Raw genomic sequence first — 55,706 nt, forward strand, 5'->3', positions numbered from 1 at the left:
TCGAAGTAGCGCCAGGAGTAGACGACGACCGTGAGGACGAGCGCTCCGGTCAGCAGTGCGAGGCCGACACCGATCCGGTCGCCGACGAGCACGATGCCGACACTCTCGCCGTGCACCGGGGACCAGCCGCCCAGCCACGAGACACTGTGCCCGTCGCCGGTACGCAGCCACGGCTGCGCGGCCGTTGTCGTTGCCCGAATGGCTCTTGTTTGTGGACATGACGAGACTCCTGTGGATGTCATGACCGGCCACCTCAGCCTGGCTCGAGTGGCTGCCAGGTTCCCGCCAAGGCGGTATGGCACGCACGGCCCTGCCGTTGGGGGAGGACAGCTGTCTTCGCCGGACTCTTCCTGGGTACCCGGTGCTTCCCACCACGAGCCGACAAGGAGGAACCCATGAGTTCGGTCAAGGAAACGGTCGACGTGGCGGCCCCGCTCCGCATCGCGTACAACCAGTGGACTCAGTTCGAGGAATTCCCCCTCTTCATGGAAGGCGTCGACGAGGTCAGGCAACTCGACGACCGCCACAACCACTGGACCACAAGTATTGGCGGGGTACGGCGCGAGTTCGACACGGAGATCGTCGATCAGCTTCCGGACGACCGCATCACCTGGCGATCCGTCGCGGGAGACACCCGGCAGCGGGGATCGGTCCGGTTCGAGCGGATTGACGAGACGCACACACGTGTGGAACTCACGATGGATGTCGAGCCGACAGGCATCGCCGAGAAAGGCGCGGACGCGCTGGGCGTGATCGACCGGAGGGTCAAAGGCGACCTGAGCCGCTTCAAGGACTACCTCGAAAGCCGCGGCCACGAGAGCGGCGGCTGGCGCGGCCGCATCCGCCCCGCAGACCCCGGCTCTCCTCTCTGACGAGGTGCACGGGCATCCTCGACGTGCCCGAGCCCAGGATGGCGCACGCCCGGGTCGGCCCGGGCTCGCTGTCGGCCGAGCCCGGCCCGGTCGCGGCGCACGGTGGCGTCGGCAGGGCGCGGCGCGGACCGCCGATCAGGTGAGCGCCACCTGCGAGTTGCGGTGTGCAAGGGCTGCACTGGGCGCCACAGACCCGACCGAACGGACGAAAGGCAGAACGCACGAGGGGACACAGCGGAACGGGGCTCGACGAGCTGGATGGCCGACCACCGCGAGGTCGAGGAGATGTTCGGCCGCCTCCAGGCCATTCCCACGGGCGGCCGGCAACTGCGTGACCTCGTGGACGAGCTCACCACCGAGCGGGGGTGCGGCACCCGGTCGGCGAGGAGCAGACTGCACGCGGCGGTGCGCGAACACGCCGAGGGCGGCGCCCGGCGTCGCGGACAAGGAGGTCGCCGACCACGGCCGCGTCGACGAGATCCTCGGGCCAAGGTCATGGCCCTCACTCGCCCACACCCCTCCGCGCCGAGCACCCCGAGAGCCAGCAAGCTCCTCTCGCCGGGCGTCGGCTGGTGGACCGTACCCGTGACTTCGCCACCAGGCCGCGGCAAGTCCTGGGGTTTCGGCGACGTGCCAGGGGCCGGGCCGCCCGGGAGGGATGCCCGGCCCACGGCGCCCAAACACGAACTGGGCACAGCGTGACCTCGGTCATGCCCCAGGGACCTGGATGCCGCCTAGACTGGTTGGCCACGAACGGGGCAGCGCCGCCCCCGCGTACCAGCTCGCGCACCCGACCAACCGGAGGGGGCGAGCACGCTCCCAGGAAACCGGTCGCCGTGCCCACCGATCTGACACCCGTGATACACGCCTGCGCCCGATGGCTCCTTGCCGCCTACCCGCCGCCCGCAGGCGCGCTCAGCCGTGCCCTGGCCGAGGCCCAGGCACGCCAGGCCGCCGAGCTTGCCGCCCATCTGCGGTACCCCACCAGCCTAGACGTGCAACTGCTCCATCTGTGCGGCCCGGGCGGAGCCGACCAGCTGGACGCGCGCACGGGACACGGTCCGCACGAGGACGTCAGCGCGTGGCGGACCTGGGTGGACGAGACCGTCGTCAGTTGGGCCGCCTGCCTGCTGTCCGACCGCTCTGTTGCCGTTCAGGCACAGCAGGTAGTGGCCGCAACCGAGCACCGGATCGATACCAGCGGTCTGCGACGGCTCGTCGATCCGGGCACCCACGACAGCGAAGCCACCGTGTTGTTGCGCCACCCCGACCTGGTCGGACCCGTCGCCGCCTTGCACCGGTCCCAGCTGCTGGAGCTGCTGCACGTCGAGGCCGCCGGGACGGCGTGACGCCCTTCCGCGAAGGCACGATGGTCTGCCGGTCACAGGGACCGGGTGTCGGTCGCCGGAGGGTCGGACTTCTCGTCGTTCTCCCCCTCGTCGCCCGCGGCCTTGGCCCGCACGTCCCGTGGGGTCGGGCTCACGATGTTCCGTTCTTCCGCGGACCGCTCTCGCGTCTTTTCGTCGGGTTGGGTGCCGCCCCTGCGGTTGCGGTTGGCATTCATGGCAACGTCCTCTCCTCTGTTCCACGCGGCGGGTCCGTGTCCATGCCGCGAGTACCCGGGTACTCGGCATCTGTAACCGCTTGCACAGGGCTCAGGACCAGGAGGACAAGGGGCGACAGGCCATGGCCGGAACGACTGCCGGGGCACCCGGCCGCGATCATGACGCGACGCCCTACCTGCCCGGACGGCGCGCGGGGCTGCCCGGGCTGCGGAAGGCGGCCGCGCAGTGCCGGGGCTGTCCGCTGTACCAGGACGCGGCCCAGACCGTGTTCGGCGAGGGCGACACGACCGCACGGGTCCTGCTCATCGGCGAGCAGCCCGGGGACCAGGAGGACCGCCAGGGCCGGCCGTTCGTCGGCCCCGCGGGCAAGGTGCTGAGACGTGCCCTCGCGGACGCGGGCATCGATCCGGAGCGGGTGTACGTCACCAACGCGGTCAAACACTTCAAGTTCACGGTCCCCGAGGGCGGCAGACGCCGGATCCACAAGGCTCCGACACTCCGCGAGATGACCGCCTGCCGGCCCTGGCTCAGGGCGGAACTGAGAGTCGTGGCACCGGAGGTGGTCGTCGCGCTCGGCGGCACGGCGGGCAGAGCCCTGCTCGGCTCGGGATTCCGGGTGACGGAGCGACGCGGCGCCCTGCTCCCCTGGCCCGGCCTTGCTGGGGGCGATGGCCAAGGCGATGGGACGGGCGACGCCGAGCAGGGGATCTGCGGGCTGGTGGCGACGATCCATCCGTCCGCCGTGCTGCGCGCCGACGACGCCGACCGCACGCGGATCTACGACGGTCTCGTCGACGATCTGCGCACCGTGGCCCGCCTCATGGCCGACGGCGACGGAACCGGTCGGCGAGCCGAGGGCCGCAGGAGGTGACCATGCCGGAGTTGCCCGACGTCGAGGGCTTCCGCGACGTGCTGAACGGCTGTGGCTGGGCAGGTGCGTCCGGCGGGTCGACGTGCACGATACGGATGTACTGCGCGGGGTCGGCGTGCGGCGCCTGCGCCGGGAGGGGGAGGGGCGGTGGCTCGGCCGGCCGTGGCGGCACGGGAAGTTGCTGATCGTCCCCGTCAGGGACGGCCAGGCCCTCGTCTGGCACTTCGGGATGACTGGCAAGCTGGTCTGCGCCCGCGCGGACGATCCGCCGACCGCCCATTCCATGACCACCAGGGTGACCTGCTCGGCGACGAGCCAGTCCCTCAGCTCCAGCAAGGAGTTCGTCGTGGTGGCGAAGGTACGGATCTCCTGCCGCCGTGATCGCCGGCCCACTCGGGCTGGGGGCGCGGACGCACGCCTTGAGGTCCTTCTTGCCGATGTCCGGCGCGGCACAACGCTGGTGCAACACGTCCATAAGCCCCTCCCCGTAACGGCGTCACCAGGCGTGCCGTCCGGAGGAACCACAGGGCTGAAGAGTCTGGTCCGCGTGCTGCCGCAACAATTGACGGTCCCTGTCAGCAGTCCCCAACGCCATACTGAACGACGAGCTCACAGGCATCACAGATTCGTCGGCGTCCCGGACGGACACACCCCCATTTTCCCGGCCTCACGGCGGCCGGCGCAGCCGGTCCGGGTTACTGAACGGAAAATCGATCTTCGGGAGGGCAGGCGGCAGCATCCGGGCCGCTTGCGGACCGGATGTCGGGGGTGGGACAGGTCAGGTGGTCGCGGGTTCGACGGTGACCTGGTGGCCGAGGGGCCGAAGCGCCAGTCAGTCCAGGAGTCAGACCGCCGAGCGGAGCCGTAGCAATCATCACTGTCAGTCCAACGCCGCTTGCAGCGCGGGGATTAGCGTCCCTTTCGACCAGTCCAGGAACTGCGGCTGTGAGTCACCGCCGATCTGTACCAGGGCGACTTCGGTGAAACCGGCTTCTGCGTAGGGGAGTACGGCTTGGACGAAGTCTTCCGGGTTGTCGCCGCATGGAATGGATTCCGCGATGTCGTCCGTGGTCACAAATGCGGTCGCCGAGGTGAAGGAGTCCGGGTGGGGCAATTCGGCATTCACTTTCCAGCCCAGACCGAACCAGCGGAACTGTTCGTGCGCGCGGCGGGCGGCCGCTTCGGGGTCGGGGTCGTAGCTGACCGGAAGCTGTCCCACGCGCGGTTTGCCAACACCACCGTGCCGATCGAACGCTTCGAGGAGCCCCTTCTTGGGCTCCGTCGCTATGACCAGGTCGGCGAGGCGACCCGCGAGCGCGCACGACTGGTTGCCTGAGACGGCGATTCCGATCGGCGGAGGGGTCTCGGGAAGGTCCCACAGACGCGCCGAGTCCACTCGGAAATGAGCGCCGTGACGTGTCACATGCCCGCCGCGGAACAACGCGCGGATGATCGAGACTGCTTCCTCCAGCATTTCATGCCGCACGTCGACCGAAGGCCAACCGGAGCCCACCACGTGCTCATTGAGATTCTCACCGGCCCCCAGACCGAGCCGGAACCTGCCCTCGGACAGTAGTTGAAGGGTGGCAGCCTTCTGCGCCACGACCGTCGGGTGATACCTAATGGTCGGACAGGTCACATACGTCATCAAAGGAATGCGTGAGGTGGCCTGGGCCGCGGCTCCGAGCACGCTCCATGCGTAGGAGGAGTGTCCTTGCGACGGCAACCAGGGAAAATAGTGGTCAGATATGACCGAGAAATCAAAACCCGCCGACTCAGCCTGCACAAGGTGGTCCACAAGGTCACGTGGACCGGCCTGCTCGCTCATCATCGTGTATCCGATTCGCGTCACGACTCCGCGAGTACCAGGGCCGATGGACACGAAACACCGATCGATTTCCTGCTCGACAAGACGCAGTCTGCACGTGTGATTCGCCGGCACGTGTGCAGAAACGGTGTCCGAGCGCCCTCCTGGCGAGCTGACGCCCGGGGATCAGTGTGGAAGTGTCGAGGCGTCGTTGAGGCGGACGGCGCATTCCAGCAGGAGCGCGTGGACGAACGCCTGGGGAGGGTTGCCGCGTAGCTGGCGTTGACGCACGTCGTACTCCTCCGCGAACAGCCCGGAGGGCCCGCAGGCCGCCAGGGTCCGTTCGAACCAACGCAGGGTACGGTCGCCCAGTCGGTCGTTGGCCAGCGCCATGGTGAATCCGCACAGCAGGAAGGCACCTTTGGCCTCGCCCAGGTGGGTCCCCGGATGAACGGAGCGGTTGAGGTAACCATGCTCGGCCAGTCGTTCCTCGACGAAGCGGTGGGTGGCCGCGCTGCTCAGTTCGTCGGCGGACAGACAGCCCCGGGCCAGCGGCGTGAGCAGAGCGGCCTCCGGCCCATCGTCATCGGCGGCCCGGCGCCACCGGCCGTCGGCACGCAGGAAGCGCACACTCACGGTCGCTCCTCGATGACCAAGCGGCAGTTGGAGAACGCCTTCGGTCGTTGACGACTGACGATTCGCGTGGTGAACATGCGTAGCACGCCTGGTCGGGATGCTGATCGGTGTGCACGGCGATACGGAAAGCCAAGCCGCCGCCAAATCCGCAGCCCGCAAACCTCTGCCTGCTGTGTTTGGCTGCCTCGACTCGGAGAAGTAGGCAAATGGGTGTGTTTCGGACATGAGGCATGTCTGTGGGAGCGGCGTTCCTGTCGCCCGGGCGAGCTGTCCGAAGCGCGTCGTGTGTTCATGGTGAGCGTCGTTCGTCTCTCGCGTATGAGAGGTGCGGTGCACCATGCGAACCCCTACGAGCGCGTGTCCGGGCGCGCGACACCATCGTCACGACGATGCCCCGGAAACCGAGCAGGCGTTTCGCCGACTGGCGTCGCTGCCGCCGGGCGGTGAGCGCGACGCGCTCCGTGAGGAGCTGGTGGAGGCCTGGCTGCCGATGTCCGAGCGGATCGCGGGCCGCTTCCGCGGCCGGGGCGAGAGCGAGGAGGATCTGCGGCAGGTGGCGGCTCTCGGGCTGGTCAAGGCGGTTGACCGTTACGACCCGGGACGCGGCAGTGCGTTCGAGAGTTATGCCGTTCCGACGGTGGCGGGGGAGATCAAGCGGCACTTCCGTGACCATCTGTGGAGCGTGCACGTGCCGCGCCGCATACAGGATCTGCGCAACCGGGTGCGGGGAGCCGTGCGGGACCTGGCACCGGCTGTTTCGAACCACTCACCGAGCGTGAGAGAGATCGCCGATTACACCGGTCTGAGTGTGGAGGACGTCCGGGCCGGGCTGGTGGCGTTGGAGGGTTATGCCGCGTTGTCCCTGGACGCCGAGGTCCGGGGCAGCGATGACGGCTACTCGATCGGTGACACGCTGGGTGCCTGCGATCCGGCGTTGGACACGGTGGTGGACCGTGAGGCGGTCAAGCCTTGTCTGGCGGCCCTGCCCGAGGGTGAACGGGCCATCTTGTACATGCGTTTCTTCAAGGAGATGACCCAAGGCCGCATCGCCGAGCAGCTGGGGATCTCGCAGATGCATGTGTCACGGCTGATCAGTCGTTCCTGCCACCGGCTGCGTGATGAGGTTCTGCAGGATGGCGCCTCCTGATGGTGCAGTTTCGTGCGGGGCGGGGCGCGTAGAAGGGCCGGATGGGGGGACATGGTGTGCAGGGCGGGTTCAGCGGTCCCGGGGGCTGGCCCGGTCAGGCTCCTCTGGTTCGGACCGTGAGCCGGGGGAGCCGTCGTGTGGCCGGTGCGGTACCCGGGGGCGGGACTGTGAACTGGTGGGGCGGGACACGTCACTGTCGGCCGAGGACGGTCGTGCACGTCGTGTCGGGTGAGGGCCCGGGGCAGTCGCTGGCGTTTCCGGGCCTTCAGGAGGATTCGCGTATCCACAGTTCTCGAAATCACCCGGCGAAGGTATGCGCAGGCCCCGCCCGCCTGCTTGGGGTCGCCCCGGAATGCGGTCAGGCTCTGGTTGGGAGAAGCTGAGATCATGGTCGAGGGGTCCGCGATCGTGGAGGCGGCTGGCGGGTCTGGCGGCCGTCGCGTGTGTGCCATCGAGTACGGCGGTGGCCCGGAGGTGTGGCCGCGTCAGGGGGGTGGGCCGAATTGCTGTCCGACACCTGCACCGGCGGGCCCGCGCTCGTTGGTGAGGGACAGAGGCCGTCCTGACAGGACCTGCCGCGACTCCCGCGACATCGGGCTGTGGCGAAAGGGCTGCCGCGCACAGTAGCTCCGGCATCACGGGGGAGGGGGCACCCAACGGAATCGGGCTACCAGCTTCAGGTCATCGCCGTTCTTCCTTGTCGGTCCCTGCCTGGGGCCCCAAGAGTCCGTAGATCCGGTGACTCATGCCTCGCATCACAGCCAGCCGCGCGCCCGGGTTCCTGACCAGGAACCCGGGCGTGAGCCGCTCGACCCGAACGGGCTCCCGTGGGGTCAGGACTTGCCGCGGCCTGTGATGAGGTCGCGTGCCCGGTCCACCAGGCCGGCGCCCGGTGCGAGGAGCTTGTTGGCGGGCGGGGTGTTCGGGGCGGAGGGGTGCGGGCGGGTCGGGGCCAAGGACTTGGCTCGGCGGATCTTGTCCCCGAGGTCGTTCAGCGCCTCGGGAGAGCACGCCTGGCGCAGCATCGGGAAGAGGTGCTGCTCCTCATCCTGGACATGGGCGGAAACCTCGTCCATGAGCTGCTGCAACAGCGGGCTCATCTTCGGATCGTCGGTGTCCGTCTTCTCCAGCTGCTTGAGGAGCTTCTCGACCCGGCCGTGGTCCGCGATCTCCTTGTCCGCGATCCGGTCGCCCCTCTCGATGTGCTCGCGCACCGCTGGATACAGGTACTCCTCCTCGGCGATCGAGTGCCGTACCAGTTCGATTGTGACCTCGTCCACCACGTCACGGAGTGCCTGCCCGCCGCCCGGCATCGCCTGGACCCGGGCGAACATCTCCTCGACCTCCCGGTGGTCCGTCATGAGTTCCGCGATCACGTCTCCGCCATGCCCCATTGTCTGTCCGCCTCTCGCTGGTCATGTCTGGGCCGGGTCGGTCCCACCCAGCTGACAGGGTTCCCCATCGCGCACGCAGGTCCGTATGCCTTGCCCGTGTAAGCGACGCGCCCTCGCGCAGCCAGTCTCGAATGACGATCGGATTACTGGCTTCCGCGGCCACAGCGGTTCGTCTTCCCGCTGTCCGACCTGTTGAGGTCTGGTTCATCCGTCCTGTCCATGTGCTCTTCTCGTCCCGAGTGTCCGACGGGCCCGGCGTGAAACCTGGTTCGGGCCCGGTGGTGCGCGCCGCGGGTGATGGCGTGAGCTGGTCCTGGTGGGCGGCGCGCCATTCCACGAGGAGCACTGTCGCGTCGTCGTTGAGATGGCCCGCGTGGTGTTCGACGACCGCGTGCATCAGCCGGCGCAGGGTCTCGTGGAGCGTCTGGCGGCCGGAGTGGTGGCGGACGATGAAGTCGACGAAGCGGTCCCGGCCGAACTCGCGCCCCGCCGCGTCCCGGGCTTCGACGATGCCGTCGGTGTACAGGAGGAGCCTGTCGCCTGGCTGGAGCTGGTGGTGGCGCACGGTGACAGGCAGGCCGAGCCCGGTGCCAGTCGGGGCGGGGCGGGCAGGAGAGCTCGAAGGCCCAACGGTCGTCGCGGATCACAAGCGGAAGATGGTGCGCGCGGTTGATCCAGGTCAGCGTTCCTGTGTCAGGATCGAGGTCGGCGAGGATGCCGGTGACGTAGCGGCTGCCGCCGAAGTGCGGGGTCAGCAGTCCTCGATGGCCTGGCTGGTCTCGATGAGCGAAGCGCGCTGACGGCGGGCGTTGCGCGACGTCGCGACGGCCAGGGTGGCGGTCATTCCGGCGGTGGTGTCGTGTCCCATGGCGTCGAACACGGACAGATGCAGCGCGCTGCCGCCGACCGCGTAGTCGAAGACGGGTGGGATCGGGCCGGTGGCGGGTGTTTGGTGCCGAGTACCTGGTATGCGGCGCCTTACACGGCCCGGCCGGACGGGTGACAGCGTGGCCGAGTTGGTCCAGCGCCACGTGGCAGCTGGTGCCGCGCACGCGATGATCGGCAAAGACGCCTCACCGAACCCTCAAGGAGCGATCAGCCCGATGTTGGAGCGCACCCGGCACAAGAAGCACACCAAGGTCACCTTCATCCTGCCCGCAGGCCATCCGGCCAGAGAGGCCAGCGTGGTGGGTGACTTCAACGACTGGCAGCCTGGCGCCCACCCGCTGACGCCGCGTCCCGACGGCACCCGCGCGGTCACCGTCACCCTGCCGGTCGACCAGCAACTGGGCTTCCGCTACCTCGCACACGGCGACTACTGGTTCGACGAGGACGACGCCGACGGCCACGACGGCCGTAACAGCCTTCTGCACACCTGACCTGACGCTTCGCTCGGCCCAGGCCTGGGGCTGGCGCCGGTACCGCTGGACGTCGGGTGTGCGCTTCGACTCTCCGCGCCGGCGGGCGAGATCTCTTTGGTCCCGGCCACCAGCCGGTCGGCCGGGGTCTACCGGATGGGTGGGTTCACGGTGGAGCCGGACAGTTCCCCGGATGTCAGCGGCGGGGGCCGGGGTGGCCGCCGCGGTCGCGGGGGAAGGATGCCTGCTCTTCGAAGGGAAGCTGCGAGTCTAGGAGGGCGGGTCTTCCTCGGGGCCGGGTGCCTCGGTGATGTCCAGGAACACGTGGATGGCCTGCGGCCACTGCGTGGTGATCCGTCGTTTGAGTCGCACACAGACCAGTTCGACTTCCTCACTGTCGAGCCCTGGCACCAGATCGACGCGGGCGGCGACGAGCGCCGAGTCCATCCCCAGTCGCATGGTCAGCAGCGCCGCGACCTTGTCTATCTCGTTCTGGGACCCGAGGAAGTCACCGATCCGGTCGCGCAGTTCCGTGTCGACCGCCTCGCCGATCAGCCGGCCGCGTGCCTCCCGGGCCAGCCGATAGGCCACGCACAGCAGGAGCAGTCCGATCGCCATGGACGCGCCGGCCTCCCAGCCGACCTGCCCGGTCGCCATGTGCAGAGCGATGCCGAGTGCCGCGACGATCGCGCCGGTCACTGCTGTGGTGTCCTCCGCGATCACCGTGCGCAACGCCGGGTCGGCCGCGCCGTCCCGCTGTCGGCGCGCCTGGTGCAGGGCGCGGAGCAGGGAGGCCCCGTCGGCCAGGAGTGCGATGCCGAGCACGGCGAGCCCCGCCGTATAGCCTGCCGGCGACTCCTGGCGGTCCGACCGCAAGGCCTGAGCGCCCTGGTACACCGAGAAACAGCCGCCCATGACGAAGATCCCCACCGCGGCCAGCAGCGCCCAGAAGTAGCGTTCCTTGCCATAGCCGAACGGATGACGGTCGTCGGCGGGCCGCTTGCTGCGGCGTACGGCGATGAGGAGAAACGCCTCGTTCAGGCAGTCCGCGACCGAGTGCGCCGCCTCCGAAAGAAGGGCGGGGGACCCGGCGAAGAGCCCAGCGACCGCTTTGGCCGCGGCGATCACGAGATTGGCTGCGAGGGCGACCAGAACGGTCATCCGGGTCCGTATGTTCCGGGCCGTGGAGTTCCGATCGCGCCGCCTCTCCGTGTCCGTCACCAATGCAGCCCTCCAGCCTGCCGTGCGGACCCCGCTTGCCGGCTCGCGGCCCGGACACGACGGGGACCGAGCGCGGATCTCGGGCCCGCCTCGCCGTTCCGTTCGCATCCGGCCCGGACATGCCAGGGCCCGACGCCCCCTCCACGCCCGAATGCCCCGGTGGGCCGTGTTCATGCGGGGACAAGGGAGAACGGCCGCGTGTGCGGAGCGCGCCGACGGCCCACCCTCCCGTGGGAGCGCCTAGGGCAGGCGGTAAAGCGGTCGCGGTGGGGTACCCGGGCGGGGAGCGCGGTGACAGCACCGGGCCAGAGCCTGAAAAGGGGCTGCAACGGGATGTGCGGGACATCGTGACTGCCCCGACTGCCGTGGAGGCCCGCGTCGGTGACGTGGGTCCCGGGTGATGTGCGACCGGGGCATCGGCCTGGGCGTGGTGGTGGCCGACAGCGAACTGATCGGCCTGGTCGGTATGCGGCCGTGATTGCCCATGTGACCGCGCCACCGCGACCACCGCAGAACGAGGAACAGGGGGAAGGAGAGTTGACGGATCATGCGTATCGCTTTTCTGACAGCGCCTGAGGGCGTCGAACAAGTGGAGTTGACCGAGCCCTGGCAGGCGGCTCTGGCGGCCGGGCTTGATCCGGTGCTGGTGTCGACCAGCCCCGGCCAGGTGCAGGCTTTCCACCATCTCGACAAGGCCGACACGTTCACCGTGGACGAGGTTGTCGGGGACACGTCGGCGGAGTCCTTCGGCGGCCTGGTGCTGCCCGGCGGGGTCGCCAATCCTGACTTCCTGCGGATGAACGACAAGGCCGTCGCGTTCGTGAAGGACTTCTTCGAACAGGGGCGTCCGGTCGCCGCGATCTGTCACGCACCGTGGACGCTCGTCGAGGCGGACGTGGTACGGGGTCGCGAGCTGACTTCGTGGCCGAGCCTGCGCACCGACATCCGTAATGCCGGCGGCACCTGGGTTGACGAGCAGGTGAAGATCTGCGACCACGGGCCCAACAAGCTGGTCACCAGCCGGAAGCCGGACGATCTCAAGGCGTTCTGCGCGGCGTATCTGGACGTGTTCGAGCAGCAGGAGACGGGCCGATGAGCGCGGCCCCCGACCGCAAGGGCGAACAGCTTGATGCCTTCCGCGCCCCCGACCCCGCTTCGGGGCCGCTCACCACGGACCAGGCCGTGCGGGTGGACCACACTGACGACTCGCTGACCGTCGGTGAGCGCGGGCCCACGATGATGGAGGACTTCCACGCAAGGGAGAAACTCACCCGCTTCGACCATGAACGGATCCCGGAGCGGGTCGTCCACGCACGCGGCTCGGGCGCGTACGGATACTTCGAGCCATACGAATCCTGCGCCGAGTTCACCCGTGTGGCCTTCCTTGCGGACCCCTCCGTGCGCACGCCGGTCTTCGTACGGTTCTCGACCGTGCAGGGACCCCGCGGCTCCGCCGACACGGTGCGCGATGTACGGGGCTTCGCCACCAAGTTCTATACGACGGAAGGGAATTATGATCTGGTTGGAAACAATTTCCCGGTGTTCTTCATTCAGGACGGCGTCAAGTTCCCGGACTTCGTACACGCGGTAAAACCGGAACCGCAGAACGAGGTCCCGACGGGAGCCTCGGCCCACGACACCTTCTGGGACTTCGTCTCCCTGCAGCCGGAATCCTTGCACGCTGTCATGTGGCTGATGTCGGACCGCGCGATCCCTCGCAGTTATCGCATGATGCAGGGCTTCGGGGTGCACACCTTCCGCTTCGTCAACGCCGTGGGGCGTGGCACGTTCGTGAAGTTCCACTGGAAGCCGCAGCTCGGCGTGCACTCGCTCGTGTGGGACGAGGCGCAGGAGTGCCAGGGCCGTGATCCGGACTTCAACCGGCGAGACCTCTGGGACGCTATCGAGGCGGGGGCGTTTCCGGAATGGGAGCTGGGAGTCCAACTCGTACCGGAGGAAAACGAGTTCGTCTTCGACTTCGACCTCCTGGACGCCACGAAGATCATCCCGGAGGAGCAGGTCCCGGTCCTGCCGATCGGCCGCATGGTCCTGAACCGCAACCCGGAGAACTTCTTCGCGGAGACGGAGCAGATCGCCTTCCACACCGCCAACCTCGTGCCCGGGATCGACTTCACCAACGACCCGCTGCTCCAGGCCCGCAACTTCTCGTATCTGGACACCCAGCTGATCCGGCTGGGCGGTCCCAACTTCAGCGAGTTGCCGGTGAACCGCCCGGTGGTCCCCGTGAACAACAACCAGCGCGACGGCTACCACCAGAGCACGATCCACCGCGGCACGAGTTACTTCCCCAACTCCCTCGGCGGAGGCTGCCCGGCCCCGGCGGGCATGAACAGTACGGCCTACACGCACTACGCAGAACGCGTCGACGGTGCCAAGATCCGCCAACGCAGCGCGAGTTTCCAGGACCACTACAGCCAGCCGTCGATGTTCTGGAACAGCATGGCGAACTGGGAGAAGCAGCACATCGTGCAGGCGTTCCGGTTCGAACTCGGCAAGGTTGGTGCACGGGACGTGCGCGCCCGGATGGTCGATCAACTCGCCCAGGCGGACGTCGGGTTGGCGAACCTGGTGGCGCGAGGCATCGGGGTGCCCGAGCCGCAGGGCCGTACGGGAGCAGCGTCCAAGCAGTGCTCACCCGCCCTCAGCATCGAGGCTCTGTCCGCGGACGGGTCGATCCGCACCCGCCGGGTAGCCGTGCTGGCCGCCGACGGCGTGGACGAACGCCACGTTGCCTCGATACGTGAGGCGCTGACCCCCGAGGGCGCGGTCGTGGACGTGCTGGCCGCGACGGACGGCACCGTACCGACAGCCGACGGTGAGCCGTGCCCGGTCGACCGTGCGCTGCCCACCGTCGCCTCCGTGCTGTACGACGCTGTGGTGCTGCCCGGTCATGCCACGGACGTCTCGCCGCTCAACGGCGATCAGGACGCGATGCGCTTCGTACGGGACGCGTACCGTCACGGTAAGCCGGTGGCGGCGCTGGGCAACGGAGTGGACGTACTGACGGCTCTGGAGCCGGAGGGGGTCCGCCTGTCCACGCGGTCCCATCAGTTGGTGGCCGACCAGGGTTTGGTGACCGACGCCGGACCGGACCCCGCGGGCCCCGACTTCGCACGGGCGCTCGTCGCCGCCGTCGCGGCACACCGCCATTGGGGCCGGTCGCCGGCACGCTGCTGAACCCGGCGCACCAGGTGCCCGCTTCGCGCGACCGACCGCCGGTACCCGCGTAGCGGGATGTCGGAACGGATGTCGCTCGATGCCGGTCGTGAAGGAGGAAACATGACCCAGAAGGTTCGCGAGATCATGACGACGGAACTCGTCACGGTGGCCCCGCTGACATCGGTGGTCGACGGTGCCCAGCTGATGCGCCAGGCGGACGTCGGCGACGTGCTGGTGGTCGACGAGGGCCGGCTGCGCGGCGTGGTGACCGACCGGGACCTGGTCGTCCGGGTCATGGCCGAAGGCGGCGACGTCGGCGACCGGACCGTGGTGAGCGCGTGCAGCGATGACCTGGTCACCGTCGCTCCCGAGGATGACGTCGACCGGGTCATCGGGCTGATGCGGGAGTGGGCGGTGCGGCGGGTCCCCGTGGTCGAGGGCGAACGCCCCGTCGGGATCGTCTCCTTGGGAGATCCGGCCATCGAACGGGACCCCAGCTCCGCGCTCGGCGACGTCAGCGCGGCCCGGCCCAGCGAGTGAGCCGGAAGCTCAGAGCAGCGCAGGTGCGAGTGGATGCCGCGCACCGAATCGCCGTTGCGGTGACCCTCCGTGGCTCCAGCACTGAAAGTGCACCGGACCGGCAGGGAATTCCTGCACTTTGGTCTTGAAGTCCTGCCGGGCCCCCGGGCCGGCGGACCTGCCGCTGCCTGCCGAAGGGCCGAGCTGCTGGTTCTCGCTGCCCCCACGTCGCTGGGAGTGGGGTCGTGAGCGCCGACGCGGTGCGGTACCAACCGGCCTGGGCGCCGTCGGCCGAGGGGCGGGTCGACCACGACGACGATCCGGACACGCATCGGAGACCGCTGCCTCCACCAGCGGTCGTGGTCGTTTCGAGGAGGACGACGGCAAACCGCCCTGCCGGGCCGATGAGTTGGAGTCCGCTTGGCCGCATGCACTCGGCCGGCCCACCGGGCACTTCCCCGTTGATGCTGCTCGCCCACTGGCGTGGCGCGAGGACGGCTGCGAGGAACTGAGGGTGAGCCTCTTCCCCTCGGTGATCCGTCCCACCGACCTGGCTGCCTACTGCGTGCCCCCGGGAGTACGCGTACGGCGGGGCGCTTTCACCGTCGAGTCATCCTACGGGCCTAGCCGGCACCGGGACGGGTACCCGGACAGGACCGGAGATTCCGGAAAACCGAAGGGGAGGCGACGTCTCATGGGGCTCGGCGGATGCATCATTCTCATCGCCGTGGGAGCCGTCCTGACATTCGCGACCGACTGGCACATGAAAGGCGTCAACATCCCTGTTGTCGGGCTGATCCTGATGGTCGTGGGCGTGATCGGCGTGACGACGTTCAGTAGCATCGCACGCCGCCGCCGGATCGTCGTGCCGCCGACGCCGGTGGTGGAGGGGAAGCCTGACCACCACCGCCTTGACGGATACAGCGACGGTTACGGTGCTTGAGTGCCCGTCGCTCTTGCGAGGCACCGGTGCCCCTGAGGCTCAAAGACGGCTCATGCGGACGCGTTGCCCGAAGCAGCCGTGGCGGGAGAACGGGGCGGCCCGGACTGAGCACTGACAGGCGGGCCCGGCATCCTGGGCGACCCTGGAGAATCCCGGAGCGAGGTGCCGACGCACGTCGCCGAGCACTACGCATCACTCACGGTTGACGATCTGATCGCGTCCGTTCTCGGGCATTACGATCGGCTGTGGCCCCGTATCGAAGAGCTGATCACTGCCCACGCAGCCGAAGGCAGGGGCAAGAAGGGTCTGGTCCTGAAGGGGTCGGCACTCTGGCCCATCCGCGTCGCGAGGCTACGGGTCCCGCGCACGGCTGCCGTGTGGCTCACCGCGGAAGACGCCCCGGTTCGCGCCCGCGTTCATGCAGCGGGCCGCTATGAAGCAGCTACAGACGAGGAACAGCGCCTGATGGACAAGTTCCTGGCCCGCACCGAGCGCTACCACACTCATGATCGATGCCATCGACAGGTTGGTTCGCCCCCCTGCGTTATGGAGGCCGGCTGCGATCTACCGCCTTTTGGAACTCATGCGTGAGCACTCCGTTTGCCGCCCGCCGGTCGTCGAGGAGCGCCATCCCTTGCGCGTCGCCTCCTTCGACGACACGGTGATCGAACGGGATGCGTAGTCGCGCTCGGTGATATCAGCGCGGCCGAGTCGAATCGGTAGAGCCCGTGAAGCGGCACCAGAAGGGCGGCGCTGAGCGATGTCGTGTGGCGGCTGCCCAGCAGCCGCCACACAACCGACCCGCGTTCTCTCCGCGTGGCCTCACATTTCCCGGTGGTGTGCTGAGGCTTCCGCAACCTGCTTCAGCGCCGATGCCGTGACGGGGTCACCTACCTTGGCAGGGTGCTCGTGCGGGTGGCTCTCATGGTGGATGCGGGAGGGCGCCAGCTTGTCGCCCAGACGGTGGTGCTGCGGCGAGATGTCGGTGGACGCCGTGGAGGCGAGGGCGCGGTATGCCGTGGGGGGCCGGCTGTCCTGTGTGTCGCTCTCGGCGTTTCCGGCTCTGTTGGCCTGAGCCATCTCATCCTGCACGCCTCGTCGGGGGCTCGGCTGGGTCAGCCACGCCACGGCCGCGCCGGTGAGAGCCACGGGCCATTCCACCGCCCCGACGACGCCGAGCACCCCGGCTCCGGTGTAGACCGCCATCCGCCGACCACGTGGAGAGATAGCGCCTATCCAGTCCAGCGCGCCGTCGGCGATCTGGCCCACCTTTTCGGCTCCCGGCAAGCGGCGCAGCCCGGAGCCGACGGCCCGCGCCGGTTGCGGAAGGTCCGGTGGACTCGTTCTGACCTGGCTCATGCCCTGCTCCCTCCGTGCGCCCTGAAAGCGTTACGAGCCTCGAGTTTCCCGCTTTCACAATGCATATGCCCCGTGCCGGCGTCCTCAGGTATCAGGGGCCGTGGTCATCCGGTCTCTGAAAGCGCTTTTGAAGCCAGGTTGGGGAACTCGGGGCGGACGGACTGGGAAGGTGGCTTGGTGACTGGTGAGGGTTTGTGCGGGGACGAGGCGCTACGGGCGGCGGAGGATACCGCGCCGGTGGAGTCCGTCGACGTGGCCGCCCGGAACCTGGAGGAAGCGGTTCTCGGCGACTGAGGTGACGACATGATCAGGCAGGGAGCCGCTGCCCAGTGCCGGTACCGCGCGGGTCGGGCGCGCGGCGAGGCGGACGAGCTGGCGCGGACAGCGTCTAGGTCCGGGTCCTGCGCGGCCAGCGCGCCTGCGCCAGAAAGGGCGATGGGGAGGGCGGGAGGGTGCAGCGGTCCGACCTGGGGCTGGGCGACCGCCTGGGTGCTGCTTACCGACGGCATGGCCGAGCGCCGTTGCTGCACTGCCCGCCCTCATCCACGACACACGCGACGCACACCCTTACGAAGGGGATCGCGCCCTGGCCGTTGCGGGACAGGACACGGGCGGCCGCTCTCGGCCGCACGCCGCCACCACCACGTCATTCGACTGACACGGCGGCTCCGGCCCGACACCACCCGCGCCGACACGTGAGACGCCTGGGCCTACACGGATGCCGTCCATCCGGGGGCGCCGCGTGTTTCGGTATCGAGGCCGAGTCGGCGACGCTCCCCGGCAGGCCGGCGGGGCTCAGACACACCGGCGCAGGAGCCGTGCCGAGAGAGCCGCCCGCCTGGTCCTGTGCGAGTTGGTGGCTGCCCATGAGGATGTCCGTGGCTACCCGGATGGCATGGCGGGCTGCGACGCCCTGTTCCATTTGGGCGTGGGTGCGGGCTCGGGTGAAGGCAACCGCGGCATGGGAGGGGCGTGGCGTCCATCCAGACCTGTCCCAGGTGCTCAGAGTGGCGGTGTCGCGATCCGCAACGGCACCCCGGGACTCGTGGTCGACGCCTCGCCTCGTTCCGCAACGGTCGACCACCAGTCGGCGCCGTCTTCGATGAACCGCAGCAGGGCCCCTTCCCGGATGGCCCAGGGGCAGATGGCTACGGCCTTGATGCCCGCCAACTTCATGACCGTGTGGCCCACGACCGCTCCCGCCAGGCTCTGCTCGGCCCGCGGCGCCGAGATCCCCGGGAGGTCGGTGCGCTCGGCAGCAGGCAGCGCCGCGAGGACGTTGATGCAGCCGCGCAGCTCGGAACGAGTCAGCTGTCGGTAGATGAACGGGCCTGCGCGTCCGGGGGCGGCGCCGTTCAGGCGCGCCAGCCGCTGGAAGGTTCGCGAGGTCGCCACCGACGAGTGCGGGCCTTCCCACAGGATCCGTGCCGCGACATCCCGCAGCTGGTGGCGGGCCTTGCGGCGTAGCGCCTTCACGCTCCGCACGTTCGGCGGATCCTCGCCATCCAGGAACTCCCTCGTCAGCCGGTTCGCGCCGAGTGGCAGAGAGGCCACGAAGTCGGGCAGTCGGCCGCGTCCGAAGGCCACATCCAGGGAACCGCCACCGATGTCGAAGAGTGCGAGCGACCCCGCCTGCCAACCCATCCAGCGTCGCGCAGCGAGAAAGGTCAGCTCGGCCTCCAGCTCGCCGGGCAGCGTACAGAGCTGCACGCCGGTCTGGGTGCGGACGGCCTGCAGCACGTCCAGGCGGTTGGGGGCGTTGCGCACCACTGCAGTGGCGAAGGCCAGCGGGTCTGCGGCATTCCATCGCTGGGCGGCCGTGCCCGCCCCGTGACTGCCTTGACCAGCTTTTCCAGGGATTCTTCGGGGGTGTGCCCGTCCGCGTCGACCTGATCGGACGGACGCAGCTTCCACTTGGCGGTGTGCACCGGCAGTGGCACTCCGTCCTCAGCGTCCGCGACCACCAAACGAACCGTGTTCGAGCCTACGTCCGCCACGCTCATTCGCATCACCGGCGGGTACCCGTGCAGGACGCTCTCAAGTCGGGCAGCGCGTCCTGTCATGCGAAGGGCGACGGGTCCTGCCCAAGGGCGGCATTTCCCCGTAAGGGCATCCCCCGTAATCGTGGGCCCGCTTCGTTGATCATGCAGTGAGCGTGAGGTTAGAGGTGGCGCAGATAGGCGCGGTGGCGCCGATGCAGCGAGGCGAGTGCGGAGTTCCGGCGATCATGGTTGTGACACTCCGTGATTATGGATGTGAGTGCCTTTCTTGAGTGCACCGCCTCACTCGACGGCTACCGTCGCTTTCCATGCGCCTGGGCGCATGCCTGTCGCCTTGTAGAAGAACACCGAGAAGTTGGATGCGTCGGGGAAGCCGAGCGTGGCGGCGCAGCGGGTTGCGGTGAGGCGGTCGTGCGCGAGGAGCCGTTTGGCTTCCAGGATGATCCGGTCGACGATGTATGCCTTCGCGGTGAGGCCTGTGGCCTGCTGCACCGCTCGTGAGAGGGTGCGGGGCGCGTATCCCAGAGCACGGGCGTAGTAGCTGGCGTCGTGGTGGTTACGGAAGTGCGTCTCGACGCTGGAGCGGAACAACCGGAACACCGGATGTGTGAACCGTGATTCGGCGTGCGGGGGCCGCAGCCGGGCGATGAGCGCGGAAAGCAGGATTTCGGGCAGCTCCGTGGAGAAGTCCTCGGGTGGGGCGGATGCTTCGAGGAGGAGATGGTTGCGCGCGGTGTCGACGAACAGACAGTCGGCGTCGGGGATGCTCCAGTGCGCGGCCAGGTCCGGGGAGGCGACGAGCTGCCGGGTGGCGTGGGTGACCGGCGCTGTCGGCACGAACAGTACGAGGTGCCCCGCCACATCGCCGATGTCGTCCCACCGGTGCACCGCTCCGGGTGGAATCCACACCGCGGACCGCTCTGTGAGCGGGTGGTGGAGGAAGTCCACCGTGACCGAGCCGTGTCCGGCGTCGATGACGGCGAGGACGTGGAAGTCGGCGCGCTGGGTGCCGCCGTCGTTCAGCTCGCGAAGGCGGTCGAACGTCATGGTCTCGACCGCAGCGGCGCGGCGCCCTGCGGGCTGGTAGGTCATCTGCCGAATCACGGTCACGTGTCCAGTTTTCGCCACCGGGCGACCAGTCACGCCGATGCCCCGTCCGGGTGCAGAACTTTCAATGAACTCATAGGGCAATCGCTCAGAACACTGATTGGAAGAAGAGCCCACCATGAGCATGACGCAGCAGACGCTTCTGCCCGTTTACGACCACCGGCCGGGGACGGGACCGACCCTAGTGTTCCTGCACTACTGGGGTGGTTCCGCACGTACCTGGGACCTCGTCGTCGACCGCCTCGCGGGCCGTGACGTGCTCACGGTCGACTTCCGCGGGTGGAGCCGGTCGAGCGCTCTGCCCGGCCCCTACACGCTCGGTCAGCTCGCCGACGACACGCTCGCCGTGCTCGCCGACGCGAGGGTCACCGACTACGTCCTGGTGGGGCATTCGATGGGGGGCAAGGTCGCACAGCTGGTCGCGGCCACCCGGCCCGCCGGCCTGCGTGGCATCGTCCTTGTCGGCTCCGGCCCGGCGAAGCCCGCCGAACAGATCACCCCCGAGTACCAGGAAGCCTTGTCGCACGCTTACGACTCCGCCGATTCCGTAGCCGGGGCACGGGACCACATCCTCACCGCCACCGAGCTGCCCGCATCGGTCAAGGCGCAGATCGTGACCGATGCGCGGACCGTCACCGACGCCGCCCGCACCGAGTGGCCGCTGCGCGGCATCGCGCAGGACATCACCGAGCACACGCGCATGGTCAGTGTTCCCGCCCTCGTCGTCGCCGGAGAGAACGATCAGGTCGAACCCGTCGACGTGCTCCGCGACAACCTGGTGCCCTACCTTTCCCAGGGCGATTTCGTGGTGGTCCCGCACACCGGTCACCTGATTCCGCTGGAAGCCCCGGCCGACCTTGTCGAGGCCATCACGGCCTTCGCACCAGCAGCCTGACCACGACATCGCCGGTGCTTCCGCCCTGGACATGCTTCAGGCCATGGCCCGCGGCGAGCGCGACCCCGAGGTGCTGGCCGCTTTGGGCGGTGAAGCCTTCAGCGCAAGTGCAAGCGGCCTGGGGCTCAGTGTCACCGGGCCGCCCCCTCCCGCGAGGAAGCGGCTCGCGAGGCACGGCGAAGCGCCCCACGACGACGCGGAACAAGAGGACGAAATGCTCAGTCCCCCAGTCCGGACCGTCGTGCCGATCAAGCGGCCGCCGTCGTCCCGGCGCGGTCCTCCCCGACCCTCGAGCTGATCGGGCCGGCCTTGCTCGGCGACGGAGCTGTTCAGTGTCTGTTCGCAACTCGGAGCCGGGCTGTAGCTCCGCGACCGGCAGGGCGGCTGGGCGTCAGCCGTCTGGTCCCGGGTGGCCGTACGTGACGAAGGACGCCCACGTGATCCATCAGCGGCGACCACGACTGTCACTCCGGGCGGCGGCGTTGGGGCCTGCACCGGGGACTCGAAAAGGTGGCAGCATGACGAAAAAGCGGCCGACGGCGTGCGTTCTCGATCTCCGGCTGCGCTCACTCATTCCGATTCTTCGGGCCACCCTCCTGCCGGTGTGGAGTTGGCGGGTCCCGACAGGCACCTCTTGCCGGAAGCTGTCCGGCGAGTACGTCGACATGCTGGCCGCCAGGATCATCGACGCCGCGAAGGTGACCCGCTCCGCCCTGCAGAACGCCGCGTCCATCGCCGGGCCGCTCCTCACCACCGAGGCCGTCGTCGCCGACAAGCCCGAGGAGGAGAAGGAACTCGCCGCCGCGGGAGCCGGCGCCGAGTTCTGGCGGCCCCTGGCTCCGCGAGCAGCAGTCTCAAGAACGCCGCGGACTTCTCCTGGAGGCAAGGCTGACACCGGTCGGCATCAGAGGTTTCACAGATCAGGTCCGACCGGCCGCCTCCAGCGTGCCGGTCAGCAAGGCGCGATGGGGCAGTGGCCAGGACCTCTGGCGCGACAGCAGCCGTAGGCGGGACGGCCCGGGCCCTCTGGCTCTGGGCCAGCGGGCCACGATCCCGGGGCGGACACACGGCACATACGGGCCGTCAGCGCGGCTCCGGGAGGGCAGTCGTCAGGCGCACCAAACGCGTCAAGCCGGTCGCCGCGAGGTAGACAGGAATCTCCCTCCTGAGCTTGCGAAGGGAGCAGAGCACTTCAATCGCTGGTCTCCCGTCAGCCCGGCGGAGGACCGAGTGGTACCCGGTCGCCGGCAACCGCACAGACCGGCGAACAGTGAGGAGGGGACCGGACTGGCCCAGCATGTTCGCGATGTCATGACGAGCGACCTCGCGGCGTCGAACCGCAGGCGTCGGTGACCTCCGGAGCCCGGCTGATGCGGGACGAGGACGCCGGCGCCGTCTTGGTGGGAGGAAGGACGTCTGCGGCGCCTGGTGGGCGACCACTACCTGGTAGTGCGGGCTTCAGCCGAAAGCACCGGTGTCGAGCACGTGGGCCGACTTCGGAGTGCACGCGATGACGCTGTGGCAATGGATGCGTCGACCGGTTCACTTTTCGTGCCGCCAGCCCGGTTTGCTTGCGCGTTCGTGGGGCAGGCGGGTGTTCGTGCTTCGGAACGGAGGCGCATGCCTCAGTTGAGGAAGGCCGAGTGCTGGTACTGTCCGGCGGCCTCGGTGGTTCCCCTGTGGCAGACCCTGATCACACTGTTGGATCGGCCCTGGATTGATCGCCGTACTCGGGGCCGTCCTGAGACTGTTCAGGAGCGAATCCGCATGCTGACTGACACGTCAACGTCTTGCCCCGCCACGTCAGAGCCCCCCATCACCTCGCCCGCCACGCGGCGCGGCCGTCACGACGCCCCCGACACCGCCGAACTCTTCGCCCGGTTCGTGGCGCTGGACGACGGCCCGGAGCGGGACGTCGTGCGTGACGAACTCGTTGCCGCTTGGCTGCCCATGGCCCATCGGATCGCCAGCCGATTCCGCGATCGCGGTGAGCTGCTGGAAGATCTGCGTCAGGTGGCCGCGCTGGGTCTGGTGCGGGCCGTGGACCGGTTTGACCCGTCCCGAGGGGCTTTCGAGAGCTACGCGGTCCCGACCATCACCGGTGAGGTCCGGCGGCACTTCCGGGACCGGATGTGGGCCCTGCGGGTGCCGCGCCGGGTGCAGGAACTACGCAACCGGGTGCGCCTCTCTCGCAGGGAACTTACCCAGCAGCCCGGGGGTGCCGAGCCCACCGCAGCCGCGATAGCCGCTCACACCGGTCTCAGCGAGGAGGAGGTGAACACGGGTCTCGGGGCTATGGAGAGCTTCAGCACCCTGTCGCTGGACGCCGAACTGTCCACCGGCGACGACGGCTGCAGCCTCGCCGACACTCTGGGCGCCCCCGACGCTTCCTACGACCTCGTGGTGGATCGTGAGGCCGCCAAGGCCGGTCTGCGCCGGCTGCCCGAGCGGGAGCGGGCCATCCTCTACATGCGGTTCTTCCAGGACGCGACACAGAGCCGGATCGCCGCCCGTTTCGGCATCTCACAGATGCACGTCTCCCGCTTGATCAGCCGCAGCTGCGCGCGTATCCGCGCCGAAGCCCTGGCCGAGCGGCCCGCCACCCGCTACGCGGCCTGACACCGACAACCGATACTCCCGCATGCTCGAATGCTGACGCCGCATGGGGCGTGTACACAACAGGGGTGAGGGTTCGGAGTGTGTGGTGGCGGCCGCTGTTGGCGAATCAGCAGCCGGGGCTCCGCCCCGGTGACCTCACGGTCGGGACGGAGTCCCTACGTGTGCCCCGGCAGTGTTATGCCTTCCGAACAACGTTCTCCGCCTGCGGCCCCTTCGGTCCTTGCGTCACGTCGTACTCGACGCTGTCGCCCTCGTACAGCTCCTTGAACCTGGTGGACTGGATAGCCGAAAAGTGGGCGAACACCTCCGGCCCGCCGTCATCCTGGTGGATGAAGCCGAATCCCTTATCAGGGTTGAACCACTTCACTACGCCTGTTGCCACCGGTACGAGTCTCTCTCCCTGGCCGCTGCACGAGCGAAACTCAAGGCCAAGGCAGCCCGCTGCTGCCTGCTTCACCCTTGATACCCCTCGTGGAGTCGGTCTCCAGGCATCGGCAGGCGGCAATTCGCCAACAGTGGTGAGCTCAAGGCGTGGGAGGACAAGGGCGGAGACGGGCCTGGCTGCCCGCCTGTCACTCCCCGGACGCCGCGCCAGCAGCTTGGGGTGGTTACTCCTGGGCTACTACGCGGATCGTGGTCAGCTGTTGGTCGGCCGCGTCGGGCGAGTTCATGCCGGCTTCGACGCCGGTGGTCAGGTAGCGCAGGACGGGTTCGGTGAGGCGTTCTCCTGGGAGCGCCGCGGGGATCCCGGGCGGGTACGGCGTGATCATTTCGCCGGCCGTGCGGCCTGCGGCACTCTGGGCGGGTATGTCCTCGTGGGGATCGAAGTAGGCGTCGGGGGCAGTCGCACCTGCTCCATCCGCAACTCGGCAGGGGTGGGCACGGCGACACGCGGCGCGTCGCGCAATTCGTCGGTGCGGTCGGCGAGATCGCGCAGGGCGGTGAGCAGCCGGGCCACGGTCTGGTCGTCGTCGGCGTGGGTGAGCTGGGCGCTGATCCGCCGGTGGTCGAAGAGGTGCAGGTCGAGGTGGTGGTGTTCGCGGAGCCAGTCGGCAGCTCGGTAGCCGGTGGTGCTCAGAGCCTCGATGTCCATCACGACTGGCAGGGGATCGAATTCGGCTGCCAGGCCCGGTCCGCAAAAGTCGTCGGCGTCGTTGACGTGGAAGCCGTCGATCTCTTCGATGGTGGCGCGGGTACGGCCGGCCAATGACAGGGCGTGGTCGATGAGGTCGCGGCCGTGCTGGGCCATCTGCCGGCGCCAGGCGTCGATCCCGGCGTACAGCAGGACGTTGGGACTGGTGGTGCCCAGCAGGTCGGCGCGAGAGGCGAGTTCGGCGGGGTCGATCAGTCCGCCTTGCGGGTGGAAGACCGAGCCCTGTTCCAGGCCGCTGCCCATCTTGTGGATGCTGGTGACACAGACGTCGGCACCTGCGTCCATCGCCCAGGACGGCAGGCAGTCGTGGAACGGCAGATGTGCCCCCCAAGCCTCATCGACGATCAGGGGTTTGCCCTGGCGGCGGCAGACCTCGGCGATGCCCCTGAGATCGGCGACCGTGCCGTACGGGGTCGGACTGGTCACGAGGGCACCGTCCGCCTGAGGGTGCTCGGTGAACGCCTTGTCGTAGGCCGCGGCCGACGGGGGATGGGCGAGGTGCCGCTCCGAGTCCCACTCGGGTTCGACCCACAAGGGCTCGACACCGGACAGGATGAGCCCGGCGACCACCGACTTGTGCGCGTCCCGGCTGACGATGAGAGTGTGGCCGGGGCGGGTTACCGTCAGCATGGCCGCCTTGACGGACAGCGAGCTGCCGCAGGTGGAGAAAGAACGTGTGCTCAGCATGGACCGCGTCGGCCATCAGCTCCTCGGCTCGCTGGAGCACCCGGCCCCGGGAGAGCCGATCGTCCAGCCCACCGCTGGCCAGTACGTCACCCAGATACACGGCGTCACCGAGGACTGCCCGGGCCCAGGATCAGCACCGCGGGCCTGCTTGTGCCCCGGCGGGGAAAACCCCAGCTCCTCCTCCTGGTGGTAGCGGACCAGGGCTTCCAGTACGGGCGCCTCGTCATGGTTGAGAGCCATGCTTGCGGAGTTCCCCCGACGACTGTCCACATGCCTGTTGGCGGACCCGCGCAGTGCCCAGCAGGGATCCAGCGCGTGTTTGCGTGTGCACAGCGCGAAGGGAGCACCGGTGGCCGGTGCGTAGACACTGAGCGCGACGTCTGTTGGCATGCGGCGAGGAGGAGCCATTGCGAGCCGCTGAGGGTCCGCCACCAGACGACCGGCGCGGTGAGCCTTCTGCTCACCGACTCCGGAGGGCGGCAGGAACCGGACCTGAACCTGGCCCTTGCCGACGCCACCGCCGTCGCCCTCGTCATGGGGGAATCCTTACCCCATCCGACCGGGCGACATATTCAGCCGTGCGCATCACGCGTCCGCCGCGAAGGCTGTTGCCGAGATCGCCGGTGGCAATGATCGCGGAATGTGGTGCTCTGAGAGTGCCCCAGGCCCAGCGCACCCTGTGGCATACGCCCTGCGCGGCGCCGACCGGCTCACCCACGCCACCCCATGCCCTGGTCCGGCGCGCCCTGCTGCCGGGCACGATCCTCACCGCATACTTCTGAGCCGAGGACGAACGGTCGCTGTATCGATTTCCTTGTCGCGGGTACTTGGCTGACGGCATCCCCCTGCCCCCTGCATCGGCTCGGTCGGCACCGGTGCCAGAACCGTTGTCCGCCGCAGGGAGGTGCCGTCATCGTGGCAGAGGGCACAGATCCTCTTGAGGCGGCTTGATGCTGTTGTCCAGGTCGGTAAGGAGACGTTCGGCATCGGTGACCAGGCCAGCATGCGATGGATCGCTGTGCGTAACTGCTGGCGGGCATCGGTTGGTGCTGAGCAGGCCGCCGTCCCGGCAGCGGCATACGTGGTGAACACCTGTCCTGCCAACACGAGTGCCTGCCCGTATCGGACGGCGAAGCCGCGATTCAGGCCGTCGAACGCGATGTTCGTCGGGCCCGTCAGGGCACCTGCGGCAGCGGGCGGTAGACGGTCAGTGGGGTTGGCGCCTTGTCCAGCAGCAGTGCGGGCGGGGCCGGGGCGGTCTCGCCGTCGTAGGCCACATGGGTGGCGCCGTCGAGACCGGTGACGCGCAGGCGCTCGACGCGCCGAGCGGAGAGCACGGGGGAGCGGCGCAGGGCGCCGGACAGGGCGGCGGCGACCAGGCGTAGCCGGGCCAGGTGGCCGGCCCGTACGACCCGTACGTCGAGCAGGCCGTCGGCCAGGTCGTGGCGGCGTACCGGCGCCAAGCCCAGCCCCCGGTAGGTGCAGTTGCCGATGAACAGCAGCCACATCTGACGCTCGTGGCCGTCGAATTCCGCTTTCACCGGGCGCGCGGTGCGCAGCACACGCAAGACTGCCAGCGTGCCCGCGGCCACACTGCCCAGACGCGGCGACCACTCCTCCCGAATCCGGACCAGGTCGGTGTAGGCGCCGATGCTGAAGGTGTTGACGAAGTACGCCTCACGGCCGTCCGGCCCCGGCCGGAATCGTGCCACGTCCACGCTCACGGCGTGCCCTCCCACGACGGCCTCGGCCGTGGCCCCGACCGAGTGCAGGTCCAGGTCGTAGGCGAAGTGGTTGAGTGTTCCGCCAGGCAGGACCGCCAGGGGCAGGCCACGTCGTACGGCGGCGGCGACGGCCGCGTTCACCGTGCCGTCGCCGCCGATCACCCCCAGCGCGGTGGCGCGCCCGGCCGCCTGGTCGAACAGCTCCTCCAGCGAGTCGCCCGGCTTCGCGGTGACGAACTCCGCCTCCGGCAGTGCGGCGCGTGCCTGCCGTAGCGCCTCGCCTCCCGTGCCTGCCGCGCCGTTGGCCACGACTACCAGTCCGCGCCCGGCGGGCAGAGCCGGTGCCTCGGCATGCGGACGTGCCTGCGGGCCCAACTGCTCCCTGGTCGGGGCAATGCCGCGCACCGCGTACGCCGCACCCACCCCGAGGGCCGCCCCCGCCAGTACGTCGCCGGGGTAGTGCACTCCGGTGTAGACGCGGGAGAAGGCCACCGACCAGGCCAGCGGAGCCAGCGCAAGGCCCCAGCGGCGGGACTCCAGGCCGGCGCCGAAGGCGAAGGCGGCGGCCGAGGCGGCATGGCCGGAGGGGAACGACGTGGTGAAGGGGAGGCGGGCGAGATGCCGCACCGCCGGTACCCGATCCAGCGGTGGACGGGCACGCCGCGCAGACCGTTTGACGAGGGTGTTCACGGTGGCCGAGGCCACGGCCAGCGACGCGACGGCGCGGGCGGCGGCCCGTCGCCGGGTCCGCCCGCCGAGCGTGCCCATCCCGGCCGCGACACCGAACCACAGCAGCCCGTGGTCGGCGCTGCGGCTCAGCCGGGGCAGCACTTTCTCGGCGAGGATCCAGTGGCGGGCGGCGACCTCCTCGAAGACGCGCCGGTCGGCACGGGCCAGCAGTGTCCGCACCGGGCCGGGGGAGGAGCTGGCCCGGCCCCGGGCAGCGGGCGGCCGCGTGAGCAGTGTGAGCAGGGTGCGTGCGGTGTACTGAGGTCGGGACGCCATGCGATCAACGTGCCCGCTGGGTGCGGGGTGATGCCACCGGCCGGCCGGTCGTTCCGGGCGGCCCTCCCGCCCGGCGGCGCCGGTGGCCGCGGACTTCACCCGATCACCGCGCGCACGAGGCACGTCCGGCCGGGCGGCCGGCCCTGCGGAAGTCTGGGGAGGCAAGATCGGCGCACCGGCGCCCGAGCGAGTACAGGGGCGGTACCCGTGCCGGACGAGGCGACCAGGACGACCGGCGACGGGGCGACGGCTCACGAGTCACCGACCTGTCTGGTGACCGGCGCGGGCGGCTGCATCGGCGGGCGGCTCGTGCCCGGCCTGCTTCACGCCGCAGAGCCCCAGTGTCGCCGGCATCCTCCGGGCCCTGGCCGAACATTCACTTCCCTCGCGGGTCCGGCAGGAGTCGTTCGAAGGCGACCGGGAGCTGCTCCGGGCCGCGCAGGATGGCGTTCTCCCGGTACGGCGGGGGGTCGGCGACGAGGCGGGGTGAGACCAGGCGGCGGGCGAGCACGGTCAGGGCGATCTGTGCCTCGGCACGGGCGAGGGTGGCGCCGATGCAGTAGTGGATGCCGCCTCCGAAGCCGAGGTGGGCGTTGTCGGCGCGGTCGGGCAGGAACCGGCTGGGGTCGGCGAAGCGTCGCGGATCCCGGTTGCCAGCGGCCAGGAGCAGGCGGATGCGCGAACCCTTGGGGACGGTCGTCCCGGCGATGTCGATGTCGGCCAGGGTGCTGCGTCCGGACATCTGTACCGGCGGATCGTGGCGCAGCACCTCCTCGACCAGCGGTGTGGCCAGGCCGGGGTCGTTGCGCAGCCGAGTGAGGAGATCGGGGTGGCGCAGCAGGGCGAGGGTCCCGTTGGCGATGAGGTTGACGGTGGTCTCGTGGCCGGCGATGAGCAGGAGCCCGAGGGTGACGCGGAGGTCGATGGCGTCCATCGGTCCGTCAGGAGCCTGGTCGTTCATCAGGCCGGCCAGCAGGTCGCCCCCGCCGTCGGCGCGGTGCCGCGCGATCAGCCCCTCCAGGTACTCCGCCAACTCGGCGCGCGTTTCCTGGAGTTCGCGGATCTCCTTCTCGCTCTGGGTGTCGACGGGGTCCAGGCCGCGGGTCAGGCGCCGGGCGAGAGCCCCGAAGAGGCGCTCGTCCTCGCGCGGCACGCCGAGCAGTTCACAGATGACGGTGACCGGCAGCGGATAGGCCAGATCGCCGACCACGTCCAACTGTCCCGGCCGCTCGGTGGTGTGCGCGTCGAGCAGCCCGGTGACCAGTGCGTCGATGTGGTCGCGCATGCCCATGATGCGGGGGACGAAGTGCCGGGCGACGGCCTGGCGCAGCTGGTCGTGGCGGGGCGGGTCCTCCATCAGCAGGCTCTTGCGGACCGGCTGCAGTTGCGGGTTGAGGCGGTCGGCGCTGATCCGCGGATCACGGAGCAGCAGGCCGATCTCGCGGTGCCCGGTCGCCAGCCAGGAGCCGTCGGCCATCCGCACGACCGGCTGCCGGAGCAGCTGCTCGTACACGGGGTAGGGGTCGGCGCGATTCTCGAAGCGGAGGGCGTGAGCGAACAGCTCCGAGGCGGAGTGCTGCTGGATGGCCGGGGTCATGGTGGGACTCCCTCACTCGTGTCAGGCCAGGACGGACGGGGCGGTCGGGGTGGGTGCGGCAGGCGAGGTCGACGGCGCGGGCAGGTGGCCCGGTGCAGGATCGTTGGGCCGGGGGAAGGCGGCGTCGAGGGGTTCGAGCCGGTCCGGCCCGTCGGTGGCGTTGATCACCGGAGGAAAGGGCGCTCCGGCCTCGATCAGGGCCGCGTATCCGTCCAGGACGCGGGGCGAATCCACCGCGACGACGGCGACCAGGCGCCCACGTTGTCCGTACGCGGCGACGAACTGCCGCTGGTCGAGCGCGCCCTGGGTGACCACGACCTGGTCGGCGAGGGAGGGCAGCCCCAGGCACTTGAGGTTCAGCCCGAACTGGTTGGACCAGAAGGCCGGCAGCGGCCGGTGGTCGCGGTGGTCGCGAGGCGCGTGGATCATGTTGTGAGCGGCGGTGCGGGCCTGCGCGACGGCGTTGTCCCAGTGGTCCAGTCGCAGCAGCTGCCCGGGGAAGAGCGGGTGCGGCCAGCGGGCGACATCGCCGGCGACGAAGACGTCCGGCAGTGCCGTACCGTCGGCGGCCAGCGCCCGGCAGGACGCGTCGCACTGCACCCCGTGGGCGTCGGCGGCCAGTCCCGAGCCGACCAGCCACTCGGTGTTGGCGAGGGCGCCGGCGGCGACGACGGCCACCTCGGCTGTTACGACCGTCCCGTCGGAGAGGACTGCGCGCCGCAGTCGACCGTCGGCGTCGCCCTCCAGGGCGTGGACCGTGGTGTTGAGCCGCAGGTCCACTGCGGCGACGCGGTACCAGCGGGCTGCGGCGCCGCCGATCACCCCGCCCAGCGCGCTCGCCAAAGGAGCGCTGCTGCGCTGGACCACTGTCACCTCGATGCCCAGGTCGCGGCAGACCGAGGCGACCTCGCCGCCGGTGAACCCGGCACCGATGACCAACAACCGGTCCGGTCCTGAGGCCAGCGCCGCGCGCAGCTGGTCGGCGTCGTCGCGGGAGCGCAGCAGGTGCGCCCCGTGCAGCTTTCCGCCCCGCTCCGGTGGCCAGGGCCGGGAACGGGTGCCCGTGGCGATCAGCAGCCGGTCGTAGTCCACCTGTCGGCCGTCGGCCAGATCGACCCGGCGGGCGCGCGGGTCGAGTCCGTGCGCGCCGGAGCCGAGCAGCCAACGGGCGTCGATGTCACGCACCCGAGGCAATTCGGTGTGCTCGGTGGTCAGCCAGCCGGACAGCACCGCCTTGGACAGCGGCGGACGGTCGTAGGGCGGGTACCGCTCGTCCCCGATGAGCGTGAGCTCGCCGGTGAACCCCTCGTCGCGCAGTGCCTCGGCGGCACGCAGCCCGGCGAGGGAGGCGCCGACCACGACGATGCGCTCGGGATCGGTCACCGTACACGCTCGAGGGCCACGGGAGCAGGCTCAGTGGCCCTGCCCAGGGTGATGGCCTGCACGGGGCAGGCCGCTGCGGCCCGCTCGACCTCGTGGCGGAGAGCGGGGATGGGCGCGTAGTCGTACTCCAGTGCCTCCTCGCCGTGGAACCGGAAGACGGTCGGAGCGGCGTAGACGCACTGCCCGTAGCTCTGGCAGCGGTTCAGGTCCACGACCAGGCGGAGCCCGTCAGGCGGGGCCTCGTCGAGACCGGTCGGGTCGGCGGAACCAGCGGATCCGGTGAGCATTTCTTCGCTCTCCTCCCAGGGGGTGACGGTACGGCGATGTTTCGGCAGGCAGCTGTGGACCCAGTGCGGCCCCACCTCCGATCGCGATCGCCATTCAGATGGCAGCCGCTATTCGAACTGTACTCGCTATCTCTGCATTGACATAGTGGTCACTATATGAATAGAGTCAACGATGTGAATGCTGAGCAGGGCGAACCCGTACGACGGCGACTGACGCGCGCCGAGGCCAAGGCCCGCACCCGGCGGCTACTGCTGGACGCAGCCGCCCGGGTCTTCGCGCGGAAGGGTTTCGCCGGGGCTTCGGTGGAGGAGATCGCCGAGTCCGCCGGCTTCTCCATCGGGGCTCTGTACTCGAACTTCGGCGGTAAGGAGGCGCTCTTCCTCGAGCTGATGGCCGAACGCGGCCTCGGCCGCGTCGCCGAGGCCGCCCAAACGCTGGATCGGCACGAGGCCGGCACTGGGGAAGCGGCCGCCGAACTGGGGCGCCTGCTGGTGCACGTCGCCGACAAGGACACCGACTTCGCCCCGCTCCAGGCCGAGTTCTGGCTCTACGCGGTGCGCAATCCGCACGTCCTCGACACGATGGCCGCCGCGCTCCGCGAACCGCGCCAGGCGCTGGAGGGACTCATCGACACCTGGCTCACCGAGCAGGGCGGCCCCGCCGAGGCCCCAGCCGAGTCGGTGGCCACGGTGGTGGCCGCGCTCTTCCAGGGGCTGGTGCGCCTGCGACGGGTCGACCCGGACAGCGTTCCCGAAGAGCTCTTCGGACAGGCCCTGGTCTGGCTTTTCGACGGCATCCGTGCGGGCGCGCCAAGCGGCCGTGACCAGGGCTGACCAGTTCCGATCACTCGCGACTGCTTCCGCCGGGAGCCTCCTTCATGGACCCGCACGTGTCAGAGAGCACCCCTGCCGGGGGCGTTGGCAGGGGCTATGCCGTGTCCGGCGTCGTCCTCGCCTTCATATGTGGCTGGGCGAGGCGAATGAGCCCGCGTGGGCCCACGGGCTGCGCACCGTCGTCCTCCTGCTGATGGTTCCGTCGCTGCTGCCGGCGAACCGCCGCGTCGCACGCCGCCGCGCGCCCCGGCCGGGCCATCGCCCGGCTCATCGCTGTCCGGGTCCTGGTCGTATTGGCGGCTCTCGCAGTCGACGCGCTCCTCGGGCACCTGCTGGACCCGCGCCCCGACCACGGCTTCCGTGCGCTCGCGGCCCGTGTGCTGCTCGTCTTGCTGACGGTCCCGCTCCAGGTCCGCGCCGCCCGCCAGCCCCGTACCCGGGGCGTCAGCCCTCCGGCCCGCCCCGCGCTGTCGGCGCCCCGCCTGATCTGTGGGCAAGCTGGCCCTGGTCGCCACCGCCCTGCTGGCCCAGCTTCCGCTCATCCCCTACATGGCCAATGCACAGTTGGTCGTTGCCGCTGCCCTCGCCGTCACCGTGACCGCCTTGGGCCCTCAAGTCCACACCAAGCTGCTGATCACCTCTGCGCACACCCCTGCCACCTGTGCGGCCGGCCCGAGACGGGGCCGTGTCACGACCAGCCGGTCGCCCTGACGGACGCTTTCCGGCAGTCCGTATGCGACGCCCGCGGTGGGTGCGACGAGGCAGGGGAGACGTCGTCACGCGGCCCGGCCCCGCCGCCGTTGTAGCCTCAGCCGTAGCCGCCGAGTTCGTCCTCGTGCTCGGCCTTCAGCTTGCGCAGCACGGTGACGTCCTCGCGCTGCGTGGGGCCGTCGTCGGGCTTCTCGGTCAGGAGCGGGCGGGTTGCCACTCGACGTCGTCTCCGGCTCCCTGGATGCCGGGGGCCGCGTGCGCGCCTGCCCCGTCCGGTTGGCCCCGCCGGGCGAAGGGCTGGGTGGTGGCCTTGGCCTTCCGCCATGACTGACTCTCCCACCCCGAGCCCGCGTGAAGCCTTCGAAGTGCTACTGGCCGGCAACGACCGGTTCGCCGCAGGCCTGTCCGAGCACCCGAACCAGGATGCCGCCCGCCGCGCCGAGATTGCTCCCGGCCAGGAGCCCTTCGCCGTACTGTTCGGCTGTTCGGACTCTCGTCTGGCCGCCGAGATCATCTTCGACCGCGGGCTGGGAGACCTGTTCGTGGTGCGCACCGTCGGCCATGTGGTGGGCCCGGAAGTGCTGGGCAGCATCGAGTACGGAGTGGGCGTGCTGGGCTGCCCGTTGGTGGTAGTCCTCGGCCATGACGCGTGCGGCGCGGTCGCGGCCACCCGGGCAGCGGTGGACGAGGGCACCACCGCCGACGGATACGTACGCGACGTTGTCGAACGGGTCACCCCCAGTGTGCTGGCCGCGCGCGCCGCCGGCGCCAGCACCGACCAGGACTTCATAGCCGAACACGTACGTGCGACCGTCGCGCTGCTCACCGACCGCTCCCGTGTCCTGGCCGAACAGGTCGCCGCCGGGCGGGCGGCCGTCGTCGGCCTGTCCTACCGCCTGGCCGACGGCCGCGCCCAGATGGTCGCCGCCCGCGGCCTGGACCTCCCGACCGACCGGCAGGCCGCCCTCGCTTGAGACGCTCGCACGACCCGCTTGCGGTTCGAGGCGTCCGGGGTGTCGGGGCAGAGTCCGCTGGTGTGCTCGCCGGTGACCGGGTGGAGAAGGCACCGGCCGGCACAGCGTTCACCGCCCCCGCTGCCGCCGGGCGGTGTGCTTCCGCCGCAGCGGCCACGGGCCGTTGCGTTGCATTCCTGGACAACCGAACGGCGCTCGTGCTGATCACACGGTGGGCCGGGGCCCTGCAGCGCGGCGGAGCCGGTTGGCGATGGCCAGTCCCAGGCCCTCTTCCACCGGCAAGGAGGCGACGATGAGGTCGCACCCCTGCCGGTCGAGCTCGCGCAGGAACCCGTACAACCCGCGCGCGTAGGCGGCCATCGACTCGGGCACTGTCACGACGGCGTGCGCCTTCAGCGGGGCATCGGCGAGGGAGGGGGGGAGGAAGACGCCCACCTCGTGCCCCGTCTCCTGGGCGAGCTCCGCTTCGGCGACGACCTTCTCCGGCTCGACGAGGACGACCCGCGCACGCGGCGCGTAGTGTGACGGATGCTGGCCCGGTACCCGGGTATGGCTGGCCGAAGGGACCGCGATCGGGTGCCCCAGCACCGCTTCGAGGTCCTCGCGGGTCACCCCGCCGGGCCGCAGGATGCTCGGGATCTCGCCCGTGACGTCGACGATGGTCGACTCCACGCCGACCCCGCAGGTGCCGCCGTCCAGCACGAAGTCAACGGCATCACCGAGCTCCGCTCGAACGTGGTCCGCCGTTGTGGGGCTGACCGAGCCGAAGCGGTTGGCGGACGGAGCCGTGACACCGCCGCCGAAGGCCGACAGCAGCGCGAGTGCGACCGGGTGGTCGGGCACACGCACGGCCACCGTCTCCAGTCCGCCCGTCGCTTCGAGGGGCACCCGCCCGCCGCGCCGCAGGACCAGCGTGAGGGGCCCGGGCCAGAAGTGTTCGGCCAGCAGGCGCGCGGTTGCGGGCACGCCCTCGACCCATTTGTCCAAGTGGTCCGCGTCGCCGATGTGGACGATCAGCGGGTGGGAGGGCGGACGTCCCTTGACCTGGAAGATGCGCGCAACGGCGGCCGGGTCCTCGGCGTTGGCGCCCAGACCGTAGACGGTCTCGGTCGGAAGAGCCACCAGGCTACCGGCGCGCAGTACCTCGGCCGCCTTCTCGATATCACTGGTTGTTGCCATCACTCTGGCAATCCTCTCACCGTTCCGGTCTCCCACAGTCCGTGGTCGACGACGAAGTGATACCGGCCGTCGCTACCTCACGAGAGAAGTGCGGCCAAAGAACGCGGTCCGGGAGGCGTTGAGGCGCCCCGTCGCCTACTGCTCGATTTCGCATTCGGTGGGTACAGCTGCTGGTAGAAGGGTGGTTGCGGGTGCCCGGGGGGCGGGTGCTGGGTCATGGTGCTGAGGGCACGGCCGGGCCGCGGCGAGGGCGGGCGAGCGGTGATCCACCGCTTGGCGGCTGTCAGGAAGGCGCCGAAGGTTTGGTGGAACCGTGCCGGACGATCGAGCTGGGCTGCGACGGCTGGCTGGTCCCGCAGATCGCTGACCAGGTTGGGCGCAGTCAGAAGACGGTGCGTCGCTGGCTGCCACGGGCTCGGGAGCTGGGCATCGAGGTAAGTCGCTCCCGGGTGCGCCGGATCCTGCCGGCTGAGGGCGTGCGCTGGCGGCGCACGCGCTCGTGGCCCGTCCGCCTGGAGGTCGACGCCCCGGGTCGGCAGCAGGCCGAACTGAACGCCGGGGAACTCGTATCCAAGGCACTGTGGAAGGCAGGAATCCCAGAGGAGTAAGCCCCCCTCGGCCCGCCAGCCGTCACCGGTATCGACAGCAACTGCTGAGATACGGAAGGCACATTCGGATGCGGGCCTGAGTTCAGTCCCCCTCCCACTCAAGGAGAGCACCAGCACCGTGCCGGGCGAGTGATCACTTCCCCGTCGCACTCCACCGCGCCGGCGCTCCGTCGCCTCGCCAGACCTGCTGTCACAGAGTGCGCCGGTGCGTCGTGCCTGTGGCAGGGGAGAGGTCGGGGGTGCCCCGTCGCCCCCTTCCGGGCGGGGGAGTTCACTACGACCTTTTGCTCGGGCCGAGTCCGCGAAGTGCCGTCACCGTTCTGGGTATTCGATGCCGGTCGGGCGGGTACTCGGCGTCCATGCGTACGACACATGAGCAAGTGGTCGCCGTCGGCCCGATGACAGGGATGGCGGCCATCGTCTTCTGCGGTGTACTTGTCACGGCGGCCCTGGTGGTGGCCGTACGCCTCGGGATCCGGGTGCGCCGCGTCGAGTCGGCACCGCCACGGCGCTCGGATCATCCCACGTTGCCCCCTTCGGGGCCGGTGCGTGAGGAGCGGATCATGCGCGAGCCGAACGAGGTGGCCCCGGCGGAGGGAAAGAATGACCGCCTCACCCCCTACCAGCTCGGGAACGCCCCGAGCAGGCCCAGCCCGAATCAGGTCCGCTCTCGCTGGCAGCACGGCTCCAGCGGATCGTCCGGGCGCGGGGGCAGCGGTGCGACATAGCGCTGTGGGTGCCGGAACTTACGGCTGTTCTGGCCAGGCGGCGTGTCGGTACTCGTGGGGGACTCCGCCGGGTCGGTCGTTTCGGCGGACGTCGAGGGGTGCGATCTGCTCGGCGTGGAGGGGTCCGGGGACGGCGCGGACGGGCGAGCCGACTCGGAGGTAACGCCGCGCTGGACGACGTCGTGGTGACAGCCGAGGCCGGCGGCTGCGGCAACCGGCTCGCCGCGACCGAGGGGCCGGCCACCGTCGAGAGCGACGCCGCCGTGCGCGTCCCGCCGCTGTGGGGACGCCGTCTCGCCCAACCGTCCGGCTGGCACGGCTCCGCCGACCCGGAGGCCTTGCCCGGAGTACCCAGAGTACGAGGACTCCTGGGCGGTTACTGAGGCGCAGCTTCGTGCGCCGGATGTCAAGAGGCGAACGCGCTCAGTCGCGCAGGGTCTCGGCGGGGCTGATGCCGTACACGGTTCGGTAGAGGGCGGCGAAGCGGCCCGGGTGGGCGAAGCCCCAGCGGGCGGCGACACCGCCGACGGTGGCACCGCTGTGGGGGTCTGCCGCGAGCAGGTCGCGGTGCGCGTGTGCCAGGCGCACCCGGCGCAGGTAGGCCATCGGCGTGGTGTCGAGATGCCGGCGGAAGGCGTACTGGAGGGTGCGGATCGTGACATGGACGGCGGCCGCGATGTCGGCGGCGGTGAGGGGCCGGTCGGCGTGGTCTTCGATGTAGGCGATGGCGCGTCTCAGGGTGGCGGGGTGTGCGTCCCTGCGGTCCTGTCCGGTGGGGTCGGTCCGGGCGGTGTTGGGAAAGGCCGCCAGGACGCTGGCGGCCAGCAGCTGGCTGCTGGCCGAGACGATCAGCGGTTGTGCCGCGGTGTCCGGGTCGGCCAGGACATGGTCACGTAGGTAGAAGATGGTGGTTTTCAGGCGGTCGCCGGCGGCTTGGGAACGTGGCCGGTGCCCGGTCAGCCGTACGTGCTCGCGCCGCCGTCCTCCGGAGGCGGCGGCCACCTGGTCCAGCAGAGCGGGATCGAGCATCGTGATGTTGTAGCGCGCGTTGCAGATGCGTCCCGAGTACGGCAGGTCTGGAGGCGCGAACAGCACAGTGTCACCGGGGCCGAACGAATCCCGGACGCCGTGGAAGACATGGTCCTGGACGCTTCCCTCGTGCACTACGCACAGACAGATTCGGCCGAGTGGGGTGACCGAGTACGACATCTCGAAGTTCAGGTCGAGCTCGTCGACGCTGATCGACGTCGTGGTGTCGCGGCGTACGCGTGCCGTGCCGGCGGTGGGGGTCGTGCTGCCGATGCGCATGCGCGCATAGGCGTGACAGAGGAACTCCTCCGTCACGCCGAGGTTGTCGCTTTCGAACACCAGCGAGTCCATCACCCCGTCATCCTGCCAGCGGGAACGCCCGGCGGGGAGGGGCTATCGCGACGTCCGAGGCCGGATTTCGTTTCATGGACAGCCAGGGCACCGACCGTTCGTTCCTGGTCCTCTCGAGGACGCTTGGTGCGGGCAGCAGTGAGAGAGACCGCTATCGCAGTCCGACCAGGGAGCCCTCCTCACGATGTCCGAAGACGTGGAAAACCTCGCCCGGATTGCGGCCCTTGAGACGGAGGTCGCCCAGCTCCGGCACGCCATCACCGCTCACGCGACCGTCGACCAGGCCATGGGTGTCGTGATCGCCCTGAGCGGCGCGACCCCCGAGACGGCCTGGGAGATCCTCCGGGACGTCTCGCAGCACACCAACACCAGGTTGCGGGAGATCGCGGAGCACATCAGGCAGTGGCCGCGGTGCGAACGGCTTCCGGAAGAGGTACGTCACGCCTTGGACGCGGCGGTGCAGGCAAGGACCGTGCCGGCCCCGGCTGCCGGGACCTGAAGCGAACCGCGCGTTCGCAGTGCGCCGCGACGCGATGATGCACGGCGCGGCAAGGCCGGGCACGGGGTCACTGGTGCTTGCCGGAGCCGGCTGCGCCGGGCGCATCGGACGCGGGCCGCTGGAAGCAGGCCGTGATGTCTTTGCCGTGCGGGCAGCGGTGTGCCTGCCAGCTGTCGGCAAGGGCTTCGACCAGGAGAAGACCGCGTCCCCCGAGAGCAGTGTCAGAGAGGTGACGCTGTTCGGGCAGTCGGCAGGAGGCGTCATGCACGGTCACGTGCAGGCATTGTTCATCCCAGGTGAGGACGAGCTGCGCGGCTGCCGGCAGACCGCCGACTGGCGGTCTCCCGGGATGCTGAGCGGGCCGCGGCGGCCGCCGAGCCGGTGCGCCGGGTCGCTCACCCGCTGCCTGCTGCGCCCAGGACCGGCTACCACCGCCTGAGCGTCCGCGAGCACCGGTGGGCCTTCGACGAGCTGATCGCCCCGACGCTGCTGCGCAAGTCGGTCTTCCGCCCCGACCCGCTGGTCGTCTACCTGGTCGGTGAGTCGGGCGCGCAGGAGCTGGAGACGAGGCGGATGCTGCGCCGGGCGATGCGGCCGGGGGGCAGTCCTGCAGGACCCCGATCTGCTGCGCGGCACGCACCCTGACCACTTCCAGCTGGTCAGGGACACTCCACGCATCGCCGATGAACGGGTCCGGCCCGACGCGCAGGACTGGCAGGCCGAAGCGGAAGCGTACGTCCGCGGGCGGCGCGGCGACCTGCTGATCGCGGCCGACTACACCAGCGCCGCCGACTTCGCCGTCAGCGCGGGCCGGTCGGGACGGCTACCGGATCCACGTGGTGGCCCGGGCCGGACGCGCCGCCGACAGCCGGCAGACCAACTTGGTCGGGCATGCCCGGACCCTGCAGATCGACGTGATGACCGCGCTGCCCACCCGGGCCGTGCACGCCCGGGCGTGCACGGCTGCGGACGACTCGTGGCGGCCGCCGCCGACCCGAGCGTCAGCACGGTTCGGGTGCTCGATAGCGACCATCAGGAGCTCGGACGGAACCAGCTGGCCGCCTGGGCCCATACAGCTACCCGGCTGCGCCCGAGTACCGCCCAGGAGGCCGCCCGCTTCCACGCCGTCCAGCGCGGGCCTTGCACCAGGTGCTGCCGCGGCTGCGGGACGAAATCCGCGCCATCACCGTCCAGGCGCAGCCGCTGATGCCCGCCCCGTCGCAGCCCCTACCGGCGGAACACCAGGCGGCGGCCCGGCTACCGTTGCCCGCGGCCGACTTGTGCTGGGAAGCCGCTGCCATGACACACGCCCAGGCTCACGGCCGGCGTTCGAGCCACCGCCCACGGACTCGGCGTCTGGAACTCCGGTGAACGAGCAGAACCGCCGTGATCTGGCGGCAGAGCAGAAGGCTGCTACGGACACGTCGGCGCGGTGTCCGCAGCAGCCTCGCTTCGCCTTCGGAGAGCAGGCGAAGCCCGGCCCGTATGGCCGTCACCAGTGACACCCTTCCCGATCAGTCCCACACTGAAAACGCTTCGCACGGTAGATGAGCTCGGTGTTCAGCTCTGGTCTCCGAGCCCGCCTGCCCCGTCGGGCCTCTGCCCGGGCCAAAGCCGACTTCACCCACGGCGGCCGGGCAAGGGGCCCGCGCGACAGGAGTGCTTCGACCGCGGCTGCGAGCGCCCTCGAGAGGGCACCGAAGCTGCAGCCACGTGTGGCGCATCATGGCCGTCCTCCAGGCCGCGCCCTCGAAGGCGGACTGCCAGCAGAACTGCCTCAGTAGAATGATCAAGGTCATGGGGCTGCTTCCAGCCGCCCCATGGCATCAGCGCCGGGTGTGCCCAGCCCCGGCGCGACCGGCGGTCACCGGGACGGTCCGTCCCGGTGACCGCGCCCTTCAACGACTGAGTCAATTGACCGGTGGCCACGCAAGCTCCCGCGAGGCGAAGGCTTGACCACCTGGGCGTCCACCTCTGATGCCCGAGGCCCGCGCGAAGAAGGCGCACCGCACCCCGTCAGTGCGAACGGTATTTCGTGAATGTGGTGTTTGGTGTCCATGTTCATGGGAACGAGTCGTATGAGTGTTTCGGACTGGAGGCACCCATCCGTGGGAGTGACGTCATCGTCGCCCGGATGCGGTTGTCCGACACGCGGTCGCAATTCCACGGTGATCATCGATCCGCCAGGCATGAGAGTTGCGAAGCCATGGGAACTCAGACGAGCACGCAACGCCGTCCGCACGGGGATGCCCCCGACACCGACAGAGCGTTCCGCCGACTGGCCACCCTGCCGCCGGGACCTGAGCACGACACCCTCCGTGAGGAGGTGGTCGGGGCCTGGCTGCCGATGGCCGACCGCATCGCGAGCCGCTTCCGCGGTCGCGGGGAAAGCTACGAGGACCTGCGCCAGGTCGCGGCCCTCGGACTGGTGAAGGCCGTCGACCGCTACGACCCCGGGCGTGGCAAGGCCTTCGAGAGCTATGCCGTGCCGACCGTCACGGGTGAGATCAAGCGGCACTTCCGCGACCACATGTGGACGCTGCACGTGCCGCGCCGGGTCCAGGAGCTGCGCAACCGGGTACGCCTGGCCTGCCGGGACCTCTCTGCGGGCGTCTCGGACCGCTGGCCCACCATCTGCGAGATCGCCGAGCGGGCGGGTCTGAGCCTGGAGGACGTCCGGGCCGGACTGGAGGCGTTGGAGAGCTTCAGCGCGTTGTCCCTCGACGCAGGGCTCCCGGGCAGCGACGACGGCTTCTCCCTCGGCGACTCGCTGGGTGTTTCCGACTCGGCCCTGGAGACCGTCGTGGACCGAGAGTCCGTCAGGCCCCACCTCAAGGCCCTGCCCGAGCGGGAACGCGCCATCCTGTACATGCGGTTCTTCAAGGACATGACCCAGAGCAGCATCGCCGAGCAGCTCGGGATCTCCCAGATGCACGTCTCCCGGCTGATCACCCGCTCCTGCCGTCAACTGCGCGACGAGGTCCTGCAGGACGTCGCCTGATTCAGGCGCCGCGCACGGCACAGGAGGCGGTGGCCAGCCTGCACGGCCCTCTCCCGCGCCGCGCATGTCCGGGAGTCTCCAGTGCCGCCGACAAGGCAGGGCCAGGAGGTGCCGTCGAGATCGACGCCCTGCTCACGAGCGGAGCACCAACATCTCGCTCGATGCTGCGCGGCGATGAGCTTCCCGGGCATCCGATCAGACCCGCGGAGGCCACCCTCACGGATTGAGGTCCCGTACCCGGACTGGCTCGCCGATCCATCGGCCGGGTGCCGTGGTGGCGATGATCGCTCCCTCGGGACGGTCCGGAGTGGGCTGAGCGGCGTACTGGCTATGGGCCGCGGCCCATACGACAAGAAGAGCGCCGACCGGCGGAAGGCCGAGCTTCAGGGCGGCGGCTGCACCGAGGTGGAGATAGTGGAGACGAAGCCCGGCGCACTTCCCGAACCACGGGGCTGACACAGCAGCGGCCGCCTCGACGGGGGATGCAAGACGGCCGCTGAAGCTAGTGTGGCACAGAGGCCTCGACTGCGGCGTAGGCCGCAGCCTCCTCGATCAGCGCCGCGCGGGCCGCGACCCCCGGTCGTTTCGGCGCCGAGTTTCGACATCACCGGGCCGGCTGGGGGCGGCCCCCCCTGGCCAAGAACTCGGCGACAGTGAGAGGCCGCAGCCAGGCAGGGGCGCCGTGCTGGGCTACATGTGGACCTGGCACCACCGGTCTGCCTCAGCGCGAGCCACTTCGGCGTCGTACTGGCCGGCGTCGAAGTGGAACTTTGGCAGCGGGGAGGCGGGGGCGTGCGGAACCTCCCAGTCCGACCACTGCACGGTGTCCCCGAACCGTTGCACGACGACGGACAGGAAACCGCAGCAACCGCCGGTGCACTCCGGTTCCCCCGGTTCCAGACAGCGCGCCTCGCTGGTCGCCTCCAGAAGGCTGGGCCGGCCAGCAGGTAGCACGTCTGCCGCGAACGGCCCACGGCCGCCCTCGTAGACCGCCCTTTCGATCACGTCCCACCCAGGGCTGGGCGGACTTGGGCACCTGGCTCAGCAACGCGCGGGCGTAGTGGGTACGGCAGCGCTGCGAGCTCGCGCCGGGCAGGGTGGCGCCGTTCCTCGTGCACGGCTCAGAAAGGAGCTGACCCGCGGCCCAGACCGCTGTCATCACCGGCGCCAGCGCCGACACCTCCCTCTCCGCCACCCCTCTCTACGACAGACGCGGCGCCATGGTGTGCTGATCGCCCGCGGCCGAGCCGGCGGGAGGCCGCAGCCAAAGAGGCCAGGTCACTCGTCGGCCACCCTCTCTGGGACAGCCGACACCGCCTGCTCAGTCGGCTTGCTCACCACGGGGATGTTGCTACACAAGCGTTTGAACCGCGCTGTCGCGTGCACGCGCCCAGTATGACCCGTTCGAAGCGCGAGACAGAGCGAAAGTACGAAGCTCCGTCGGCCGATGACACCTCGTGGCTGCCGGACCTCACCCGTGTGCACGGCATCGTGTCGGTCGTGGAGAAGGGCCTCGAGGAACTGGACGCTGTGTACTACGACACGGACGACCTGCGCATGGTGGGCGCCTCGGCAACGCTTCGGCGAAGGACCGGCGGGGCTGATGCGGGCTGGCACCTCAAACTGCCCACGTCCGGGGACAGCCGGGAGGAGGTGCAGGCCCCGCTGTCCGACAAGATTCCGGACACTCTGCGCGACCTGACCCTTTCACGTACCCGAGGGGGAGAACTCAGGCCCGTGGTCCGTATCCGGTCCTCCCGAAGCACGCGGCGCCTTATCGATTCCGAAGGCGCGGTCCTCGCAGAGCTGAGCCTCGACAGCGTCCGCGCCGAGTCCCTGCTCGCCACGACCACACGGGCCTCATGGACCGAAATGGAGGTCGAACTCGCCAAGGACGCCGATCCCCTGCTGCTCGACGCCGTCGACAAGGCGCTGCGCGAGAAAGGCATCGACCGCGCCGACAGTTCATCCAGGCTGGCCCGGGCGCTGGAAGAAACTGGAACGGGAGCGCCGCGCCTGCCGGACAGGCGCGCCGAGGCCGTCGTACCCGGCTCAGCCGCCGACGAGGTCCTCAGGTACGTGGACGAGCAGAGGCGCACCTTGGTAAATGTCGATCCCGCGGTACGCCGCGGCCTGCCCGACTCCGTGCACAGGATGCGCGTCACGTGTCGGCGGCTCCGCAGCATCCTGCGTTCCTACCGTGCGGTGCTGGACCGTGAGGTCACCGATCCGATCCGTGCGGAGCTCAAGTGGCTGGGCGGAGAGCTTGGCGTCGAACGCGACCAGGAGGTCCTTGTGGACCGGCTCAGCACGCGTATCGGAGCGTCGCCCCGTGAGCTGATCCTTGGGCCTGTCGACGCACGTTTGCAGGTGTGGAACGTCGCCGGCACCTCAAAGGCGCGCCAGCGCACCCTCGACGCCCTGCTCTCATCCCGGTACCTGGCCCTGCTGACTTCGCTGGCCGAACTCACGGAGCAGCCGCCGCTGTGCCGCAAGGCCAGTCGCAAGCCGGAGAAAGTCATGGTCAAGGCGATTCTCAAGGAGCACGCCCGGCTGGCCGGCCGGGTGGCACACGGGCTGGAGCTTGCCCCGGGCACGGAGCGCGACACGGCCCTCCACCAGGCCCGCAAGGCGGCCAAGAAGACGCGGTACGCCACCGAACCGGCGCGGGCATCGCTCGGCAAACCCGCGAGGCGGCTCGCCAAGCGCGTCAAAGCCGTACAGAGAATGCTCGGTGAGCATCAGGACAGCGTCGTCGCGCGCGACACCCTGCGGAACCTGGCCCTGGCGGCGCACGCGGCGGGAGAGCCCGGCTTCACCTGGGGCCTGTTGTACGGCCAGGAGCAAGCCGTGGCAGAGGGGTGTGAACGAGGACTGCCGGCCACATGGGCCGATGCATCGAAGCCCAAACTACTGAAGGCGCTCGTTCACTGAGAGGTCATGTTCGAACCGCCTCACGGGACCGCGCCGTGGCGGTCCCGTCCGCGGACCCACAGCCGCCTTCCTGGTGCGTGGCGGTAACGGAGTTCGCCGATACGCGCCGGTAAATAGGCGCCCGAGGCGGCGGTACCGCCGAGCATGAGCGAGAGCCCCGACGAACAGGGCACGGAAGCCGGCGTCCAAGACCACCGCATGCAGCCGATGCCCCGCCGGATCCATCGTGTCGAGGCCGATCTCGGCGAACACCTCCCGGAGCCGCAGGCGCTCGACGGCGCGGTACAGCAGTCCGTAGTCCAGGTCCGCCGGCGCTGAGGCGCGCGTACACCTGATCGCGGTCGAGCAGCGTCAGCGAGCGGGTGTGGAGCAATGCTCGGAACCTGTTTATCGGCCAGGGAGGACGTACCTTGTTGCAGGCTCCGTGCGTGAGCCCGAGCCGCTTGTTCGCCAGTGAGTAGTGCAGAAGTGCCGAGGGCGTCAGGTGCTCCAGGGCGATGCCCTGGGTGGTGAGCGCGCAGGTGGCGTCGAACTTCGCCCTGTGCTTGTGGACCGAGTTCAGCCGTGTATGGGCGTCGACCACCTTGACGAATTCGTCCAGCGCCGGATCGTCCTGCAGTAACCGGAACGGCTCCGCGTAGCCGGAGAACCTGTTCACCCGGAACCCCGACAGGGACGGCTGGATGATCCGTAGGCCGAAGGCCATCTTCAGTGCGGAGGTTGCGCTGCTGGCCCGGCTCCGGTTTGCGGCAAGGATGCTGACCGGCGGGGCGTTCTCCGCGTTGAAGCCAGAGGCATCCCAGCGCTCTTGCCACGTCTCGCCTGGATGAGTCGCCAGGTGGTCGAACAGCATGCGGATACCGGCGCGGCGCGCTCAATGAGCTGAACCAACGCCTGACCCAGCTCGTCAAACGCCACGCCCCGCAGCTGCTGGCACCAGTGGGTATTGGTCCGGACAGCGCCGTCACTCTGCTGATCACCATGGGGGACAACCCCGAGCGGCTGAATACCGAGGCGTCCTTCGCCGCCCTGTGTGGGTCAGCCCCGTCGAGTATTCGTCGGGCCGACGGAGCACGTGCCGGCTCAACTACGGCGGCGACCGGCAGGTGAACGCGGCCCTGCACCGCATCGTGTTCACCCGACTGCCCCACGACCCGCGCACCCAGGCGTACTACGAACGCCGCACCCAGGAAGGCAAGACCCGACGTGAGATCATCCGATACCTCAGGCGATACGCCGCCCGCGAGGGCTTCAACCTGGTCAGGACGGTACCCGGCGTCCCTCTGCTATAGGGGCGCCTGTGAATGCGGTGTCTTGCTCACGCTGTGTCGACCGCCGGCCCGGATGGTGCGTTGCTGGTACCGGACCGGCCGGGTGTGATGGTGCTCTGACCGTCCGGCCCCATCGTTTTCCGGCAGGTACGGGCGTGGATGCGAGCGGATCCCGCGGCGTTGTCAGGATTGCACGGTGGGCCGAACGACCCCCTCCTGGCGCCCGGTTGGTCAGGCATGGTGCCGGATTCAGGGGCGGCCTGGCTCGTCGCAGGCAGTCCAGATGAGGCGACGGACGAGCTCGCCGGTGCGCTGGGCGGGGCCCTGGGGGCCAAGGACGGTGGCGGTGACGTACACACCATTGAGGACGAGGACCAGATCGTCTGCGAGCTGCTCGGGGTCGGGAGCGCAGGCGTCGGCTGCCAAGTCACGCATCCAATGGCGGACCCTCTGCTCGTGGGTGACCGCCACACGGTTTGCGGAGTGCTGCGGGTCGGGGAACTCGGTATGGGTGTTGAGCATGGGGCAGCCACGGAAGGTGGGCAGTCTGGTCTCCTCGATGACGGCCGTAAAGATCGCGAGGAGCTTCTCGCGCGGGTCGTCGACCTGGTCGGAGACCTGGCGCATACGCGCGAACCAGGCGTCGGCGCGGTCCTGTGTGTAGGCGCTGGCAAGAGCGTCCTTGTTGGGGAACTGCCGATAGACGGTGGCGTTGCCGACCCCGCTCTCTTTGACCACCAGGTCCATACCGACAGCGCGGATGCCGCGCTGGTAGTACAGGCGGCTCGCCACGGCCAGGACGTGGCGCCGGTTCTCCTCCGCTGTCTTGCGAGCCATGACGCGCTCCTTCTGCTTGTCATGCGTCGCATCGAGTCGACGCGGTGCGCGGTGGGCCCTTTGGCCGCGCGCTGGGCACGGTGTCAGTTTGACAGACGGATCGTTCCGTCACAAACTCCATGACGGAACGATCCGTCACTAAATCGAGGCATGGGACACGTGCTCCATCAAGTGAGTGACACCTACGTCACCGGCAGACCTGATTGACGTCCACGGTGGCGTACGGGTCGCCTGCTCCGCCTCTCCCGTAAGCCGACCACAGCCAAGGATCAACTCCGATGCGTCATCCCAGCCCTCTCTCCGCGACCTCAGCCGGCCCGCCCTCCTCGCGCACCCTGGTTGTCGTTGCCCACCCCGACCTGGCCTCCTCCCGCATCACTGCCCGCCTGGCCGAGGCCGTGAGCGACCTCGCACACGTCACCGTCCATGAGCTCGGCCCTGCCTACCGCGATGGCCTCTTCGACGTCGCCCGTGAGCAGCAACTGCTGCGCGACCACGACCGGATCGTGTGGCAGTTCCCCTGGTACTGGTACTCCGTCCCCACAGTGCTCAAGGCATGGATCGACCAGGTCCTCACCTACGGCTTCGCCTACGGCAGCAGCGGTTCCGCACTGCGCGGCAAGACCCTCCAGTTGGTCACCTCCACAGGCGGGCCGGAAGAGTCGTACGCTTCCGTCGACCCCACTTCCCGTTTCACAATGACCCAGTTGCTCGCGCCCCTCGACGCCACCGCCCGCCTGATCGGCATGCGTCTCGCCGAGCCGCTGGTTCTGCACGGCGCCCGCACCATGTCCGACGAGAACCTCGCCATGCACGCAAAGCGCTACCGCGAGCTTCTCGGCTCCACCCGACGAACCGACTGAGCCTCGCGCACAAGGCGGTCCGGGCCAGAGTCATAGTTAATGAATCCGGCCCGGACCGCTTTCGACTGTACGGGCGCCCGGCTCTCGTTGGCGCCCATAGCCGTCGAGAGGGGCTGCATCGCCGGCCGGAGGGATCTGTCACCGTGATCGCCGTCGCTGTGTTGCTGCTTGTCCTGTCTCACTCAATCGAGTCGTTTTCTCAACGAACCGAGTCGTTCGGGCTTCTGTCTCAGCGAACCTAGTCGCGCGACTGAGGGCGCCGGGAGTACTGGATGGGTTGGACCCCTGGATCGCCGTGCGCTCAGTTGTCGTATATGGACGCGCTGCACGGACGCTGTCGGTGACCGCTGCGGACTGCGTGACGGGCCGTTTCGAGGTTGCCGTTCCAGTGCGCACGTTTCCTGGTCGCGCGGCGAACGACATGACAGGCTCGTGCCCCATGATCGATGATTTCGCGAAAGAGTACCTGCACAGCGATCTGCGAGAGATCCGCGAGGCGGTGCTCTGGAAGCTCGACGGGCTCGGCGAGTACGACATCCGCCGCCCCCTGACCTCAACGGGCACGAACCTTCTCGGCCTGGTCAAGCACCTGTCGATTTGGGAGTCCAGGTACTTCGGGGAGGTCTTCGACCGGCCGTTCCCCGAACCTCTGCCTCGATGGGACGACGCCGGGGAGCCCGGCGGCGACATGTGGGCGACCGAACACGAGACACGTGAGGAGATCATCGACCTTTACCGTCGCGTTTGGGAGCACTCAGACAAGACGATCACCGACCTGGCCATTGACTCCCCCGGCTACGTGCCCTGGTGGCCACGGCCCAACGTGAGGCTGTTCAACATCCTGGTCCATATCCTCACCGAGACCAGCCGGCACGCCGGACATGCCGACATCCTGCGCGAACAACTCGACGAGTCGACAGGCACAACAGCCCAGTACGCGACTCCCCAACGCGACGCGGCCTTCTGGGCAGCCCAGTGCGCGAAGATCGAGCGAGCCGCCAAAGCAGCCGTCACCAGGCTCGATCACGCTGGTCCCCACGACACCACGCTTTGAAAGTCAGCTGGCCCGCCTCGATGGATCTGGTTCAGAGTCAGGGCCGGGACCTTTGGGAACCAGATCACTTGAGATGGTGAGCTCCCTCGAATCTCATGTGATCTGGTTCGCCGCCCGCAGATGGCGTCCGTCGTCTCAATCGTTGTGGTCCGCGGCGCCGTGTCGAGACAGGCCTGGCTACCTGCCCGCGAAACGTGCTGCCAGGTCCATGGCCTCCTGGGTGAGTTTGATGTGCAGGCCGGCGTCGTCCTGGGTGGCGACCTGGGTAAAGCTGCCCTCGTACCACCAGAACACCGAGGGGCTCAGCGCGCCCGGTGACTGCTCGAAGCCCATGGCGGCGAACCGGGCCATGGCGTGCAGCGAGGAGGCCACGTTCCTGTCGCGGACGACCTGGAAGGCGAGTTGGTGCCGGTGCGGCAGCGCGACCAGGATTCCGTCCGGCGCCGGTGCGTCCTTGGTGTAGCGGAGTACGACCTCGTCCAGGACCAGGGCAAGGCTCGCGGTGAAGTACGAGCCGCCTGTCAGCACGTCGAAGTGGGAGCCGTCCTTGTCCCTGACCACCTTGTGCTTGTCAACGCGGACGGCTCGTAGGTTCTGGAACGCACGGTCTCGAAGGGCCGTGATGTCACCCAGGTTGGAGAGGGAGTCCGCGGTCAGCATGTCGACGGTTTCCGGGAGGTCGAGCGCCAGCACCTCCAGCAGCCCGGGGACTGAAGGGGGACCGTACCCGAAGGCCTTCAGGAGCGCGGGATCGCTGGGAATGAAGCGGGGGTAGAGCTGGGCCAGGAGCTGTTCGTGCGGCAGGGCCTTGAGAGCCTGAGGTCCATCCAACGATCGGATGACCCGGTCGACATGTTCGTCTACGAGCGTCCGCCAGCACCGGGGGCCGCGGCTGTCGTTGTGGCAAACGGCCGCGAGATTGGAGAGACCGAAGCGCCAACCCGAGTCCGTGGTCACGCGGCCCGGTTCGACCGCTACCTCGATGCCGCGCTCCGCGAATGCCTCGCGGACGAAGGTACGCAGCCGGGCGGCTTCCGCCTCGGACAGGAACTCGAACTCGCCGTCGCGCGGCAGGTCCACCCCATCACGACGTTCTCCGCGCCGAAATATCCCCACCAGGTCCCCAATCGCTCGAAGATGCGGATCATAGCCGCGACCGGCCCAGGCACCTTCTTCAGGTGTGCACGCCCCGGTAGGGGCGTGCACACCGACGGCTCCTCGACATCCCTTCCTGGTGGCCTGCTCCCATGCCAGGAGCCAGATCACCTGAGGCGACGAGCGGAACATCAGCAAGTCCCCATCGGTCCAGGCGCCGACCTTTCGTCTCAACGAACCAAGTCCACCCGTCTCATCCGACCTAGTCCACGCAGGTCAGCGTCGCGCGGACGACTAACTTCCTTGAGACAGGACACTGCTGCCTGTACTGAGCCTGCTGCTGTACGGGATGGACCGCATCGAGGACTGGCTGCCGGACCGGCCGAAGGTGGCCCAGCACGCCCGTGGACATCATCTCCGGCTGGTCCACAGCACAAGCCGGTCGCAGGGCGCTGACCGGCCCCGCGCTACCGCGACGTAGCCTGATCACGTCGGTATGGCAGCTGGCCATGGGGCTGCCCGCTGCAAGCGGGGTCCGGAAGCAAGGCCCGCCGAGCCGTGCGAGTCCCATCTCGGAGAGCTCACCTCTTTTCCGGTCATGGTGTTGTGGCCTTCCCTCGGCGCGGGGATTTCCAAGGGGTGACGGGGGCAGGCGAACCTGCGTCCCGCTCCGCCGGCACCCTCGGTGATACGCATGGCCCCACCCGCGTTCCCTGGCCGAGAACGCCGCGCTTGTCTGCGCGTCGACGTCCTCGTTCTGCAGGTCAAGCAGCTGCGGGTGGAGGTCAAGCAACTGCAGGCGAAGAACGCGCCTGGGCGGTGGCGTACGGCGCACCGCACGACGATGCGACGGAATTGGCCGCTCAGGCGCAGGACCGAGGAGACGGGACGTGATCCGTTTGTCCGCGGTCATGATTCCGAATTGGCTGACCGTCAAACCGGTTGCCGCCGCACCGCGCAAACGGGTCGGGCGTGCTGGGCGCCGGAGCGGTGCAAGCGGGCGACGCCGTGTGCCCTGGACTCGCCTGTTAGGGGTACTCGTGCGCTCATCGGAGGGTCGGGCGCATGGCACCGTCCGGCCTGCTGGAACTTGAGAGGGACGGGGAGGTGAACGCCGTGTCGAGTACCCAGCTGCAATCTGCCGGATCCGGCCGGAGCGCGGACCATTTGGGCCAGGAGGCGGTGAGTGAGCTGGTGCAGCGGGCCTCGCAGCAGCTGACCGAGCTGGTGCGCGGCGAACTTCGCCTGGCGCGGGCGGAGATGAAGGAGAAGGGCAAGCGCTACGGCAGGGGCGGTGGTCTGTTCGGCGGCGCCGGTGTCGTGGGCTTGTTGATGCTGCAGGCGCTGATCGCCACCGTGATCGCTGCGCTGTCAGTGACGCTGCCGGTATGGGCAGCCGGGCTGATCGTGACCGCGGTCCTGGGTGTGATCGCCGCGGTGATGGCCATGAGTGGAAAGAAGCAGGTCGACCAGGCCGCGCCGCCCACGCGCGAGCAGACGGTCGAGAACGTGAAGGCCGACGTGGCCGAGATCAAGGAGAGTGCACAGCGATGACCCAGCCGCCTCACGACGAGCCCACCGCCGCCGGCCCCGACGAACTGCGCGAGCAGGTCGAACGCACCCGCGAAGAGCTCAGGCAGACGGTCCAGGCACTGGCAGCCAAAACCGACGTCAAGGCGCGCGCCCAGGAGAAGGCCGCCGAGGTCAAGGACCAGGCCGCCGCGAAGGCCGGCGAGATCAAGGGGCAAGCCACGGCCAAGGCCGGGGAACTGAAAGCGAAAGCCGCCGACCTGGCCCACCAGGCGCACGACAGGCTGCCTGACGCAGTCAAGGACAAGGCCGCCCAGGCCGCCGAACAAGCCCGGACGAAGGCGGCCCAGGCCGGTCAGACGTGGGAGGAGAAGGCGCCCGAGCCAGTGCGGCAGAAGACGGCCCAGGGAGCGCAGCTGGCGCGGGACAACCGCAAGGTGCTGTTGGCTGCAGCGGGCGTGACGGCCGTGGTGTGGCTGGCATGCCGCCACCGCAAGGGATGAATTCCGGATGAAGGCATCCAAGATCGCTTACAAGCCGGTCGGTCTGGCCCTCGGTGCCGTCAGCGGCATGGCCGCGGGAACGCTGTTCAAGCAGACGTGGAAAATGCTCGGCCACGACGAGGACGCCCCGGACGCCACCGACGAAGACCGCTCCTGGCGCGAGGTGCTGCTCGCCGCCACGCTGCAAGGCGCGATCTTCGCCGGGGTCAAAGCGGCCGTCGACCGCGCCGGCGCCACCGCCACCCGCCGCCTGACCGGCACCTGGCCCGGCTGACGCGCTTAAAGATGCGGGAGGGCCGGTACGACACGGATACCGGCCCCCTCTCCCGACCAATACCCAACCGAAGGACCCTCACCGCCATGTCCGAGCAGCACGCGGCCGCCGCGCTGACCGCCGCCGCAGTCATCGCCACGATCCTGGTTGCCCGTGCAGCCATCCTCCATCAGAGCGGCCGAGCCACCTGGTTCGGGTTCACCCACCGGGTGCACGGTCGCGCCGCATCCCGCGCCGGCAAAGCCGTGCCCTCTGCGGTGACGCTCTCCGACGACGCTACAGCCTCCGTCGTGCGCGAGGCTGAACAGCACGTCCACCACTGCTGGCAGCAGCTCCAGACACGGGTCGAGCCCGAGTGACCAGCGAGAGAGCCGAACCCCCACGAACACTGAGAGTGAGGTTGATGTAGGTAGAGACCCTGCTTGATGTGGTGCTGTGCGGAAGATGAAGGTCTTGTGGCGCTTCGGCGTCGCCCTGCGGTAGGAGGCGTCAAACCGCCCCGAGCTGCGTTGGTTGAAGACCGTCGTGGTGAGCGTCCGGGGAAAAGGCGCCGGTCAGGCGTCATGGCGGTGCCCACCGTCGCTGACAGGGTCGCGCAGACGGTGGTGGCCGGTCACCTGTCGGAGCGAGTGGAGCAGATCTTCCACCCGGACTCCTTCGGGTATCGGCCGGGCAAGTCGGCACTGGACGCCGTCGCGTCCTGCCGGGAGCGGTGCTGGCAATTCGACTGGGTGGTCGAGTTCGACATCCGGAAGTTCTTCGACACCGTCCCCTGGGACAAGGCGGTGGCCGCGGTCGAGGTGCACACCGGCGCCCGTTGGGTGGTGCTGTATGTCAAGCGGTGGCTGGCCGCGGGGCTGTGTCTGCCCGACGGGTCCACAACGGAAAGGGCGGAGGGCACGCTCCAGGGTTCTGCGGTGTCGCCCGTCTTGGCGAACCTGGTTCTGCACTATGCGTTCGACGCGTGGATGGTTCGGGAGTACCCGGCCTGCCCGTTCGAGCGTTACGCCGACGATGCGGTGGTGCACTGCCGCACCCTGGCGGAAGCGGAATGGGTCCTGGCCGCGTTGCGGTCCAGGATGGCCGAGGTCGGTTTGGAGCTTCGTCCGGACAAGACCAGGATCGTGTACGGCAAGGACGACAACCGTCGGGTCCGGTTTCCGGTCACCGAGTTCACGTTCCTTGGGTTCACGTTCCGGCCGCGGGGAGCCAAGGACAGACACGGGGTGATGTTCACCGCGTTCCTGCCCGCGATCAGTAAGCAAGCCCTGAAGAGGCTGAGCAGGACAGTGCGGTCCTGGAGACTGCACCGGCGCACCGCGCAGGAGTCATCTGACCCGGGCCGACGGTCAATCCGGTGGTCAGGGGATGGATGAACTACTACGGGCGCTTCTATCGCTCAGCGCTGTATCCGCTGCTCGACCGCATCAACACCTACTTGCTGCGGTGGATCCAGAAGAAGTACCGGGTCGGGACGAAACAAGCCCTGCGACGGTTGGGCCCACGGCCATACCGTGCGCCCGAAGTACTTCGCTCACTGGACCTGGGCGGCCCCGGCAGGGGCGAGGCCCAGAACGATGAGAGCCGTATGACGGGAGACTGTCACGTACGGTTCCGTGGGAGCCCGGGGGTGAAATTCCCCCGGGTGCCCCGACTACTAGAGGCTCTGCTAGCTGTCGCGTCCCCCGGGGTTCATCCGCACGTACAGGCCCTGGCACTCGCCGAACCACCTGTGGCCCTCGGCGAGGGTGCGCGCGCCCTCGGTGCGCATGCGGTCGCTCGTGGGGATCACGCACGAGCGGACCACTTCTCGCTGCCGGTCCGTCCCGAAGTGAGAGGCTGCCAGTTCCACGCTCCTGGCCATGGCCGTGGCGGCATCGTCGACGGACGCGAAATCGGCGCCCGCCATCCCGTCCACCTCCCACGCCCACGACATTCGCACGCCCACACCCCAAGCGTAGGCGTGTACCGACGGCAGTGGGCTGACCGGCACCGGCGGCTACCCGGCCGGATCCCCCTCGGCGTGCCGGACTGCCTTCTTCGCGGCCTGCTCCAGCTCGAACCTGTTCTCCCCGGAGGCTTCGGCGTGCGCGGTGACGGCCGCCTTGAGGCAGCGCCGGCGACACGGGGTGAGGCTTGTGCGGCGTCCATGGTTCGATCGCTCAAGGATCGACGAGATTGCTGAAGCTTCGGTGCGGCGGGTGGGGGCGGTATCCAGGTCCCGGAGCGCAGCACCTACATGGTGGCCTAGCGGTTGGTGATCAGGATCATGCCGAGCGTGCGTGCCGATCACCGTCGCGAGACGCATCGAGCCGTGGGCGCTCGCACGAGGAGTGCTGTTTGTGCTGTGGATCCGTCATCCGCTGCGGTGACGGCGTCCGGCCATGGTGCGCTCCTCCTGCGGACGGGGCGCTGAACCCCAGGCCAGGGCTTCGGGCGGACCGTACGGTGCGACCTCCGGTATGCGGTGGCGTTTGGTCCCGAACTGTGTTTCGTGTGGGCACACGAGGGGGCTCGGCTATGTGTCCGGACGTTCGTCACCTCCATGCCCCGCTGCTCGGACGATGGCATAGGCGCCGAGCGACACCACGGCCCATGCCGCCGTCGCAGCCCCGAGCGCGAGCCATGCCGAGTGGTGATCGAGAAGAACCGTGGTGACGACGGCGAACGCCACAAGCCCGAGAGTGCCCAGGACTGCGCCACGCGTATCGTCACGGGCGCTGCTGAGCCCTTCCTCCTTGGTCATCAGAGTGAGGCTGGCCAGCAGGATGGCGGGAAAGGCGAGGAAGACTCCGCCGACGAACGGACCGAACACCGCCGATGCGACAGCGGCGAGGAGTGAGACACCCGCGCCGAAGCCGAACCGAACCAGCAAGTCCTTGCGCGGCATGTGCGAGGCCGCCCGCACCTCGCCCCGCACCCGGTCGGCGTCCTGGGCGTCGTGCTTTCCGTTCCCGCCTGCGGGCCTCGCCGACCTGCTCATGGCGCCACGGCAAAGGCGATGACGCCCGCCGCTGCGAACCACACCACGAGTGCCACAGCCAACCCGCGCACGGCCCCGAACCGGCCCAGCGCCGGAACGTCGACGAGACGGTAGACGGTGAACGCGAGCGCCCCGGCAACCATCCCCCGTGCAGCCTCCTCAGCGTCGCCGTCACCCTTGAACGCAACCGTGAGGATCAGACCGCCCAACGCGACCGACGGCGCAGCGGCGAACACGCCCGCCAGCCGCTTGGGCCGCAAGGCCTCCGCCAGCAAGGCGAACCCCACCACGAACACGCCGCCGACTAGAGCCTTCAGGACGATCTCGATCAGGGACTTCATCCCTACAACGTGAGCGCCGGGCGCCGGCGGTTCAACGGACCACGAGGGCAAGTCGTGAATCGCCCATGGCGCCGGGGTATAGCAGATCCCGCCATGGACGCCATTGCGAGTCTTGAACGCCATGGGAGTGCCCCGGGCCCGCGCGCGGGGCCACGCCGTGGGTGGGAGTGTGAAGGCAGCAGGCAATTGTGCTCAGGCAGGTGTGCATGCGGCGAGCGAGGGACGAAGCAGGGGTATGGCTCGGGCGATGTGGACAGGGGGTGACTACCTTCGGACATCGTCGCCGCCGCGCCGTAGGCGGCGGCGACCGAGTTCGCCCTGGCCGTCCGCGGTGCGCTGAAGAAGGCGGCCCGCGAGGGACGCACCACCACCTGGTTGGAGATCCAGCAGAAGACCGGCCTGAATCAACTGGGCCGCCTCGACCACGACGACAAGGTGGAACTGCTGGCGCTGGTGGAAAGCGACACCTCCCCCGAAAACCCCCTGTGGTCGACCCTCCTCGCCGCTGCCGGCGACGACGCCCGGCTGCGCCTCCATCGCGACGTCTCCAACGTCTCGGCCGGCCGCCGACGCCCTGGTCCGCCGGGGCAGCCCCCGCGTCCCGCGGCGGCGGACCGGGTGGGGGCGGCGGTCAGTTGTTGGGCGACGGTGCAGCCTCGTACGGCCGGGAGAGCAGCAGGGAGCGAACGCGGTGGGTGCCGGCGCGTTGCCGTCGGCACCCGATGGCGCACAGGTCGTCGCGGTCAGGCGGTGGCGAACTCGGGGGCGATACGCGCCG

At 69.3% G+C, this 55,706-nt stretch carries 53 protein-coding genes and 7 pseudogenes (1 of these 60 running past the window's edge); 34 read left to right on the forward strand and 26 right to left on the reverse strand.

All coding sequences use genetic code 11. The features are described 5' to 3' along the window. The first annotated feature begins 395 nt into the window (after window positions 1–395). The 4 genes from BIV25_RS19735 to BIV25_RS47150 all read left to right on the forward strand — a co-directional run bounded on the left by BIV25_RS19735 (window position 396) and on the right by BIV25_RS47150 (window position 4,176). Window positions 396–872, forward strand: coding sequence for an SRPBCC family protein (locus tag BIV25_RS19735; protein WP_071373681.1), 477 nt, complete (start codon window positions 396–398; stop codon window positions 870–872). Between the two features lie 836 nt (window positions 873–1,708). Further along, a complete protein-coding gene (locus tag BIV25_RS19740; protein ID WP_071373682.1) occupies window positions 1,709–2,221 on the forward strand; it encodes a hypothetical protein in 513 nt (170 codons plus the stop codon). Window positions 2,222–2,558: 337 nt separating this feature from the next. Continuing rightward, window positions 2,559–3,308, forward strand: a complete 750-nt coding sequence (locus BIV25_RS19750) for a UdgX family uracil-DNA binding protein (RefSeq protein WP_071373684.1) — start codon at window positions 2,559–2,561, stop codon at window positions 3,306–3,308. Window positions 3,309–3,390: 82 nt separating this feature from the next. After that, a complete protein-coding gene (locus tag BIV25_RS47150) occupies window positions 3,391–4,176 on the forward strand; it encodes a DNA-formamidopyrimidine glycosylase family protein (protein WP_256255925.1) in 786 nt (261 codons plus the stop codon). Window positions 4,177–4,188: 12 nt separating this feature from the next. Here BIV25_RS47150 and BIV25_RS19755 read toward each other — a convergent pair whose 3' ends face one another. Beyond that, complete coding sequence (locus tag BIV25_RS19755) at window positions 4,189–5,160, reverse strand: LLM class F420-dependent oxidoreductase (RefSeq protein WP_071373685.1); 972 nt, start codon at window positions 5,158–5,160, stop codon at window positions 4,189–4,191. A 141-nt stretch (window positions 5,161–5,301) separates the two neighbouring features. Then, the gene (locus BIV25_RS19760; protein ID WP_371273042.1) at window positions 5,302–5,751 is read right to left on the reverse strand and encodes a glycoside hydrolase family 15 protein; all 450 of its coding nucleotides are present in this window, start codon (window positions 5,749–5,751) and stop codon (window positions 5,302–5,304) included. Window positions 5,752–6,088: 337 nt separating this feature from the next. Between BIV25_RS19760 and BIV25_RS19765 the strand changes: the two genes are divergently transcribed. Further along, window positions 6,089–6,898, forward strand: coding sequence for a SigB/SigF/SigG family RNA polymerase sigma factor (locus BIV25_RS19765; RefSeq protein ID WP_071373751.1), 810 nt, complete (start codon window positions 6,089–6,091; stop codon window positions 6,896–6,898). An 833-nt stretch (window positions 6,899–7,731) separates the two neighbouring features. On the opposite strand, the gene BIV25_RS19770 is transcribed toward BIV25_RS19765, so the two are convergent. The 4 genes and pseudogenes from BIV25_RS19770 to BIV25_RS54420 form a co-directional block, all read right to left on the reverse strand. Further along, window positions 7,732–8,292: a hemerythrin domain-containing protein gene (locus BIV25_RS19770; RefSeq protein WP_071373687.1), complete on the reverse strand. Its 561-nt coding sequence runs from the start codon at window positions 8,290–8,292 to the stop codon at window positions 7,732–7,734. Continuing rightward, window positions 8,183–8,857, reverse strand: a complete 675-nt coding sequence (locus BIV25_RS54410) for a PP2C family protein-serine/threonine phosphatase (RefSeq protein ID WP_371273043.1) — start codon at window positions 8,855–8,857, stop codon at window positions 8,183–8,185. The genes BIV25_RS19770 and BIV25_RS54410 overlap by 110 nt, the downstream gene beginning before the upstream one ends. Before the next feature lie 106 nt (window positions 8,858–8,963). After that, a pseudogene (locus BIV25_RS54415) lies at window positions 8,964–9,050 on the reverse strand (hypothetical protein); the annotation flags it as partial. Beyond that, window positions 9,044–9,358, reverse strand: a complete 315-nt coding sequence (locus BIV25_RS54420; protein ID WP_371273044.1) for a hypothetical protein — start codon at window positions 9,356–9,358, stop codon at window positions 9,044–9,046. The pseudogene BIV25_RS54415 and the gene BIV25_RS54420, both read right to left, overlap by 7 nt. 37 nt (window positions 9,359–9,395) lie before the next feature. Between BIV25_RS54420 and BIV25_RS19780 the strand changes: the two genes are divergently transcribed. Continuing rightward, complete coding sequence (locus BIV25_RS19780; RefSeq protein ID WP_071373688.1) at window positions 9,396–9,671, forward strand: isoamylase early set domain-containing protein; 276 nt, start codon at window positions 9,396–9,398, stop codon at window positions 9,669–9,671. Between the two features lie 249 nt (window positions 9,672–9,920). Here BIV25_RS19780 and BIV25_RS19785 read toward each other — a convergent pair whose 3' ends face one another. Next, window positions 9,921–10,811, reverse strand: a complete 891-nt coding sequence (locus BIV25_RS19785) for a cation diffusion facilitator family transporter (protein WP_071373752.1) — start codon at window positions 10,809–10,811, stop codon at window positions 9,921–9,923. A gap of 607 nt (window positions 10,812–11,418) precedes the next feature. Between BIV25_RS19785 and BIV25_RS19790 the strand changes: the two genes are divergently transcribed. From BIV25_RS19790 to BIV25_RS47155, 5 genes and pseudogenes are all read left to right on the forward strand, one after another. Continuing rightward, on the forward strand, window positions 11,419–11,967 hold the full coding sequence (locus BIV25_RS19790; protein ID WP_071373689.1) for a type 1 glutamine amidotransferase domain-containing protein: 549 nt from the start codon (window positions 11,419–11,421) through the stop codon (window positions 11,965–11,967). Then, window positions 11,964–14,069, forward strand: a complete 2,106-nt coding sequence (locus BIV25_RS19795; protein WP_071373690.1) for a catalase — start codon at window positions 11,964–11,966, stop codon at window positions 14,067–14,069. The genes BIV25_RS19790 and BIV25_RS19795 overlap by 4 nt, the downstream gene beginning before the upstream one ends. Window positions 14,070–14,171: 102 nt before the next feature. Next, complete coding sequence (locus tag BIV25_RS19800) at window positions 14,172–14,591, forward strand: CBS domain-containing protein (RefSeq protein WP_071373691.1); 420 nt, start codon at window positions 14,172–14,174, stop codon at window positions 14,589–14,591. Between the two features lie 673 nt (window positions 14,592–15,264). Further along, window positions 15,265–15,513, forward strand: a complete 249-nt coding sequence (locus tag BIV25_RS19805; protein ID WP_071373692.1) for a hypothetical protein — start codon at window positions 15,265–15,267, stop codon at window positions 15,511–15,513. A gap of 26 nt (window positions 15,514–15,539) precedes the next feature. Then, window positions 15,540–16,042 (forward strand): annotated as a pseudogene (locus BIV25_RS47155) (hypothetical protein); the annotation flags it as partial. A gap of 293 nt (window positions 16,043–16,335) precedes the next feature. Here the strand turns inward: BIV25_RS47155 and BIV25_RS19810 are convergent. From BIV25_RS19810 to BIV25_RS19820, 3 genes and pseudogenes are all read right to left on the reverse strand, one after another. Beyond that, window positions 16,336–16,872: a hypothetical protein gene (locus BIV25_RS19810; protein WP_071373693.1), complete on the reverse strand. Its 537-nt coding sequence runs from the start codon at window positions 16,870–16,872 to the stop codon at window positions 16,336–16,338. Window positions 16,873–17,874: 1,002 nt separating this feature from the next. Further along, window positions 17,875–18,881 (reverse strand): annotated as a pseudogene (locus tag BIV25_RS19815) (Ppx/GppA family phosphatase). Window positions 18,882–19,154: 273 nt separating this feature from the next. Beyond that, window positions 19,155–19,982: an AraC family transcriptional regulator gene (locus tag BIV25_RS19820; RefSeq protein ID WP_071373694.1), complete on the reverse strand. Its 828-nt coding sequence runs from the start codon at window positions 19,980–19,982 to the stop codon at window positions 19,155–19,157. A gap of 115 nt (window positions 19,983–20,097) precedes the next feature. Here BIV25_RS19820 and BIV25_RS19825 point away from each other — a divergent pair, with 115 nt between their 5' ends. The 3 genes from BIV25_RS19825 (at window position 20,098) to BIV25_RS19840 (ending at window position 23,493) form a co-directional block, all read left to right on the forward strand. Continuing rightward, a complete protein-coding gene (locus tag BIV25_RS19825; protein WP_071373695.1) occupies window positions 20,098–20,874 on the forward strand; it encodes an alpha/beta fold hydrolase in 777 nt (258 codons plus the stop codon). 518 nt (window positions 20,875–21,392) lie between these two features. Beyond that, entirely contained in the window at window positions 21,393–21,881 is a 489-nt protein-coding gene (locus tag BIV25_RS54425) for a hypothetical protein (protein ID WP_079176741.1), read from the forward strand. 760 nt (window positions 21,882–22,641) lie between these two features. After that, a complete protein-coding gene (locus BIV25_RS19840; RefSeq protein WP_071373698.1) occupies window positions 22,642–23,493 on the forward strand; it encodes a SigB/SigF/SigG family RNA polymerase sigma factor in 852 nt (283 codons plus the stop codon). A 175-nt stretch (window positions 23,494–23,668) separates the two neighbouring features. On the opposite strand, the gene BIV25_RS19845 is transcribed toward BIV25_RS19840, so the two are convergent. The 6 genes and pseudogenes from BIV25_RS19845 to BIV25_RS19870 form a co-directional block, all read right to left on the reverse strand. Next, a complete protein-coding gene (locus BIV25_RS19845) occupies window positions 23,669–23,875 on the reverse strand; it encodes a cold-shock protein (RefSeq protein WP_071373699.1) in 207 nt (68 codons plus the stop codon). Between the two features lie 226 nt (window positions 23,876–24,101). Beyond that, window positions 24,102–25,573: pseudogene (locus tag BIV25_RS19850) on the reverse strand (aminotransferase class I/II-fold pyridoxal phosphate-dependent enzyme). Between the two features lie 935 nt (window positions 25,574–26,508). Continuing rightward, window positions 26,509–28,062, reverse strand: a complete 1,554-nt coding sequence (locus tag BIV25_RS19855; protein WP_079176742.1) for a bifunctional phosphatase PAP2/diacylglycerol kinase family protein — start codon at window positions 28,060–28,062, stop codon at window positions 26,509–26,511. A gap of 376 nt (window positions 28,063–28,438) precedes the next feature. Beyond that, window positions 28,439–29,659, reverse strand: a complete 1,221-nt coding sequence (locus BIV25_RS19860; protein ID WP_079176743.1) for a cytochrome P450 — start codon at window positions 29,657–29,659, stop codon at window positions 28,439–28,441. A gap of 21 nt (window positions 29,660–29,680) precedes the next feature. Beyond that, window positions 29,681–31,042 (reverse strand): NAD(P)/FAD-dependent oxidoreductase, encoded by a 1,362-nt coding sequence (locus BIV25_RS19865; RefSeq protein WP_071373700.1) that lies wholly within the window; start codon window positions 31,040–31,042, stop codon window positions 29,681–29,683. Continuing rightward, complete coding sequence (locus tag BIV25_RS19870; protein ID WP_079176744.1) at window positions 31,039–31,329, reverse strand: ferredoxin; 291 nt, start codon at window positions 31,327–31,329, stop codon at window positions 31,039–31,041. Before BIV25_RS19870 ends, BIV25_RS19865 begins: the two co-directional genes overlap by 4 nt. Window positions 31,330–31,503: 174 nt before the next feature. Here BIV25_RS19870 and BIV25_RS19875 point away from each other — a divergent pair, with 174 nt between their 5' ends. The 3 genes from BIV25_RS19875 to BIV25_RS19885 all read left to right on the forward strand — a co-directional run bounded on the left by BIV25_RS19875 (window position 31,504) and on the right by BIV25_RS19885 (window position 33,848). Then, entirely contained in the window at window positions 31,504–32,163 is a 660-nt protein-coding gene (locus BIV25_RS19875) for a TetR/AcrR family transcriptional regulator (protein WP_079176745.1), read from the forward strand. A gap of 489 nt (window positions 32,164–32,652) precedes the next feature. Then, window positions 32,653–32,874: a hypothetical protein gene (locus BIV25_RS19880; protein ID WP_071373702.1), complete on the forward strand. Its 222-nt coding sequence runs from the start codon at window positions 32,653–32,655 to the stop codon at window positions 32,872–32,874. A 323-nt stretch (window positions 32,875–33,197) separates the two neighbouring features. Beyond that, window positions 33,198–33,848, forward strand: a complete 651-nt coding sequence (locus BIV25_RS19885; protein ID WP_071373703.1) for a carbonic anhydrase — start codon at window positions 33,198–33,200, stop codon at window positions 33,846–33,848. A 204-nt stretch (window positions 33,849–34,052) separates the two neighbouring features. Here BIV25_RS19885 and BIV25_RS19890 read toward each other — a convergent pair whose 3' ends face one another. Next, entirely contained in the window at window positions 34,053–35,027 is a 975-nt protein-coding gene (locus tag BIV25_RS19890) for an L-threonylcarbamoyladenylate synthase (protein ID WP_071373704.1), read from the reverse strand. Window positions 35,028–35,332: 305 nt separating this feature from the next. Between BIV25_RS19890 and BIV25_RS19895 the strand changes: the two genes are divergently transcribed. The 3 genes from BIV25_RS19895 to BIV25_RS19900 all read left to right on the forward strand — a co-directional run bounded on the left by BIV25_RS19895 (window position 35,333) and on the right by BIV25_RS19900 (window position 36,746). Then, window positions 35,333–35,635 (forward strand): helix-turn-helix domain-containing protein, encoded by a 303-nt coding sequence (locus tag BIV25_RS19895; RefSeq protein WP_143076661.1) that lies wholly within the window; start codon window positions 35,333–35,335, stop codon window positions 35,633–35,635. Window positions 35,636–35,994: 359 nt separating this feature from the next. Next, complete coding sequence (locus tag BIV25_RS47165; RefSeq protein ID WP_256255928.1) at window positions 35,995–36,363, forward strand: DUF6479 family protein; 369 nt, start codon at window positions 35,995–35,997, stop codon at window positions 36,361–36,363. Between the two features lie 182 nt (window positions 36,364–36,545). Further along, window positions 36,546–36,746: a hypothetical protein gene (locus BIV25_RS19900; RefSeq protein WP_071373706.1), complete on the forward strand. Its 201-nt coding sequence runs from the start codon at window positions 36,546–36,548 to the stop codon at window positions 36,744–36,746. 40 nt (window positions 36,747–36,786) lie between these two features. On the opposite strand, the gene BIV25_RS19905 is transcribed toward BIV25_RS19900, so the two are convergent. Then, a complete protein-coding gene (locus BIV25_RS19905) occupies window positions 36,787–37,743 on the reverse strand; it encodes a helix-turn-helix domain-containing protein (RefSeq protein ID WP_071373707.1) in 957 nt (318 codons plus the stop codon). A gap of 184 nt (window positions 37,744–37,927) precedes the next feature. On the opposite strand from BIV25_RS19905, the gene BIV25_RS19910 reads away from it, so the two are divergent. The 3 genes from BIV25_RS19910 (at window position 37,928) to BIV25_RS19930 (ending at window position 41,243) form a co-directional block, all read left to right on the forward strand. Continuing rightward, window positions 37,928–38,242 carry an ANTAR domain-containing protein gene (locus BIV25_RS19910; RefSeq protein WP_071373708.1) on the forward strand — a complete coding sequence of 105 codons (315 nt, stop codon included), beginning with the start codon at window positions 37,928–37,930 and terminating at the stop codon, window positions 38,240–38,242. 381 nt (window positions 38,243–38,623) lie between these two features. After that, entirely contained in the window at window positions 38,624–38,887 is a 264-nt protein-coding gene (locus tag BIV25_RS51120) for a hypothetical protein (RefSeq protein WP_071373709.1), read from the forward strand. A gap of 1,561 nt (window positions 38,888–40,448) precedes the next feature. Continuing rightward, window positions 40,449–41,243, forward strand: coding sequence for an RNA polymerase sigma factor SigF (locus tag BIV25_RS19930; RefSeq protein ID WP_071373712.1), 795 nt, complete (start codon window positions 40,449–40,451; stop codon window positions 41,241–41,243). 1,009 nt (window positions 41,244–42,252) lie between these two features. Here BIV25_RS19930 and BIV25_RS51125 read toward each other — a convergent pair. Next, a pseudogene (locus BIV25_RS51125) lies at window positions 42,253–42,348 on the reverse strand (transposase); the annotation flags it as partial. A gap of 290 nt (window positions 42,349–42,638) precedes the next feature. Here BIV25_RS51125 and BIV25_RS19940 point away from each other — a divergent pair. The 3 genes and pseudogenes from BIV25_RS19940 to BIV25_RS19945 all read left to right on the forward strand — a co-directional run bounded on the left by BIV25_RS19940 (window position 42,639) and on the right by BIV25_RS19945 (window position 45,469). Beyond that, window positions 42,639–44,177: a CYTH and CHAD domain-containing protein gene (locus tag BIV25_RS19940; protein ID WP_071373714.1), complete on the forward strand. Its 1,539-nt coding sequence runs from the start codon at window positions 42,639–42,641 to the stop codon at window positions 44,175–44,177. Window positions 44,178–44,321: 144 nt separating this feature from the next. Continuing rightward, the gene (locus BIV25_RS51130; protein ID WP_177235337.1) at window positions 44,322–44,495 is read left to right on the forward strand and encodes a hypothetical protein; all 174 of its coding nucleotides are present in this window, start codon (window positions 44,322–44,324) and stop codon (window positions 44,493–44,495) included. 663 nt (window positions 44,496–45,158) lie between these two features. Further along, window positions 45,159–45,469: pseudogene (locus BIV25_RS19945) on the forward strand (transposase). A gap of 228 nt (window positions 45,470–45,697) precedes the next feature. Here BIV25_RS19945 and BIV25_RS19950 read toward each other — a convergent pair. Beyond that, the gene (locus BIV25_RS19950; protein WP_071373715.1) at window positions 45,698–46,285 is read right to left on the reverse strand and encodes a TetR/AcrR family transcriptional regulator; all 588 of its coding nucleotides are present in this window, start codon (window positions 46,283–46,285) and stop codon (window positions 45,698–45,700) included. Window positions 46,286–46,563: 278 nt separating this feature from the next. Between BIV25_RS19950 and BIV25_RS19955 the strand changes: the two genes are divergently transcribed. Beyond that, window positions 46,564–47,148, forward strand: a complete 585-nt coding sequence (locus tag BIV25_RS19955; protein ID WP_071373716.1) for an NAD(P)H-dependent oxidoreductase — start codon at window positions 46,564–46,566, stop codon at window positions 47,146–47,148. Between the two features lie 439 nt (window positions 47,149–47,587). Beyond that, complete coding sequence (locus BIV25_RS19960) at window positions 47,588–48,202, forward strand: DinB family protein (RefSeq protein WP_071373717.1); 615 nt, start codon at window positions 47,588–47,590, stop codon at window positions 48,200–48,202. Between the two features lie 177 nt (window positions 48,203–48,379). Here BIV25_RS19960 and BIV25_RS19965 read toward each other — a convergent pair whose 3' ends face one another. After that, window positions 48,380–49,282 carry a hypothetical protein gene (locus BIV25_RS19965; RefSeq protein ID WP_256255929.1) on the reverse strand — a complete coding sequence of 301 codons (903 nt, stop codon included), beginning with the start codon at window positions 49,280–49,282 and terminating at the stop codon, window positions 48,380–48,382. Between the two features lie 1,197 nt (window positions 49,283–50,479). On the opposite strand from BIV25_RS19965, the gene BIV25_RS19970 reads away from it, so the two are divergent. From BIV25_RS19970 to BIV25_RS52885, 6 genes and pseudogenes are all read left to right on the forward strand, one after another. Continuing rightward, window positions 50,480–50,851, forward strand: a complete 372-nt coding sequence (locus tag BIV25_RS19970) for a phage holin family protein (protein WP_071373756.1) — start codon at window positions 50,480–50,482, stop codon at window positions 50,849–50,851. Next, on the forward strand, window positions 50,848–51,330 hold the full coding sequence (locus BIV25_RS19975) for a DUF3618 domain-containing protein (RefSeq protein WP_071373719.1): 483 nt from the start codon (window positions 50,848–50,850) through the stop codon (window positions 51,328–51,330). Before BIV25_RS19970 ends, BIV25_RS19975 begins: the two co-directional genes overlap by 4 nt. Window positions 51,331–51,337: 7 nt before the next feature. After that, on the forward strand, window positions 51,338–51,604 hold the full coding sequence (locus BIV25_RS19980; protein ID WP_071373720.1) for a DUF4235 domain-containing protein: 267 nt from the start codon (window positions 51,338–51,340) through the stop codon (window positions 51,602–51,604). A gap of 86 nt (window positions 51,605–51,690) precedes the next feature. Continuing rightward, window positions 51,691–51,963, forward strand: coding sequence for a hypothetical protein (locus tag BIV25_RS19985; protein WP_071373721.1), 273 nt, complete (start codon window positions 51,691–51,693; stop codon window positions 51,961–51,963). Window positions 51,964–52,167: 204 nt separating this feature from the next. Beyond that, window positions 52,168–52,980: a reverse transcriptase domain-containing protein gene (locus tag BIV25_RS19990; protein ID WP_071373722.1), complete on the forward strand. Its 813-nt coding sequence runs from the start codon at window positions 52,168–52,170 to the stop codon at window positions 52,978–52,980. Then, window positions 52,977–53,039: pseudogene (locus tag BIV25_RS52885) on the forward strand (hypothetical protein); the annotation flags it as partial. The gene BIV25_RS19990 and the pseudogene BIV25_RS52885, both read left to right, overlap by 4 nt. 234 nt (window positions 53,040–53,273) lie before the next feature. On the opposite strand, the gene BIV25_RS51135 reads toward BIV25_RS52885, so the two are convergent. The 5 genes from BIV25_RS51135 to BIV25_RS20015 all read right to left on the reverse strand — a co-directional run. Beyond that, on the reverse strand, window positions 53,274–53,552 hold the full coding sequence (locus BIV25_RS51135) for a hypothetical protein (RefSeq protein ID WP_177235336.1): 279 nt from the start codon (window positions 53,550–53,552) through the stop codon (window positions 53,274–53,276). A 570-nt stretch (window positions 53,553–54,122) separates the two neighbouring features. After that, on the reverse strand, window positions 54,123–54,494 hold the full coding sequence (locus BIV25_RS20000) for a DUF3147 family protein (protein ID WP_177235339.1): 372 nt from the start codon (window positions 54,492–54,494) through the stop codon (window positions 54,123–54,125). Window positions 54,495–54,583: 89 nt separating this feature from the next. Beyond that, on the reverse strand, window positions 54,584–54,928 hold the full coding sequence (locus BIV25_RS20005) for a DUF3147 family protein (RefSeq protein ID WP_177235340.1): 345 nt from the start codon (window positions 54,926–54,928) through the stop codon (window positions 54,584–54,586). Window positions 54,929–55,192: 264 nt separating this feature from the next. Further along, window positions 55,193–55,465, reverse strand: a complete 273-nt coding sequence (locus BIV25_RS20010) for a hypothetical protein (protein ID WP_071373725.1) — start codon at window positions 55,463–55,465, stop codon at window positions 55,193–55,195. 206 nt (window positions 55,466–55,671) lie between these two features. After that, on the reverse strand, window positions 55,672–55,706 hold the final stretch of the coding sequence (locus tag BIV25_RS20015; RefSeq protein WP_071373726.1) for a DUF3759 domain-containing protein. It continues 271 nt past the right edge of the window; the window shows 35 of its 306 coding nt (coding positions 272–306); the start codon falls outside the window, past its right edge; its stop codon occupies window positions 55,672–55,674.

Source organism: Streptomyces sp. MUSC 14 (assembly GCF_001866675.1).
In the GTDB taxonomy this organism is placed as follows: Bacteria; Actinomycetota; Actinomycetes; order Streptomycetales; family Streptomycetaceae; genus Streptomyces.

Coding starts and splice junctions, on each gene's coding strand:
- BIV25_RS19735 (WP_071373681.1), top strand. CDS start 396: ATGAGTTCGGTCAAGGAAACGGTCGACGTGGCGGCCCCGCTCCGCATC.
- BIV25_RS51130 (WP_177235337.1), top strand. CDS start 44,322: ATGAGCGAGAGCCCCGACGAACAGGGCACGGAAGCCGGCGTCCAAGAC.
- BIV25_RS19975 (WP_071373719.1), top strand. CDS start 50,848: ATGACCCAGCCGCCTCACGACGAGCCCACCGCCGCCGGCCCCGACGAA.
- BIV25_RS19810 (WP_071373693.1), bottom strand. CDS start 16,872: ATGAGCCAGGTCAGAACGAGTCCACCGGACCTTCCGCAACCGGCGCGG.
- BIV25_RS19940 (WP_071373714.1), top strand. CDS start 42,639: ATGACCCGTTCGAAGCGCGAGACAGAGCGAAAGTACGAAGCTCCGTCG.
- BIV25_RS19785 (WP_071373752.1), bottom strand. CDS start 10,811: ATGACCGTTCTGGTCGCCCTCGCAGCCAATCTCGTGATCGCCGCGGCC.
- BIV25_RS19795 (WP_071373690.1), top strand. CDS start 11,964: ATGAGCGCGGCCCCCGACCGCAAGGGCGAACAGCTTGATGCCTTCCGC.
- BIV25_RS19840 (WP_071373698.1), top strand. CDS start 22,642: ATGCTGACTGACACGTCAACGTCTTGCCCCGCCACGTCAGAGCCCCCC.
- BIV25_RS19955 (WP_071373716.1), top strand. CDS start 46,564: ATGCGTCATCCCAGCCCTCTCTCCGCGACCTCAGCCGGCCCGCCCTCC.
- BIV25_RS19805 (WP_071373692.1), top strand. CDS start 15,265: ATGGGGCTCGGCGGATGCATCATTCTCATCGCCGTGGGAGCCGTCCTG.
- BIV25_RS19780 (WP_071373688.1), top strand. CDS start 9,396: ATGTTGGAGCGCACCCGGCACAAGAAGCACACCAAGGTCACCTTCATC.
- BIV25_RS19985 (WP_071373721.1), top strand. CDS start 51,691: ATGTCCGAGCAGCACGCGGCCGCCGCGCTGACCGCCGCCGCAGTCATC.
- BIV25_RS19870 (WP_079176744.1), bottom strand. CDS start 31,329: ATGCTCACCGGATCCGCTGGTTCCGCCGACCCGACCGGTCTCGACGAG.
- BIV25_RS20010 (WP_071373725.1), bottom strand. CDS start 55,465: ATGGAGGCGCAGCCGGGCGTCGTCGCCGGCAGCGGCGAGGAGGGTCGA.
- BIV25_RS54425 (WP_079176741.1), top strand. CDS start 21,393: ATGACGAAAAAGCGGCCGACGGCGTGCGTTCTCGATCTCCGGCTGCGC.
- BIV25_RS19950 (WP_071373715.1), bottom strand. CDS start 46,285: ATGGCTCGCAAGACAGCGGAGGAGAACCGGCGCCACGTCCTGGCCGTG.
- BIV25_RS19960 (WP_071373717.1), top strand. CDS start 47,588: ATGATCGATGATTTCGCGAAAGAGTACCTGCACAGCGATCTGCGAGAG.
- BIV25_RS19885 (WP_071373703.1), top strand. CDS start 33,198: ATGACTGACTCTCCCACCCCGAGCCCGCGTGAAGCCTTCGAAGTGCTA.
- BIV25_RS19910 (WP_071373708.1), top strand. CDS start 37,928: ATGTCCGAAGACGTGGAAAACCTCGCCCGGATTGCGGCCCTTGAGACG.
- BIV25_RS20005 (WP_177235340.1), bottom strand. CDS start 54,928: ATGAAGTCCCTGATCGAGATCGTCCTGAAGGCTCTAGTCGGCGGCGTG.
- BIV25_RS19980 (WP_071373720.1), top strand. CDS start 51,338: ATGAAGGCATCCAAGATCGCTTACAAGCCGGTCGGTCTGGCCCTCGGT.
- BIV25_RS19930 (WP_071373712.1), top strand. CDS start 40,449: ATGGGAACTCAGACGAGCACGCAACGCCGTCCGCACGGGGATGCCCCC.
- BIV25_RS19800 (WP_071373691.1), top strand. CDS start 14,172: ATGACCCAGAAGGTTCGCGAGATCATGACGACGGAACTCGTCACGGTG.
- BIV25_RS47165 (WP_256255928.1), top strand. CDS start 35,995: ATGCGTACGACACATGAGCAAGTGGTCGCCGTCGGCCCGATGACAGGG.
- BIV25_RS19770 (WP_071373687.1), bottom strand. CDS start 8,292: ATGGGGCATGGCGGAGACGTGATCGCGGAACTCATGACGGACCACCGG.
- BIV25_RS19855 (WP_079176742.1), bottom strand. CDS start 28,062: ATGGCGTCCCGACCTCAGTACACCGCACGCACCCTGCTCACACTGCTC.
- BIV25_RS19750 (WP_071373684.1), top strand. CDS start 2,559: ATGGCCGGAACGACTGCCGGGGCACCCGGCCGCGATCATGACGCGACG.
- BIV25_RS19990 (WP_071373722.1), top strand. CDS start 52,168: ATGGCGGTGCCCACCGTCGCTGACAGGGTCGCGCAGACGGTGGTGGCC.
- BIV25_RS19825 (WP_071373695.1), top strand. CDS start 20,098: ATGAGCATGACGCAGCAGACGCTTCTGCCCGTTTACGACCACCGGCCG.
- BIV25_RS19765 (WP_071373751.1), top strand. CDS start 6,089: ATGCGAACCCCTACGAGCGCGTGTCCGGGCGCGCGACACCATCGTCAC.
- BIV25_RS19890 (WP_071373704.1), bottom strand. CDS start 35,027: ATGGCAACAACCAGTGATATCGAGAAGGCGGCCGAGGTACTGCGCGCC.
- BIV25_RS19790 (WP_071373689.1), top strand. CDS start 11,419: ATGCGTATCGCTTTTCTGACAGCGCCTGAGGGCGTCGAACAAGTGGAG.
- BIV25_RS19905 (WP_071373707.1), bottom strand. CDS start 37,743: ATGGACTCGCTGGTGTTCGAAAGCGACAACCTCGGCGTGACGGAGGAG.
- BIV25_RS19860 (WP_079176743.1), bottom strand. CDS start 29,659: ATGACCCCGGCCATCCAGCAGCACTCCGCCTCGGAGCTGTTCGCTCAC.
- BIV25_RS20000 (WP_177235339.1), bottom strand. CDS start 54,494: ATGCCGCGCAAGGACTTGCTGGTTCGGTTCGGCTTCGGCGCGGGTGTC.